This window comes from Pseudolactococcus laudensis, from assembly GCF_013449735.1.
GTDB lineage: Bacteria > Bacillota > Bacilli > Lactobacillales > Streptococcaceae > Pseudolactococcus > Pseudolactococcus laudensis.
Map to the genome: position 1 here is coordinate 1 of NZ_JACBNY010000005.1, position 57,671 is coordinate 57,671.

General features: G+C 38.9%; 60 protein-coding genes, 1 tRNA gene, 1 other RNA gene and 2 pseudogenes (1 of these 64 running past the window's edge). 13 read left to right on the plus strand and 51 right to left on the minus strand.

The window, feature by feature from the left end; all coding sequences use genetic code 11:
* Nucleotides 1-271: 271 nt before the first annotated feature.
* The 19 genes from HZR21_RS04260 to HZR21_RS04350 form a co-directional block, all read right to left on the minus strand.
* Complete coding sequence (locus tag HZR21_RS04260) at nt 272-544, minus strand: hypothetical protein (RefSeq protein WP_180746593.1); 273 nt, start codon at nt 542-544, stop codon at nt 272-274.
* A 150-nt stretch (nt 545-694) separates the two neighbouring features.
* Nucleotides 695-994 carry a hypothetical protein gene (locus tag HZR21_RS04265; RefSeq protein ID WP_180746594.1) on the minus strand — a complete coding sequence of 100 codons (300 nt, stop codon included), beginning with the start codon at nt 992-994 and terminating at the stop codon, nt 695-697.
* Between the two features lie 215 nt (nt 995-1,209).
* On the minus strand, nt 1,210-1,878 hold the full coding sequence (locus HZR21_RS04270) for an ABC transporter ATP-binding protein (RefSeq protein ID WP_003137744.1): 669 nt from the start codon (nt 1,876-1,878) through the stop codon (nt 1,210-1,212).
* Nucleotides 1,879-1,891: 13 nt separating this feature from the next.
* Nucleotides 1,892-2,959, minus strand: a complete 1,068-nt coding sequence (locus tag HZR21_RS04275; RefSeq protein ID WP_180746595.1) for an ABC transporter permease — start codon at nt 2,957-2,959, stop codon at nt 1,892-1,894.
* Between the two features lie 164 nt (nt 2,960-3,123).
* Nucleotides 3,124-3,378 carry a membrane protein insertion efficiency factor YidD gene (gene yidD / locus HZR21_RS04280; RefSeq protein ID WP_040525617.1) on the minus strand — a complete coding sequence of 85 codons (255 nt, stop codon included), beginning with the start codon at nt 3,376-3,378 and terminating at the stop codon, nt 3,124-3,126.
* 56 nt (nt 3,379-3,434) lie between these two features.
* A complete protein-coding gene (locus tag HZR21_RS04285) occupies nt 3,435-4,784 on the minus strand; it encodes a sensor histidine kinase (RefSeq protein WP_180746596.1) in 1,350 nt (449 codons plus the stop codon).
* A gap of 36 nt (nt 4,785-4,820) precedes the next feature.
* Entirely contained in the window at nt 4,821-5,492 is a 672-nt protein-coding gene (locus HZR21_RS04290; RefSeq protein ID WP_003137751.1) for a response regulator transcription factor, read from the minus strand.
* A gap of 144 nt (nt 5,493-5,636) precedes the next feature.
* Nucleotides 5,637-6,611, minus strand: a complete 975-nt coding sequence (locus HZR21_RS04295; RefSeq protein WP_003137753.1) for a LacI family DNA-binding transcriptional regulator — start codon at nt 6,609-6,611, stop codon at nt 5,637-5,639.
* Nucleotides 6,612-6,929: 318 nt separating this feature from the next.
* The gene (gene pgmB / locus HZR21_RS04300) at nt 6,930-7,592 is read right to left on the minus strand and encodes a beta-phosphoglucomutase (RefSeq protein WP_180746597.1); all 663 of its coding nucleotides are present in this window, start codon (nt 7,590-7,592) and stop codon (nt 6,930-6,932) included.
* 1 nt (nt 7,593) lies between these two features.
* The gene (locus tag HZR21_RS04305) at nt 7,594-9,861 is read right to left on the minus strand and encodes a glycoside hydrolase family 65 protein (protein WP_180746598.1); all 2,268 of its coding nucleotides are present in this window, start codon (nt 9,859-9,861) and stop codon (nt 7,594-7,596) included.
* Between the two features lie 156 nt (nt 9,862-10,017).
* Complete coding sequence (locus HZR21_RS04310; protein WP_180746599.1) at nt 10,018-11,640, minus strand: glycoside hydrolase family 13 protein; 1,623 nt, start codon at nt 11,638-11,640, stop codon at nt 10,018-10,020.
* Nucleotides 11,641-11,812: 172 nt separating this feature from the next.
* Nucleotides 11,813-13,429, minus strand: a complete 1,617-nt coding sequence (locus HZR21_RS04315; protein WP_180746600.1) for a glycoside hydrolase family 13 protein — start codon at nt 13,427-13,429, stop codon at nt 11,813-11,815.
* A 129-nt stretch (nt 13,430-13,558) separates the two neighbouring features.
* Nucleotides 13,559-14,185, minus strand: coding sequence for a YesL family protein (locus HZR21_RS04320; protein ID WP_180746601.1), 627 nt, complete (start codon nt 14,183-14,185; stop codon nt 13,559-13,561).
* A gap of 23 nt (nt 14,186-14,208) precedes the next feature.
* On the minus strand, nt 14,209-15,090 hold the full coding sequence (locus HZR21_RS04325; protein WP_180746602.1) for a carbohydrate ABC transporter permease: 882 nt from the start codon (nt 15,088-15,090) through the stop codon (nt 14,209-14,211).
* Between the two features lie 14 nt (nt 15,091-15,104).
* Nucleotides 15,105-16,058 carry an ABC transporter permease gene (locus HZR21_RS04330; protein WP_219605570.1) on the minus strand — a complete coding sequence of 318 codons (954 nt, stop codon included), beginning with the start codon at nt 16,056-16,058 and terminating at the stop codon, nt 15,105-15,107.
* Between the two features lie 26 nt (nt 16,059-16,084).
* Nucleotides 16,085-17,752 (minus strand): hypothetical protein, encoded by a 1,668-nt coding sequence (locus HZR21_RS04335; protein ID WP_180746603.1) that lies wholly within the window; start codon nt 17,750-17,752, stop codon nt 16,085-16,087.
* A 304-nt stretch (nt 17,753-18,056) separates the two neighbouring features.
* On the minus strand, nt 18,057-19,100 hold the full coding sequence (locus HZR21_RS04340; RefSeq protein ID WP_180746604.1) for a LacI family DNA-binding transcriptional regulator: 1,044 nt from the start codon (nt 19,098-19,100) through the stop codon (nt 18,057-18,059).
* Nucleotides 19,101-19,362: 262 nt separating this feature from the next.
* The gene (locus HZR21_RS04345) at nt 19,363-20,514 is read right to left on the minus strand and encodes an alpha-amylase family glycosyl hydrolase (protein WP_246307802.1); all 1,152 of its coding nucleotides are present in this window, start codon (nt 20,512-20,514) and stop codon (nt 19,363-19,365) included.
* Nucleotides 20,514-22,289 carry a glycoside hydrolase family 13 protein gene (locus tag HZR21_RS04350; RefSeq protein ID WP_180746605.1) on the minus strand — a complete coding sequence of 592 codons (1,776 nt, stop codon included), beginning with the start codon at nt 22,287-22,289 and terminating at the stop codon, nt 20,514-20,516. Before HZR21_RS04350 ends, HZR21_RS04345 begins: the two co-directional genes overlap by 1 nt.
* Before the next feature lie 320 nt (nt 22,290-22,609).
* Here HZR21_RS04350 and HZR21_RS04355 point away from each other — a divergent pair, with 320 nt between their 5' ends.
* From HZR21_RS04355 to HZR21_RS04365, 3 genes are all read left to right on the plus strand, one after another.
* Nucleotides 22,610-23,833, plus strand: a complete 1,224-nt coding sequence (locus tag HZR21_RS04355; protein WP_180746606.1) for an extracellular solute-binding protein — start codon at nt 22,610-22,612, stop codon at nt 23,831-23,833.
* Between the two features lie 165 nt (nt 23,834-23,998).
* The gene (locus HZR21_RS04360) at nt 23,999-25,375 is read left to right on the plus strand and encodes a carbohydrate ABC transporter permease (protein WP_180746607.1); all 1,377 of its coding nucleotides are present in this window, start codon (nt 23,999-24,001) and stop codon (nt 25,373-25,375) included.
* Nucleotides 25,376-25,378: 3 nt separating this feature from the next.
* Nucleotides 25,379-26,239, plus strand: coding sequence for a sugar ABC transporter permease (locus tag HZR21_RS04365; protein WP_180746608.1), 861 nt, complete (start codon nt 25,379-25,381; stop codon nt 26,237-26,239).
* Between the two features lie 114 nt (nt 26,240-26,353).
* Here the strand turns inward: HZR21_RS04365 and HZR21_RS04370 are convergent, their stop codons facing one another.
* Genes HZR21_RS04370 through HZR21_RS04380 form a run of 3 tightly spaced genes read right to left on the minus strand, consistent with a single transcriptional unit; the run spans nt 26,354 to nt 28,842 of the window.
* Nucleotides 26,354-27,649: an LCP family protein gene (locus HZR21_RS04370; RefSeq protein ID WP_180746609.1), complete on the minus strand. Its 1,296-nt coding sequence runs from the start codon at nt 27,647-27,649 to the stop codon at nt 26,354-26,356.
* A 57-nt stretch (nt 27,650-27,706) separates the two neighbouring features.
* Nucleotides 27,707-28,369, minus strand: a complete 663-nt coding sequence (gene cmk, locus HZR21_RS04375) for a (d)CMP kinase (RefSeq protein WP_004261907.1) — start codon at nt 28,367-28,369, stop codon at nt 27,707-27,709.
* Nucleotides 28,366-28,842, minus strand: a complete 477-nt coding sequence (locus tag HZR21_RS04380; RefSeq protein ID WP_180746610.1) for an SAG1386/EF1546 family surface-associated protein — start codon at nt 28,840-28,842, stop codon at nt 28,366-28,368. The genes cmk and HZR21_RS04380 overlap by 4 nt, the downstream gene beginning before the upstream one ends.
* Before the next feature lie 28 nt (nt 28,843-28,870).
* On the opposite strand from HZR21_RS04380, the gene HZR21_RS04385 reads away from it, so the two are divergent.
* Nucleotides 28,871-29,068, plus strand: coding sequence for a ferredoxin (locus HZR21_RS04385; RefSeq protein WP_180746611.1), 198 nt, complete (start codon nt 28,871-28,873; stop codon nt 29,066-29,068).
* 38 nt (nt 29,069-29,106) lie between these two features.
* Here HZR21_RS04385 and HZR21_RS04390 read toward each other — a convergent pair whose 3' ends face one another.
* The 3 genes from HZR21_RS04390 to HZR21_RS04400 form a co-directional block, all read right to left on the minus strand.
* Nucleotides 29,107-29,601 carry an EbsA family protein gene (locus tag HZR21_RS04390; RefSeq protein WP_004261917.1) on the minus strand — a complete coding sequence of 165 codons (495 nt, stop codon included), beginning with the start codon at nt 29,599-29,601 and terminating at the stop codon, nt 29,107-29,109.
* A 385-nt stretch (nt 29,602-29,986) separates the two neighbouring features.
* Nucleotides 29,987-30,562: a TMEM175 family protein gene (locus tag HZR21_RS04395; protein ID WP_180746612.1), complete on the minus strand. Its 576-nt coding sequence runs from the start codon at nt 30,560-30,562 to the stop codon at nt 29,987-29,989.
* Nucleotides 30,563-30,724: 162 nt separating this feature from the next.
* Complete coding sequence (locus tag HZR21_RS04400; RefSeq protein ID WP_180746613.1) at nt 30,725-31,639, minus strand: LysR family transcriptional regulator; 915 nt, start codon at nt 31,637-31,639, stop codon at nt 30,725-30,727.
* A 248-nt stretch (nt 31,640-31,887) separates the two neighbouring features.
* Here HZR21_RS04400 and HZR21_RS04405 point away from each other — a divergent pair, with 248 nt between their 5' ends.
* The 6 genes from HZR21_RS04405 to HZR21_RS04430 all read left to right on the plus strand — a co-directional run bounded on the left by HZR21_RS04405 (nt 31,888) and on the right by HZR21_RS04430 (nt 37,314).
* Entirely contained in the window at nt 31,888-32,877 is a 990-nt protein-coding gene (locus tag HZR21_RS04405; RefSeq protein ID WP_180746614.1) for a PTS sugar transporter subunit IIB, read from the plus strand.
* Nucleotides 32,878-32,894: 17 nt separating this feature from the next.
* Complete coding sequence (locus HZR21_RS04410) at nt 32,895-33,704, plus strand: PTS mannose/fructose/sorbose transporter subunit IIC (protein ID WP_180746615.1); 810 nt, start codon at nt 32,895-32,897, stop codon at nt 33,702-33,704.
* 19 nt (nt 33,705-33,723) lie between these two features.
* Nucleotides 33,724-34,635 (plus strand): PTS system mannose/fructose/sorbose family transporter subunit IID, encoded by a 912-nt coding sequence (locus HZR21_RS04415; protein WP_180746616.1) that lies wholly within the window; start codon nt 33,724-33,726, stop codon nt 34,633-34,635.
* Between the two features lie 70 nt (nt 34,636-34,705).
* Nucleotides 34,706-35,095, plus strand: a complete 390-nt coding sequence (locus HZR21_RS04420) for a DUF956 family protein (protein WP_180746617.1) — start codon at nt 34,706-34,708, stop codon at nt 35,093-35,095.
* Between the two features lie 228 nt (nt 35,096-35,323).
* On the plus strand, nt 35,324-36,592 hold the full coding sequence (serS, locus tag HZR21_RS04425) for a serine--tRNA ligase (RefSeq protein WP_180746618.1): 1,269 nt from the start codon (nt 35,324-35,326) through the stop codon (nt 36,590-36,592).
* Entirely contained in the window at nt 36,592-37,314 is a 723-nt protein-coding gene (locus HZR21_RS04430) for a hypothetical protein (RefSeq protein ID WP_180746619.1), read from the plus strand. Before serS ends, HZR21_RS04430 begins: the two co-directional genes overlap by 1 nt.
* Before the next feature lie 52 nt (nt 37,315-37,366).
* On the opposite strand, the pseudogene HZR21_RS12140 reads toward HZR21_RS04430, so the two are convergent.
* The 9 genes and pseudogenes from HZR21_RS12140 to HZR21_RS04465 form a co-directional block, all read right to left on the minus strand.
* Nucleotides 37,367-37,492: pseudogene (locus HZR21_RS12140) on the minus strand (alpha/beta hydrolase); the annotation flags it as partial.
* Between the two features lie 20 nt (nt 37,493-37,512).
* Nucleotides 37,513-37,644, minus strand: coding sequence for a hypothetical protein (locus HZR21_RS11895; protein ID WP_259276385.1), 132 nt, complete (start codon nt 37,642-37,644; stop codon nt 37,513-37,515).
* 54 nt (nt 37,645-37,698) lie between these two features.
* The gene (locus tag HZR21_RS04435; protein WP_180746620.1) at nt 37,699-38,001 is read right to left on the minus strand and encodes a hypothetical protein; all 303 of its coding nucleotides are present in this window, start codon (nt 37,999-38,001) and stop codon (nt 37,699-37,701) included.
* Nucleotides 38,002-38,097: 96 nt separating this feature from the next.
* Nucleotides 38,098-38,805: a Bax inhibitor-1/YccA family protein gene (locus HZR21_RS04440; protein WP_180746621.1), complete on the minus strand. Its 708-nt coding sequence runs from the start codon at nt 38,803-38,805 to the stop codon at nt 38,098-38,100.
* Between the two features lie 70 nt (nt 38,806-38,875).
* Nucleotides 38,876-39,334 (minus strand): hotdog family protein, encoded by a 459-nt coding sequence (locus HZR21_RS04445; RefSeq protein WP_003139914.1) that lies wholly within the window; start codon nt 39,332-39,334, stop codon nt 38,876-38,878.
* Nucleotides 39,334-39,840, minus strand: coding sequence for an HD domain-containing protein (locus HZR21_RS04450; protein ID WP_180746622.1), 507 nt, complete (start codon nt 39,838-39,840; stop codon nt 39,334-39,336). Before HZR21_RS04450 ends, HZR21_RS04445 begins: the two co-directional genes overlap by 1 nt.
* A gap of 15 nt (nt 39,841-39,855) precedes the next feature.
* On the minus strand, nt 39,856-40,791 hold the full coding sequence (locus tag HZR21_RS04455; protein ID WP_180746623.1) for a DHH family phosphoesterase: 936 nt from the start codon (nt 40,789-40,791) through the stop codon (nt 39,856-39,858).
* Between the two features lie 13 nt (nt 40,792-40,804).
* A complete protein-coding gene (locus HZR21_RS04460; protein ID WP_180746624.1) occupies nt 40,805-42,088 on the minus strand; it encodes a DRTGG domain-containing protein in 1,284 nt (427 codons plus the stop codon).
* On the minus strand, nt 42,081-42,632 hold the full coding sequence (locus tag HZR21_RS04465) for a GNAT family N-acetyltransferase (protein ID WP_180746625.1): 552 nt from the start codon (nt 42,630-42,632) through the stop codon (nt 42,081-42,083). The genes HZR21_RS04460 and HZR21_RS04465 overlap by 8 nt, the downstream gene beginning before the upstream one ends.
* A gap of 237 nt (nt 42,633-42,869) precedes the next feature.
* On the opposite strand from HZR21_RS04465, the gene HZR21_RS04470 reads away from it, so the two are divergent.
* The 3 genes from HZR21_RS04470 to HZR21_RS04480 all read left to right on the plus strand — a co-directional run bounded on the left by HZR21_RS04470 (nt 42,870) and on the right by HZR21_RS04480 (nt 44,137).
* The gene (locus HZR21_RS04470; RefSeq protein ID WP_081588740.1) at nt 42,870-42,965 is read left to right on the plus strand and encodes an LPXTG cell wall anchor domain-containing protein; all 96 of its coding nucleotides are present in this window, start codon (nt 42,870-42,872) and stop codon (nt 42,963-42,965) included.
* 362 nt (nt 42,966-43,327) lie between these two features.
* Entirely contained in the window at nt 43,328-43,588 is a 261-nt protein-coding gene (locus HZR21_RS04475; RefSeq protein ID WP_180746626.1) for a SemiSWEET family transporter, read from the plus strand.
* A 99-nt stretch (nt 43,589-43,687) separates the two neighbouring features.
* Nucleotides 43,688-44,137 carry a DUF1694 domain-containing protein gene (locus tag HZR21_RS04480; RefSeq protein WP_180746627.1) on the plus strand — a complete coding sequence of 150 codons (450 nt, stop codon included), beginning with the start codon at nt 43,688-43,690 and terminating at the stop codon, nt 44,135-44,137.
* A gap of 178 nt (nt 44,138-44,315) precedes the next feature.
* Here HZR21_RS04480 and HZR21_RS04485 read toward each other — a convergent pair whose 3' ends face one another.
* The 17 genes and pseudogenes from HZR21_RS04485 to HZR21_RS04565 all read right to left on the minus strand — a co-directional run.
* On the minus strand, nt 44,316-44,864 hold the full coding sequence (locus tag HZR21_RS04485) for a methylated-DNA--[protein]-cysteine S-methyltransferase (protein WP_180746628.1): 549 nt from the start codon (nt 44,862-44,864) through the stop codon (nt 44,316-44,318).
* A gap of 22 nt (nt 44,865-44,886) precedes the next feature.
* A pseudogene (locus tag HZR21_RS04490) lies at nt 44,887-45,899 on the minus strand (DUF4003 family protein).
* 110 nt (nt 45,900-46,009) lie between these two features.
* Nucleotides 46,010-46,095, minus strand: an RNA gene (ffs, locus tag HZR21_RS04500) — signal recognition particle sRNA small type.
* Nucleotides 46,096-46,112: 17 nt separating this feature from the next.
* Nucleotides 46,113-46,580 carry a tRNA adenosine(34) deaminase TadA gene (gene tadA / locus HZR21_RS04505; RefSeq protein ID WP_180746683.1) on the minus strand — a complete coding sequence of 156 codons (468 nt, stop codon included), beginning with the start codon at nt 46,578-46,580 and terminating at the stop codon, nt 46,113-46,115.
* The gene (locus HZR21_RS04510) at nt 46,580-47,338 is read right to left on the minus strand and encodes an MBL fold metallo-hydrolase (RefSeq protein ID WP_180746631.1); all 759 of its coding nucleotides are present in this window, start codon (nt 47,336-47,338) and stop codon (nt 46,580-46,582) included. The genes tadA and HZR21_RS04510 overlap by 1 nt, the downstream gene beginning before the upstream one ends.
* A gap of 377 nt (nt 47,339-47,715) precedes the next feature.
* Entirely contained in the window at nt 47,716-48,675 is a 960-nt protein-coding gene (locus HZR21_RS04515) for a hypothetical protein (RefSeq protein ID WP_180746632.1), read from the minus strand.
* Nucleotides 48,676-48,848: 173 nt separating this feature from the next.
* Entirely contained in the window at nt 48,849-51,230 is a 2,382-nt protein-coding gene (locus tag HZR21_RS04520; RefSeq protein WP_180746633.1) for a homocysteine S-methyltransferase family protein, read from the minus strand.
* A 152-nt stretch (nt 51,231-51,382) separates the two neighbouring features.
* Nucleotides 51,383-51,856, minus strand: a complete 474-nt coding sequence (locus tag HZR21_RS04525) for an ECF transporter S component (RefSeq protein ID WP_246307803.1) — start codon at nt 51,854-51,856, stop codon at nt 51,383-51,385.
* A gap of 2 nt (nt 51,857-51,858) precedes the next feature.
* Nucleotides 51,859-52,542 (minus strand): methionine synthase, encoded by a 684-nt coding sequence (locus tag HZR21_RS04530; protein ID WP_180746634.1) that lies wholly within the window; start codon nt 52,540-52,542, stop codon nt 51,859-51,861.
* A 151-nt stretch (nt 52,543-52,693) separates the two neighbouring features.
* Nucleotides 52,694-52,767, minus strand: a tRNA-Arg gene (locus tag HZR21_RS04535).
* 48 nt (nt 52,768-52,815) lie between these two features.
* A complete protein-coding gene (locus HZR21_RS04540; protein WP_180746635.1) occupies nt 52,816-54,126 on the minus strand; it encodes an LCP family protein in 1,311 nt (436 codons plus the stop codon).
* A 67-nt stretch (nt 54,127-54,193) separates the two neighbouring features.
* Nucleotides 54,194-54,709: a GNAT family N-acetyltransferase gene (locus HZR21_RS04545; protein ID WP_180746636.1), complete on the minus strand. Its 516-nt coding sequence runs from the start codon at nt 54,707-54,709 to the stop codon at nt 54,194-54,196.
* A gap of 26 nt (nt 54,710-54,735) precedes the next feature.
* A complete protein-coding gene (gene tsaE, locus HZR21_RS04550; protein ID WP_003139577.1) occupies nt 54,736-55,158 on the minus strand; it encodes a tRNA (adenosine(37)-N6)-threonylcarbamoyltransferase complex ATPase subunit type 1 TsaE in 423 nt (140 codons plus the stop codon).
* Between the two features lie 121 nt (nt 55,159-55,279).
* Nucleotides 55,280-55,411: a hypothetical protein gene (locus tag HZR21_RS11900; RefSeq protein ID WP_259276384.1), complete on the minus strand. Its 132-nt coding sequence runs from the start codon at nt 55,409-55,411 to the stop codon at nt 55,280-55,282.
* Complete coding sequence (locus HZR21_RS04555) at nt 55,412-56,257, minus strand: zinc-binding dehydrogenase (protein ID WP_246307804.1); 846 nt, start codon at nt 56,255-56,257, stop codon at nt 55,412-55,414.
* A 110-nt stretch (nt 56,258-56,367) separates the two neighbouring features.
* Nucleotides 56,368-57,441 carry a phosphotransferase gene (locus HZR21_RS04560; RefSeq protein WP_180746637.1) on the minus strand — a complete coding sequence of 358 codons (1,074 nt, stop codon included), beginning with the start codon at nt 57,439-57,441 and terminating at the stop codon, nt 56,368-56,370.
* 84 nt (nt 57,442-57,525) lie between these two features.
* Nucleotides 57,526-57,671, minus strand: the 3' portion of a protein-coding gene (locus HZR21_RS04565) for a DUF3165 family protein (RefSeq protein WP_180746638.1). It continues 85 nt past the right edge of the window; the window shows 146 of its 231 coding nt (coding positions 86-231); the start codon falls outside the window, past its right edge; its stop codon occupies nt 57,526-57,528.

Sequence of the window (57,671 nt, forward strand, 5' to 3'; positions counted from 1 at the left end):
CTGTCTAAAATAAGAATAAACAGTCAAGTGGCGTCTGTAACATAAAGAAAAACACAGTAGACTATGCTTAGTTTTCTGTGTTTTTTTCTAATTTCATTTAGAGGTGAATTAATTGGTAGTTATTAGATGTGCCCTATATGATTTAAAACTTTATTCGAGTACTCAATATCAATCCCATTTGATTTATTAGAAACTTTTGCAATTTTTTTAGATGACTAATTTCTTGCATACTAATTTCTATAGATTTGTTAATATTTTTAATACTATCCATTTAAAATATAACCTCTGAATTGGAAAATTTTTGATGATTTTTATAATTTCCAATAATACGATTATTAAAAGTCATCAATCTTGTTCGTACATTCTGCAAATGTCCTTGATAAGAACGTAAGTGCTGTTCTTTCATAGCCTGTTTATCTGCTAGCTCTTGTCTATATTTACACTTTTTATCATAATCTAGTTGCCACCATACACACCCGATAGCTAAAAGACTACCTAAACATTCTGCTAAATTACCAATTTCCATTACATCTTTAACCTCCATTTATTATTTTTATCAATTATATCAAAAAAACAAAATATAATAAAGATATAATTTAAAATAAAAAAAATTGAATTGATTATAAAATAAATACAAGTGCGTATTAAAATAATAAACCAACCGTTCTCAAATTTCTTCATCCTAAAACCAATCTCAGAAATAATAATAAAGACTCCCATCAAGACTAACTGAAATCAATTGAAAAATTAAGGGCACCTCTAAAAACTGCTTTTGATAACTTTTGAGATAAATTTTTCTAGCGCTAGGCATTGCGACAAAGCTTACTGCTGTAAGGTGCGGAGCAATAACGACGCGATAGGTAAATTTAGCCAAAAGTGGTAAATTTGAGTTTTTAGAGGTGCCCTTAAACAGAGTAAGCTCTAACTTAAAACTCAGCCACTCATCAATAATCCGATGATAATAATCAGGAATACCCAACACCAATTTATCCAAAATACTAAACCTAAATAATAACTGCGATGACCATTCCGAATTTATTCAAACTGCTTTACACAATCCATCTTGTGTTGCAATTAATGAATCATTTAATCGTGTGATTATTTCCTCTAGTTCTTTTGTCTTTATTCTCCTCCCATTACTATCATCATTTATAAAGTAAAAACCGCTATGTCCTGATACATAGCGGTTTTTACTTTATTTTTAAATATTTAATGTTTCTCAGTCAAAACACCATCTTGCATCAAATATACCTTATCACAATGATCAACCAAGCGTAAATCATGTGTGACCATAATCGTCGCTTTGTTCTTTTTCTTGGTTTCTTCCGCAAGGATTTTCACGACTTCAAAAGCTTTATCAGTATCAAGACTTGCTGTTGGCTCATCAGCTAAGATAATCGTAGGGTCATGATAAAGCGCACGAACAATCGCAACACGTTGTCTTTCACCACCAGATAAATCTTCTGGGTATTTATTAACTAACGAGGATACACCGAGTTGTTCAAACAACTCATCTCCTTTTGATTTAGCCTTACTTTTAGTGACTTTATCAACTAGTTTGAGTTGATTTTTGACCGTTAAAAATGGTACTAAATTTGAGCTCTGAAGGATAAAACCAATCTCATCGAACCGTAATTTAGCACGTTCTTTTTCCTTTTTACCACTGAAAGTTTTACCATTAATGAGTACTTCACCATTGGACGGTGCCTGTAAGCCACCTGCAATGGTTAAGAAAGTACTTTTACCTGATCCTGACGGTCCAATAATGGCAACAAATTCGCCTTTTTTAACCGAAAAATCAGTACTCTTTAACGCCTCAATGATTTCATCACCGTCTTTAAAAGACTTCGTGACATTTTTAAATTCTATTGCATTCATCAGTTACTCCTGTCTACCCAATCGCTTTTAAAGGATCAATTTTAACAATCGAGCGCACCGAGAACAGAGCACCCAAAATTGCAACTAATACAATCAACACGGCAATAACAGCAAGGAATACCGGCTGACTTTGGAAAGGTACAGCATCAGGCAATACGAGCGCAGATAAAACTGTTGCGACTAAACCTGTAACCACACCTGTGAAAGCGAGAATAAAAGTCTGTGCTACTACAGAATTTGCAATATAACGACTTGAAATCCCTTGTGCCTTCATAACACCGAAAATCGCCATTTTTTGCATTGTTAAAACGTAAATGAAGATACCGATAACAATCGCAGCAATCACCACAAGAAAGCCAATCATAAAGCCGAAAGTCAGAACTTGCGCACTATAACCAGGCAACTTATTAATAAAGTCATCTATTGATAGTTTTTTCAAGCCTGCAGTTTCACTAGGCGTCCCTTTTGTGACAATGGCATTAACACTTACAGATTGTTGGCCAGACGCGCTGGCACCATTACGCATTAGCTGAAAAGTCTCTAATGATGTATAAAGTACAGGCGACACACTGAATTTAGCCTGATCAGTGAAACCCACGATAGTTAAAACCTGATCGTTGGTTGCCAGTTTAACTTTATCTCCTAACTTATAATCGTATTGTGTCTCTAGACTCTTGTCAGCGACAACATCACCAGTTTCTTGAAACATTTTACCTTTGACGATATTAGGTCTTAGGAATTGTTCAGGATTAATGACAAAGAAACTGACATTTTGTTTCTTTTGGTCATCCTTACTATCGATGATTATCCCAGGTGTCTGAGCTAGAACAGCTTTTTCTTTCGCCTTCACCTGATCAAGCATTTTAGGATCCAATCTTGACATGTACAAGCTGTCATTGGCATTATCTGACAAGAGAATATCTGTCGCATGCCATTTATCAACAGCCATGCGATTTTCTTGTGCCAAACCATAAGATAGACCTGTCAGGAAAAAGACAAGATAGGCAATTAAAAAGGTTACGCCAATCACCAGTGCGTACCTCAATTTTGAATGTTTAATTTCATTAAGTGCTAAAAACATAGCATAAATCCCCCTTTGCTTTTTTAGTATAACACAAAATTTTGATTGACTCAGGTTTCAGAAATTAAAAAAACAATTTTATTATAACAAACCTCCTATCATCCCAAATAAAAAGACTTGTAAGCAATTGACAAGTCTTTCAAATTTATTATTTAGCTTGAGCACTACTGTTTATAAGGATTAACAGGATTACGTTTTAATGAAAAATGGTCTGGAACATAATCAACACCACCTTTTACAAACGGATTGCATCGCAAAATTCGTGCTGTGCCCATTAGTACACCAAGAAAGCCATGTTTTTGAATGGCGACAATCATATAATTCGAGCAGGTCGGATGATAACGACAAGCCCCTGGAAGTAAAGGCGAAATAGCAACTTGATAAAACCTAACAGGTGCGATAAGCACGCGAGTAATCATTTTTCTAAGCATGGTGCTTTTATTTTCTTTCGTTTAATTATGAATTAATGGTTAACTCAGGCACGTAATTTAATGATAAATTTAGTGCCTTGAGGCTGATTATCTTGAACATCAATCCTTCCGCCACAAGCATCAATAATTTGCTTAGCAAGAGATAAACCTAAGCCAAATCCACCTTTTTGTCGAGTTCGAGCCTTATCTACTCGGTAAAATCGGTCAAAGATTTTCTTTTTATCTTCATTAGAAATACCATATCCAGTATCCGAGGTTGTGATAACCAGATTTTGACCGGTTTTTTCGACTTTAATATCAATCTGACTTCCCACATCTGTGTATTTAACAGCATTATCAAACAAAATCGTAAGGACCTGTTTAATCAGACTTTCATCTAGTTTAACACGATCTTTAAGGTGGACTGAGCTCGTAAACTCTCTTTCAGAATTTTCGGCGAGGAGTTTATAATTTTCAAATATTTTTTCGAAGTAGGTCTGATCAACTGTCGTCAGCTCTACTTTAAGACCACCGTCTCGTTTAGCTAGATTAAGCAGGTTACTGGTTAGCATTCGCATATTTCGGACTTCTGCCAGACTCTGCGAAATGTTTTCACTTTGATCAATAATCGTAGCAGTTGGTTTCTGGAACAAAAGTTCCAAGCGGTTTTGTAAGATAGCCAACGGTGTTCTCAATTCATGACTGGCATTTTCAACAAAATTCTTTTCTTTCTCATAAGCCGCCAAGACTGGTTTCTGTGACCACCTAGAGAGATAAATAGAGGCTACCAGTGAAATAAGCCAAAAGCTGACCATGGTCGTTAAGATAATAAATTGACTTCGGGATAGGCTGTCTGATAACTGATCGACATTAACAAAAATTTGGATATAGGCAATATTAGTCGTGATGTTTTTATCAAAGGTTACTTTGAAGGTTTTAGTGCGGTAAAGAAGGGCATCTCCCGATGTTTTGATAGTGACTGTGCTAATCTTACCAACATTTGATTTGTCAAATTTTATATCTTCAGCAACTGTAGACGTTTCTAAATTAGTATCAGCATTTAAAATCTGACCTTTTTTATCATAAAGAATGACGGTTTGGTTCGGAGAAAAAACAGAGATTTGTGTACCCGATACAGAACTTGTCTCGTTACTTTGACTATTGACAGGACCGTCAGAAAAAATGGTCGTGTTATTAGTGCCATGCAAGGCTAAATTTGTCAGCATGAGGGGATTTTTAGCTAATCTTTCAATGGTCTCATCTGTTGATTTATAAATGCCTGAAGTCAATGTTTGCAAGATAATGACGGATAGGGCCACGAAAATGACCGTAAAGACGACAAAGAAATGCAAAAAATGTTTCACATCAAAGCGAAACAAGTGATGACTGGCGAATTTTTTGACGATTTTTTTCATGCGTTTTTATCTTTATCTTTTTTCATATACTCTAGCCTATCTTAAAATATAACCGACATTGCGCAAGGTGGAAAGATTTTCCGCAAATTCGGTGCCTTTGAGTTTCTTGCGTAATTTTGACATATAGACTTCTACAACGGTGACGGTTGTATCGCTATCAAACCCCCAAATACGGTCGAAAATCTGCTCTTTAGGTAAAATGACATTACGATTTTGCAGAAAATATAGGAGCAAATCAAATTCTTTTCCAAGAATTTCGACGGGTTTTCCTGATATTGTCACTTGATTGTTAGCCGTATTGACGACGAGAGCATCGCCATATTTAATGGTCGAAGTATCTTCAAGTTTGCCTGAGCGTTTGAGTAGAGCCTGAATCCGTGCTTTCAGTTCATCTAAATAGAAAGGCTTGGTTAGGTAATCATCTGCACCAATTTCAAAGCCATGCATTTTATCATCTAGGCTTTCTTTAGCGGTCATGATTAGAACGGGAGTTTTTACACCTTTGGCACGAAGTTCAGCTAGGACTTCAAAGCCATTCTTTTCTGGCAACATGAGGTCAAGTAAAATGATGTCATAAATGTTCATTTCTGCTTCATATAAGCCTTCATCACCATCAAAAACCTGAACGACATCAGCAAAATTTTCTAAAAAATCATAAACGGAATTGGATAAAGATAGGTCATCTTCTACTAATAGGATTTTGATCATCGTCTTGTTTACCTCTCTTAAATCATCAGGCTACTATGCAAAGGTATTCTTAAAACCATTGCATAGTAGCCTTTTATCAACTTGCTTTCTTTTTATTTTACACTATTTTAGTCTAAAAAACTTAAGATAAACATAAAAAAGCCGTCAGTTGACAGCTTTCGTTGACTCGCGCACCTTAAGCTCAAAAGGTACGGTTACTTTTTCTCGAAAATCAGCGGGATCTGCAAGTAAATGCAATAACTTTTGCACCGAACGATGACCGAGTTGCGTGATATTAATATCAAAGGTCGTCAAATAAGGATGAATCAAGCTAGCAAAGACAGAGTTATTAAAGGAAATCACTGAAATATCATCAGGTACATTGATGCCACGCTCTGTCAACCCTTGAATAACTTTGATTGCTAGGATATCATCTAGCACCACGAGTGCCGTTACATCACCTACCGCAAGACTTTCTGTCGTATTAAGCAACTGACCACTAAGCCCAAGCAATTTAATCTTTTCGTCAAAACCGCGATAACGCTCATGAAAAACTTCACCTTTGTCTGTATTCGTCACAAATGCTAATTTTTTGTGACCCAAACTTGCAAGATATTGGGCAGCCTCAGCCCCCATAAGTTTATTATCGTTATCAACGGCCGTGATCTCATTTGCTCGCTCAATAGGCGTCCCGACAATGACAAAGGGAATCTCATCTGCCAACAAATAATCTCGCACATCGTCAGCTTGTCCTGCATAAAGTACGATAAAACCATCGACCCGTTTTTCCTGATACATGACTCTGACTTGACTCAAGAGCTCCTCATTTGTATGACCGGAGGCGATAGAAACCGTGATTTTGTTTTGACGGGCCTCTTCGTTAATCGCTGTCAAAATTTTCATGAAAAAAGGTTGCTCAGACTTATTTTCAATTGGGGGGAAAATGACACCAATAGCACCAGCCTTGCCACTTGCAAGCATCTGTGCTGCTGAGTTTCTTGAATACCCAAGGTCAGCCATAGCTTTCCTAACTTTTTCTTTCGTCTTTTCAGAAATCGCCGAATGATTATGAATCGCTCGACTAACTGTTGACGGATTAACACCTGCACGTCTGGCCACATCTTTGATTGTAACTGCCATTGTTCTCCTTTCTGCGCTTTCAAGACTTTATGAAAGCTTGAAACTTGACCTTCGCTTGCGCTACGTCCAAGCGGGGTCATTCGCGAACTTTGTCCGCTCAAAGTCTTTCTGCGCTTTCAACACATTACGAAAGCTTGAAACTTGACCTTCGCTTGCGCTAGGTCCAAGCGGGGTCATTCGCGAACTTTGTTCGCTCAAAGTCTTTCTGCGCTTTCATTTTTTAAAAGCATGTTATTTTATTTATTTTTAAAATCCATCTCATTCTTTCATAATAAGCAGAAAAACGGAAAACGGCTTGAAAGCGTTTCCGTCTACTAACTATTTATTGTCCCATACTTCTGTTAAAAAATCAAGCGTCAACTGGCTTGTATCAGAGACGAGCGCAATATCTGTGCCTAATACTTCTGCTTTACCGACACCAATCGGTAACACGTTTGCGGCTTTAATCGCAGCAATACCAGAATAAGCATCTTCAATCCCGATAGCTTGGCTCACATCGACACCAACACCTTCAGCAGCAGCAATGAAAATATCTGGTGCTGGTTTGCTTGCGGCTACTTTTGCAGGATCAGCAATGGCATCAAAATAATCTGTCAATTGCATCTGGTCTAGCAAGAAAGGGCAATTTTTTGATGCGGATGCCAAAGCGATTTTAATACCTTGTCCCCGTAAATCTTGAAGTAATTGTAAAATACCAGGGTAGACATCTTTGGGTGACACCGCTTGAATCATCTCGACGTAATTGTCATTTTTAAGTTTGGCCATGGCAGCAAATTCTTCTGCTGTATAGTCATTTTCCTTGCCACCATGTTCTAAAATACGACGCAAGGATTCTTCACGTGAGACACCTTTCAGGTTTTCGTTGAACTCACGGTCAATCTTAATCCCAATTTCCTTGGCCAATTTTTCCCAGGCTAGAAAATGATATTCTGCAGTGTCTGTAATGACACCGTCAAGATCAAATAATACTGCTTGAAACATCTTAACCACCTACTTTCACAGTATAACTAGACGTCAATTCAACTGTTTGACCATAGACTTCTAGGTTCAAAGCTTCTCCTGATAGCAAGCTAACCGTGACATTTTCAGCCACTTCAATTTTCAAAAGACGACCACGATAATTGATGTGGAAGGTATAGCCCGTCCAATCGCTTGGTAAGAATGGTGCAAAGCTGAGTTTGCCGTCCCATGTTTTCATTTGGGCAAAGCCTTGAACGATGGCTAACCATGAACCTGTCATTGACGTGATGTGCAGACCATCTTCTGTATCGTTGTTATAATTATCCAAGTCAAGACGTGCTGTCCGCCCATACATTTCAACTGCTTTGGCTTCTTTGCCAAGTTCAGCCGCAAGAATGGCGTGAATGGATGGTGAAAGAGAGCTTTCATGCACAGTCATTGGTTCATAGAAATCAAAGTTGCGACGTTTTTCTTCTAATGAGAATTGGTTACCGAAGAAGTAAATGCCCTGTAACACATCGGCTTGTTTGATAAATGGTGAGCGCAGAATTTTATCCCAAGACCAGTTTTGGTTGAGTGGTAAATCTGTTACATCCAAGGCTGAAACTGGGCGGAGATCTTTATCCATAAAGCCATCATGTTGTACAAAGACGCCTTCTTTTTCATCATATGGATAGTACATTTTATCAACGATTTCTGACCATTTTGCTAATTCTTCCGCTGTAACGTTGAGATCAGCACGGCTGTGTTTAGCCAAACTTTCTGCTGTATAGCTTAAAACCCAAGCAGCCAGTGTATTCGTATACCAGTTGTTGTTGATGTTGTTTTCATACTCGTTAGGTCCTGTGACACCATGGATCATGTACTTGTCATTGCGTGCTGAGTAATGGACACGGTCTGCCCAGAAACGTGCGACTTCTACTAGGACATCGAGACCTTCATGCGCCAAGTATGTTTCGTCACCTGTATAGTTGGTATAGTTGTAAATAGCATAAGGAATAGCGCCATTACGGTGAATTTCTTCAAAGGTAATTTCCCACTCGTTATGGCACTCAACACCTGTGAAGGTCACCATTGGATACAAGGCACCTTTAAGACCTTGTTGGCGGGCATTGTGTTGGGCTTGTGGCAATTGTTGGCGACGATATTTCAAGAGATTTTTTGTTACTTTTTCGTCTGCTAAAGAGAGATAAAGTGGGACAGCGTAAGCTTCTGTATCCCAGTAGGTTGCGCCACCATATTTTTCACCAGTAAAGCCTTTAGGACCAATGTTGAGGCGTTCATCTTCACCGTAGTAAGTTGAGAAGAGTTGGAAAAGGTTGAAACGGATACCTTGTTGAGCTTCATCAGAGCCTTCAATCACGACATCAGCAATGTCCCAACGTTTGCCCCAAGCAGTCACTTGTGCTTGATACAGGCTGTTATAATCTTGCATTTGAACAGATTTTTCAACGATGGCTTGGTTACCAGCTTTAACTTCTGTTAAATCAGCATAGTCACGGCTTGTCGTCACAATGACACGTTTTTCAAAAATTAAGATATCACCAGCTGTGACTGTTTGTTCAAAGCGATTGATAATGGCTTTTTCAGCTGTCGTTTGCCCAACTGCCTCAAAGTTTCCTGCAAAGGTTTGACTGGCAACAACGGTAAATTGGTCCACGCCAAATGGATTTTCAATTGTTTGCGTTGCGATGTAAGACCCATTATTCGTCTGACCTTTATCTAAGATGTTCCAAAACTGTTCATCATAGTTTGCGTCTTCATTTTTGACATCCGCATCAATGATTGCGTCAATTTGAATCTTGTGGTCTTTGCCATCGACTGATTCAAACATGAAGGCAAAGACAGCAAGTTCTAAAATATCAACTGAGAAAAAGCGTTCAGCAGAAACTTTGACACCACGCACAACGTAAGTATAGCTGAGCGTGCCTTTTGCCATGTCAAGCGAGATGTTGAAGTCGCTAATTGACTCAGTTGCCAAGTCTACTTCTGCGCCATCAATGACGAGTTTGATTTTGGCAATATTAAGGGCATTGATTGCCTTGCCAAAATATTCTGGGTAGCCATTTTTCCACCAACCAACACGTGTTTTGTCAGGATACCAAACACCTGCCAAATAAAAACCTTGGTGCATATCACCCGAGTAAGTTTCAGCAAAATTACCACGCATCCCCATATAGCCATTACCAATGGCTGTCAGAGATTCTTGCAGGCGTCTATCTTCGATTTCTAATGTGTCTGATTTGATTTGCCAAGGGTCAATCGCCATAATACGTTTGTTTTGATTCATTGTTGATGTCCTCATTCATTCATTTTAGGTACTGTCATTTATCGATGCTTAATTTGATTTTGTTGCTTGATTTGCTCCAGCATTTTCATGCTGTTTAGATGCATATTTTATGCAACCGGTTTCACACTTATAGTTTAACACGCAAGCGGTTGCACGTCAAGCTGTTTTTTTATTTTTCTTGTAAATCCGATATGCCCAGCCCTCTAAAGATAGGTCTAACAGGTCTGGTGCCAGTGCTTGTGTGACCATGTCTTGATAGTCATGTCGCGGTCTCTCGAAAGTAACGGTCGTTGGCGTTGCAGACAAGTTTGTCACGATTAAGAACTCACCTCGCTCATAGGCTAGAACTGTCGGATGTTCAGGAAATAGAAATGTTATATTACCTTCGGAAATATCTTGGTACTCATGACGAAGTTGAATCAAAAATTTATAGAGATTCAGAATTGAGTCTGGATTTGCTTGTGCTGCTGCAACATTTTTCTCTAAGTAATTAGGATTAATGACCAACCAAGGTTTACCATTTGTGAAACCAGCATTTTCGGTTGCATCCCATTGCATTGGTGTTCGAGAATGGTCTCGTGAGTTGACTGTTGCTGCTTTGAGTGCCGCTGTTTTAGACAGTCCTTCTGCTAGTTTTTCATTGTATAAGTAGATCGTATCAGTCGCATCGACTTGTGAGATATTTGTATAGTTAAAGTTTGTCATGCCGATTTCTTGGCCTTGATAGATAAAAGGTGTACCACGCAGTAACATATAGGCGACAGCTAGTGCTTTAGCCGAGGTCTCCGTGCCATCTCCTAGAACATCAATCACGCGCGGCTGGTCATGATTTTCCAAATAAGGTGCATTCCACCCACGCGCCAATAAATCTTCTTGCCATCGCATAATCGTGTCTTTAAAGATTTTCAGGTCAGCTTTACCCTCATCGTCTTTATCGCTATGTTCCAGTTCAAAGATCATGTCGATGTAGCCTTGGTCATCCGTCCAATTTGGCGCTTCCTTGGTAGAGACGCCACTGGCTTCTCCGACTGTCAGTGCATCAAATTCATCAAAAATCTTCTTAAATTCTGCCATGTAAACTTCAATACCAGCCACATTCATGAAAGGTTCCCAAGGATCATTGTCTTTAAAGGATTTAATTTCAAAATCCCAAGGCGCTTTTTCAATATGACTGATTGCATCCAGTCTAAAGCCATCAATGCCTTGCTCTAGCCACCAACGAACCATGGCATAAATCTCCTCGCGCACCTTAGGATTATGCCAGTTCAAATCAGGTTGTTCTTTAGCAAACACATGGAAATAAGCCTCACCAGTTGCATCATCAATGGTCCAAGTACTACCACCAAAAAATGAAATCCAATTATTGGGCAAGTGATCAGGTGTAGCTGGCTGCCAATGGTAATAATCACGATAAGGATTGTCCTTGGACTTACGACTCTCGATAAACCAAGGATGTTGATTCGACGTATGATTAACGACTAAATCCATGATGACCTTCATCCCCATTGAATGCGCTTGCATAATCAAGTTTTGTAAATCAGCCATCGTCCCGAAACGGTCTTCGTCCAAGGCATAGTAATCTGAAATATCATAGCCCCCATCAAACTGAGGACTTTTATAAATCGGATTAATCCAGATAAAATCAACACCCAAATCTTTTAGATAAGGCAACTTCTCGATAATCCCATTAATATCCCCAATACCATCATCATTTGTATCCCGAAATGATTTGGGATAAATTTGATAGCCCACTGCTTGTTTAAACCAATTACTTTTCATATATCACCCATCCTAACTCATCGTTTGCAACCATTATACAATGCAAACGTTTGCATTGTCAAGTAACTTTACTATCCTAGATAACTTTTATTTATTTCATCTTCATAACCCTATCTACGCCTGACAAAAAAGACCGATAAGCATCGGTCATTCTTGCAACTAGCAATCAAATTTAATCTGATACGACTTCAATGGCAAAGGCGTCCCATGGTTGCAGCAATACTTTCGTCAAATCATTTGGAATTTGACGGTTGGCGATGATGCCTTTACCACCCGTTAACTGACTTTCAAAAAGGGCAGTTGCGTCAGAGAAATTTACAACAACTAGGTATTGTCTACCTTCAAAATGACGAAGATAGGCAAAAATATCATCAGACGTTTCAAGCAACTCATAATCACCATAAACAACCCAATCATTTTGTTTGCGCAAGGCAATCAATTTTTGGTAGGTATAGAAAATAGAGTCCTTATCAGCTAAGGCTGCCTCAGCGTTAATTGTTTGATAGTTAGTATTGACCGCCAACCAAGGTTGCCCTGTTGTGAAACCTGCATTATCAGTCGCATCCCATTGCATCGGTGTCCGAGCATTATCACGACCAACGGCACGGATACTCGCCATGATATCTTCTGGTTTGTAACCTTGTGCCAAACGTTCCGCATACATATTAACAGACTCAATATCCTCGACTTGGTCAATCGTTTCAAATGGATAATTGGTCATGCCGATTTCTTCGCCCTGATAGATGAAAGGCGTGCCACGCATAAGATGAAGTAAAATCGCAAATGCTTTAGCACACTGAACGCGATGTTCAGCATCATTGCCCCAGATTGAAATTGCACGTGGCAAGTCATGGTTATTCCAAAACAATGAGTTCCAACCCTGACCGACTGCTAAATCCGTCTGCCATTTAGAGATAATCGTTTTTAACTTAGATTTATCAAGGTCAATCACATCCCATTTGGGTTGATCAGGTTCATGCGATAAACTGATATGCTCAAATTGAAAGACCATTGACAACTCTTCACGCTCAGGTGCTGAATAGAGTTTAGCAATTTCAGGTGTTGCGCCCCATGTTTCGCCAACTGTCAATAAATCCTTATCACCAAAGGTAGCTTGATTCATTTCATGAAGGTAATCATGTAGCTTAGGCCCATTACCAGTGATTTCATCATCAGGAATTTTCCCAATCAAATCAATCACGTCCATACGGAAACCACCAACACCCTTATCAATCCAGAAATTCATCATGTCATAGACTGCTTGACGAACTTTTTCATTTTCCCAATTCAGGTCTGGCTGTTTTTTAGAGAAAAGATGCAAATAGTATTGGCCACTTGCTTCATCACGTTCCCAGGCAGAACCTGAGAAAGCTGACGTCAAATTATTGGGTTGATCGCGCCAAACGTAGTAATCACGGAATTCGTTGTCCTTAGATTTTTTTGCCTCGACAAACCAGGCATGTTCATCCGAAGTATGATTCACCACTAAATCCATAATGATTTTAATGCCATGTTTATCTGCCTCCGCTAAGAGTTCGTCCATGGCTGCCATGTCTCCAAAAATACTGGCAATATCTTCATAGTCTGAAATGTCATAGCCATTATCATCCATAGGACTTGCATAAACCGGACTGAGCCAAATAGCTGTAATACCAAGCTTTTCCAAGTAATCAAGACGGCTCGTAATCCCTTTAATGTCCCCAATCCCATCGCCATCAGAATCTTGAAAACTCCGCGGATAAACTTGATAGGCAACAGCCGTCTGCCACCATTTTTTCTCGAATGTCATGATTTTCTACCCTCCTCAGGCTTTTGTAATATGTTTTTTTAGGATACGAGTAACAGTTTAACATATGTGATTGAAGATGTAAACGTTACCATGTTAGAAAAAAGCGTCAAAACTTCTTTAATCTTTAGTTTATTTTGATTGATACTGTTGATAAATCGACAACAGTAAGAAACTTTTTAGATAGGTAATCAGTGCAAAGCCGATAAAGGTTGATAGGTAAATGGCAAAGACCATCATCACTGGCGTCAACATGGCTAACACAATAGGCAAAAGCGTGACGATTAAAATCAATAAAGAAATTTTCCCATGTCTTAATACAAGTAAACAAGCATTCTTAGCCGTTGTGATACCATTGTCATCAAAGCGGGCAATGTATGGAAAGATAAAATCCATCCCGACAAGACTGATAAGACTTGCAAGACCCAGAGCAAGATAGACTAAGGGGCGTATCGGTATTGCGACTATGCCAGCAAATAGGTAGTTCAGTAGGACAAGAAGATTAATCATCGTAAAAATCAGATGATAGTAAGTCGCCAGTTTAAAATTCGTCTTAAAGGCGCGCAAGTAATCAATGGCGACATGGCCTGTCTTGCCTTCAATCATCTTCATCGTTACCGCAGTAAGAGCGGTATTTGCCGCACCAATGGTCACCAGTGGCAAGCAAGTGATGAGATAGAGAAGATTCAAGACCATGAGCTGAAAAACCTTGGTCCCCGCTTTGTAAATAAGGACGTCATATGAAAATAAATTTGTCATCTTTGCACCTAGCTTTCCTCAGCTTATTCCTTGACTGAACCCACAACCATCCCCGTTACAAAATATTTTTGCAACATCGGATAAATCAACAATAATGGAATGATAGCTACCATAATTTTTGCCGCATTCAAATTCTTATCCGAGAGCTGGGCAAGATTGGCAATGGATTCTGCAGAGGCATTATTTTTAATCGCATCCGCAATGTTGACATTTAAGGCTTGGATATAAGTCATCAAAGGGTAATTTTCAGCCTTTGTAATATAGATTAAACCACCCATGAAATCATTCCAGGTACCAACAATAGAAAACAGTGACACTGTCGCAAGTGACGGCAGAGAAATTGGGATAAATACCTGGAATAGGACTTGTAAAGGGGTCGCCCCATCAATGATTGCTGCCTCTTCAAGTGCTTTTGGAATGCCTCGAAAGAAATTCATGACCAAAATTACAGAGAAAATTGGGACAGCTCCTGGCAAAATCAAGGCCCAAATTGTATTCAGTAACCCTAACTGTTTCACGACCAAATATGTCGGAATCATACCGCCATTGAATAACATGGCGAAAATCAAGATATTCATGTAAATCGAACGCCCTTTAAAAGCTCGTTTACTTTTAGCCAATGGATAAGCCATCAGCACGATGAGTATCAAATTCAGAGCCAATGTCACTACAACTCTTAAAACAGAGATGCCAAAGGACCGCCAAAATTGACCATCACCCATAATTTTCTGATAAGCTCCAAAAGTCAAATCAATTGGGATAAGTCCAACTTTGTTACCTGCAACAGCTGCAGAACCTGATAGAGAAATGGCGACAATATTCCAGAGTGGCAAGAGACAGATTAATCCCAGGCCAATCACTAGCGCATAAATAATAATAATCCGCGCATTTAACTTTTCTTTCATGAACCCCTCCAGCTCTAAAACATTTTACGGTCTGTGTAACGACCAGCGATTTCATTGGCCCCTATCATCAATACAGCACCAATCACTGCCTTAAAGAGCCCTACTGCTGTACCAAATGAATATTGACGACCAATCAAGCCGACACGATAAACGTAGGTATCTAGGATATCACCAGACTCATAAACCATCGGTGAATACAAATTATAGACTTGGTCAAATCCAGCGTTTAAAATATTGGGTAGATTCATGATAGCCAGGAGTAAAATAATCGTCATCATGCCCGGTAAGGTCACATGCCAGACTTTTCTAAACCAACTTGCGCCATCAATTGATGCCGCTTCATATAGACCTGGGTCAATTGAGGTAATCGCCGCCAAATAAACGACGGAACTATAGCCAAACTCCTTCCAAACATCTGTTCCCACTAGCAAGGGTTGAAAAAGTTTGTTAGACCCTAGAAAGTTCAAGTTTTTCAACCCAATCGCTTCCAGCATTTGCGTAATTGACCCATCGAGATTGAACATATTCATGACAACAGCAGATAAGACAACCCAGGATAGAAAGTGAGGTAGATAAACAATAGTTTGCACTGATTTTTTTAGAAAAATCACTCTAATTTCATTTAACAAGATGGCAAATATGATTGATAAGACAGTTCCTATAATTATTTTACCAAGTGCTATTACGATTGTGTTGCGAAATAGCAAACCAACATCTGGTAGTGAAAACAAGCGTTGAAAGTGTGCCAATCCAATCCAATGAGACCCTAGTAAACCTTTGGCAGGAATATAATTTTGGAAGGCCATGGCAACCCCTGCCATCGGCACATAGGTAAAAATGATCAAGAATAAGAGTCCTGGAATCATCATCAAATGAAACATGACCTGATTTTTTCGTTCACGATTCGGCATGGGCTGTTTTTTTGATTCTTGGTTAGATGCTAACGATACGTCTTGATTTGTAGCCATTACTTCTCCAATTCTAGGCATCCACCTTATTTTTTAGCGTCTACTTCTTTTTGGACTTCCTTGGTAACAGCTGTGCCACCTTGTTTGTACCATTGTTTCACAAAATTGTCGAAGTCAGAGATTGGTTTTGCACCCGTCACCATTTTCATAAAGGTTTCTTCGCGTAATTTATCCAAATCTGCACCTTTTTCCTCAAGTGTTTTCGTCGTACCAAAATAGGGTGACTCAGTTTCCGAAAAGATACCTTCATCTCTAACTTTGACCATTACATCATTAACTCCGATAATTCGCGAAGTGTATGTTGCCCAATCTGTCGAACTAGCAGTTGCTGGGTCTTTAAGGTAGTTTTCAAGCGTTGCAATGAGTGTGCGTGTATCTGGATATTTAACAGTATCTGCTGATTTTTTTCCATTTAAAACGGCTTGCGTATCAGACACTATTTCTAAAAGCTCTGTTGACGGATTAATCTCGATATTAAAAGGACGTGACGTGCCATCTACTGCTGTTGCACGGTAATCAGCAATCTCTGGATAATCTGTCGCTGCTGTTGCATCATTACGCGTTTCGTCATAAATGAAGTTGATAATTTGCATGGCAAGTTCGGGTTTTTTAAAACCTTTACGGACAACAACGAAATTACCTGTTGAGTTATTTTGGATTGTCGCAACCTTACCTGATGCATTTTCAAGAGCATAGGCTTTAAAGCTAGCTTCTTTATTTTTTTCTTTGGTCTGAAATAATTGCCAATCTGTAATATGCCATGGTCCAGGAATAATACCTGTTTCACCATTAACAACCATGGCTGATATATCATCCCATGTTCTTGTGCCAAATTGCTTGTCTAATATGCCTTCTTTATACCAACCATTGAGCAAGGTTAAAAGTTCTTTGGTTTGACTGCTCACTGTCCCATTAACGACTTTCCCATCATCACCAGTCAGCCAGAAACCAGGATGAGCACCCAAGGCATCTCCAATGCCCATTGATGTGTAAGCTGAGCCACCATAGTTGGCTGATATCAATGTCGGTGCCAAGGCTAAACCTGTATTTTTAGCTGTCCCACCAGGATTTTGCTCCGAAAATGCTTTAGCTGTATCATGTAGCTCATTGATTGTAATTGCACCATTGCCGTCTGCATCAAGTTTGAGGCCTAATTTTTGTGCCCAGTCGTCCCGAATCCAGAAAAGCGAAGGCCCTAAATCTCCAGCTGTTGCAGGTAAGCCCATGAGCTTATCATCAAAGGTACCATCTTCAAGCGGTCGATTATTGTAAGACTCGTAAGCTTCTTTAATCCCTTTACTGGCATTCTTTTGATAAATACCCGTCATATTTTCAATCAAATCGTTTTCGTACAGCTCTTTCATCTCATCACGAGAAACGACCATCATATCTGGAATATCACCCGAGGCAATAGCAAGTGATACTTGTCGCGTATAATCATCACCATTGGCTTCAAATTTATCTTTGATTTTGACATTAAATTTTTTATCAACTGCTCGTGTGTAAGCGTTTGATTCGTAAGTATCACCTTTAGGTAACTTAGGATCTGCAGTCGTTTGTCGTCCTAAAGTGATAATAAGTTTGCCATCCTTAGTTGTCGATGCAGCATCGTCTTTGTTGCCACAAGCTGTAAACGCTAAAACAGCTGTACCCAACATAAGAGCTGAAACCAATTTTTTCTTACAATTTGCCATCTTGAATTTCTCCTTTTTAAGTATCTTCCGATTTGTTCTTTACTAGGTGTTACGCAACACCTAGTAGTAAAAAAATAATAACGATGCATTAATTGATGATAATTTGACTTCATATCCTCTATTTCATGCACTATCCAGACAAATAATTAATATCTTAGATACAATAGGTGTTTCGTAACACCTTTAGCTAATCATATCATACTTTAAAATAAGTTGCAAGCGTTTTCAGGTGAAAATATTGTTTTAAATGATTATCAAAAAAATCCCCAATGAACATTATCATCAAGAATAAATACAGTGTAGACTATTTTGATAGCAACTGTTTGACTGTCTCTCCTTCAATCAAGCTACCTGATATCAGGATGTTACGCGCTAGAATAGGTTCTAAGTTAATTTTCTGAAATAGCATCGTTAGCGCCTTTTCAGCTTTCAAATTCACATCTTGAGAAATGGTGGTTAGTTTTGGTGAGGCAAATCGACTCAAAATATTGCCGTCAAAGCCGACGACTGAAATATCATCTGGAATTGTCAAACCCGCGCCTTGAATTCGGGATAAGGCAACCGCAGCTAACAAATCTGACGCAAAAAATAGGACTGTCTTGCCATCAAATCGTCGCTGGATAAAAGCATCTAACCAAGCTTCTATTTCTGAAAAATATTTAGGCATGCCTTGACAAACCGTTGTGACAGGCAAGCCATGATCACGCATCTCCTGCAACACGCCATCTCGACGTTGGGCATCAACCCCTTGCCATCGTTCAGACTTCCCACGTGATAAAAAGGCAATTTCCCGATGACCTGCTTGAATCAGATATGCCGTCATCTTGGCAGCTGCCACTTTATCATCAAGCCCGACATTACATATTTCAGCAGCCACATCAACCGTTTCATCTTGGAAAACATCTAAAAAAATAGCCGGTGTCTTGAGGTGCTGATACCATTGCGCTAGCTCCCGCGGTTGGACCCCTGACAAAATCACACCCTCCATCTGCCAAGACTGCATGACCCGCAAACTCTCGTCAAAGGATTGGGATTTGTGATACATTAAATAATACCCTTGCTTACGTACATGGTATTCAATGGCTTGTGTTAATTCCCCAACATAGGGGTTGCTAAATTCTCGATCCGTTAAACCAATATTATCTTGAATAATGAGACCGATAATACGAGACCCGTTGTTAGCCAAGATACGACCAGCCATCTGCTCACTATAATTAAACTTCTCGAGTGCGGCTTGAATCTGTTGAAATTTTTCCTGAGAGACTTTCCCCGTCCGACCATGAATCACGTTGGAAACTGTCGTTGGACTAGCTCCTGTGTATTTAGCGATTTCTTTGATTGATACCATGCTTGATTCCCCAATGATTGTCTTTGTTTTTTGTACACTTATTTTAACAATTCTACCATGATTTACTGGCAATAATCAACTTTTAGTCTAAAGGCAAAAACATAGCCGCCATTTCTGACGACTATGTCCATTAGTTGAGGCACAATTAAACTCCTTTCAAAATCATAGCCTGATGAAAAGCAACTTTGCCATTGTTACTTTGAACGATATCACCGGTCAAAAGATCCTCATACTTGCCATTGAGATGTGCTATGCCAATGCCTTAAACTGGGAAAAGACCCACGATTTCTTCAGCGCCTAGAACATATTTGCCAATCAAAGCTTGACCATCCGCTTCAATCGTATAATAGCCAGTCTTAAAAATTTCTGCTGAGGTAATCTCTGCTAACCTTGCCAGATAGTCACTCTGATCAAGGCCAGTTTGCCAGTCCACCTTGTCTGCATCAAAGAGGCTTGGGATGTGTTTGGCATGCACTTCTTGACCGGCATAAAGTTGTGTTGTGCCTTGTTGGAAGTACATGAAAGCAGTCCAAGTAGCGAGTTTTTCTGGGTCAGGAATCAGGGCTGCGGCACGGAAATTATCATGGTTTTCCAGGTAACGCATCTTGATATAGTTATCAGGATAAATGACGGTTTGACGTGCCAGAGCCTCAGCATAATCTGCCAAGCTACGTTTGCCTGTCAAGACACCGTTAAAAACCTCAAAGACATCATAGTCATAAGCCATGTCAAAGGCTTGGAAGATCTCAGATTCTGAAAGTGCCGTTTGACCTTGACTTCTGTTATAGCTGACGAAACTTTCTTCGATCGATTCGGATAACCAGATAGCATCAGGTCGTACTTTGGCGACACCTTGACGGGCTTCTAACCAAAAATTTAGCGGCACGAGAGATGCGACATCACATCGGAAACCATCCACAAATTCTGCCCACATTTGAAGGGTTTCAATTTGATACTCCCAGAGGTCATGGCTCAGGCTATAATCCAAGTCTTTGACGTCCGTCCAATCCCCAGTCTTGTTTCCAAAATCTCCGTTAGGCTTACGGTAGAACCACTCGGGATGATGCTGGATGAGCCAAGAATCAGGCGAGGTATGGTTATAGACGACATCAATGATGACTTTCATGCCTCTAGCGTGAATCGCCTCAGTCAAATGTACGAAATCAGCTTTTGTGCCATACTCTGGATTGACTTCACGATAGTCTTGAATCGCATAAGGTGAGCCAAGAGAACCCTTACGATTGACTTCCCCAATCGGGTGAATGGGCATGAGCCAGATGATGTCAGTACCAAGAGCCTTGATGCGGTCAAGCTCAGGCTCAATCGCCGCAAAAGTGCCAGCCTCGCTGAAATTACGTGGGAAAATCGAGTAAATAACTTGTCCTCGAAGTGTTTTAGGTGTATCTACTGCCATTAAACGGCCTCGCTTTCTAAAATAACAACAAATCCTTTAGGTTCTAAGATGCCATCACTCAAATGATTGGCAAAAATCACTTGACCTTCGTCAATTGTCACCTCATAAATTGCCTCACTCGCATTGAAAGTGGCTATCAACCGAGTACCTGATAGACTACGCGTAAAGCTCACAAGATCTCCCTCAACATGCCAAGACAAATCACCATCAACAAGAACCGCCAACTGATCCTTGCGAAGTTGGATCAAAGCCTTCATGAAAGCATACATATCGTGATCCTGCTTTTCAGGACGCCATTCCATAGGCTTGCGGTTATCAGGGTCATTTTCGCCAGTCATGGCATACTCACTACCATAGTAAATATCCGGTGTCCCTTGTTGCAGGAACATAAAAGCATACATTTGTTTGACAATGTCTTTATCACCATTAGCAAGACTGAGGACACGCGGGGCATCGTGAGAATCCAATAAATTATACATCATTTGATTGGTTTGGTCACGATTGAGCATGAGCTGGGCATTGAGATTGCTGACGAGCTTGTCTGCTGAAATTTTTCTATTGGCGAAATAATCAATAATTGACGCCGTAAAGGCATAGTTCATCACACCATTGAACTCATCGCCATTGAGCCACGGCTGTGCACTAGTCCAAATTTCACCCAGAATATAAAAGTCTGGATCTAATGCAGTAACGGCTTGATAAAATCTTTTCCAGAAATGGTGATCAACTTCATTAGCCACATCAATTCGCCAAGCATCAATACCAAATTCACGAATCCAATAGGTACTAATATCTAATAGGTAGTCTTGGACTTCAGGATTAGCTGTGTTGAGTTTCGGCATGTGGCGCGTGAAGGCAAAGGTTTCATAATTTGAGTCATCATCATACTCGCTTTTTGGTGTCGTCGTAATTGGCCAAGAATGAATGTGAAACCACTCTGCATACTTAGACTGCTCGCCATTTTCCAGCACATCCAACCATTCTGGGCTTTCATCCCCTATGTGGTTAAAGACTGCATCTAACATGACTTTTATGCCACGCGCATGAGCCTTATCGACCAGTTCTTTAAAATCAGCTTTGGTGCCAAAATGTGGGTCGATTTCTAAATAGTTTCTTGTGTCATACTTATGATTAGTTGGTGCCTCAAAAATCGGATTGAAATAAATGCCATTGATACCTAAATCAACCAAATGATCTAAATGATCAATCACACCACGTAGGTCACCACCATAAAAAGCCTCACGTGTTGGATGATCATCTGAATTCCAGGGAAGTGTACCTTCATTATCATTTGACGGATCACCATTAGCAAAACGCTCTGGAAAGATTTGATACCAAATGGTTTCCTTGACCCATTCAGGTGCTTTAAAGCGATCAATTTCTTGGAAATAAGGCATTTTGAAATAAGCATTCGATCCCATGAGTCCGTCGTTTGCATCCGACTCCTCATCAATCAGTGGTTCAAAGCCTTGATCACCATAGAAAAGTTCTTCTCCATCAAGTCCTGTGATATTAAATCCGTAATTAAGGCGATTATGTGGCGCATAGAGCTTTGCTTCCCAGTATTGATGTGTTTCTGTCGCAAGTCCTCGCGTCATTTCAACATCTGCTTCTTTTTGCCAAACACCATTTAACATATCATAAGGATCGCCTGATACAACGACGATTTTGGCTATATCATCTAAAGCTGTGCGAACACGAACGCGCATTTCACTTGCTGTATAGAGATAGGCATATTCTGATTCGGGGCGATGGTAAATTGCTGATAAGTTCATATTAATTATCTCCTCTATCTACATATCTTTAAAAATAAGATTTGTAACTGCTTTCAAAAATAGTTTAACATAATAAAGTTAATTTGCAAACGTTTGCACATATATTGCTCAATAATTTATTTAATTTGTGTTTAATAGTTGTCATTGTTTGGTATTAAAAAATGTGACATCCTTAATAGATAGGCACTAATACACTATAATTTACCTCAAAAAAATCACTTTACAAAAAAATAAAAATAATGCTTGACATTTTAGACAAACGGTTGCATAATAGAGATGTAAAATAAAAACGCTTTCACAAAAGCGATGGAGGATTAACTATGAAAACTTGGAAAAAAGCTTTGCTCTCAACAGCAATTCTTGGAACTGCAGCTGTAGCACTCGCTGCTTGTGGCTCATCTAAATCATCTGATGGCGGTTCGTCATCTAAAACAGATGGCAAAACAATCCGTCTCTATGTTGATACTGAACAAAAGAAAGCTTACGATCAAGTCGTTGCTGACTTTGAAAAAGAAAACAAAGACATTAAAGTTGAAGTTAAAGCGAACAACTCTGGTGCCTCAAACGCCAAAACCGACATCGCTAAAGACCCAGCAAAATATGGAGATGTTTTCCAAGTTCCTCATGATCAATTGGGCGATATGGCAGAAAAAGGTTATATCAATGAAATCGCACCTAAATACGCAGATGCTTCAAAATCAGAAAACAGCGAACTTGCTTTCAACGCTGTTAACTACAAAGGTAAAACTTACGCACTTCCTTACGAAGAACAATCACAATTCATCTACTATGATAAGACAAAACTCACTGCTGATGATGTGAAATCTTGGGAAACTTTAACCTCTAAAGGCGTGCTTGGAACAAACTTTGCCGTACCATACAATGTTTACCCTATCTTCTTCTCTGCTGGTACAACACTTTATGGAGAAAATGGTGAAACACTTGGCGACATGTCTGTTGACTCAGATAAAGGTGTCAATGCCATGAAATGGTTTGCAGAACAAAAATCTAACAAAGGTGTTATGAATACAGACAATACACTTAACCAATTGAAATCTGGTAAAGTATCTGCTATCATCGACGGCCCTTGGTCATCTACTTCAGTTAAAGAAGTGCTTGGCGACAACATGGCAGTAGCACCATACCCAACAATCAATATCGGGGGGGAAGAAAAACAAATGCAAGCCTTCCTTGGTATTAAATCAATCGCTGTTAACTCTAAAGCATCTGACCAAGCTGGCGCACAAAAACTCGCAGCCTACCTCACTTCTGAAGCTGCACAACTTGTTCTCTTTAAAGATCAAGGTCTCGTACCAACAAATACTAAAGCACAAGAAAATGCAGATGTTCAAGCTTCAGACTTGACTAAAACAGTTATCACAATGGCACAAACAGGTCACTCTACTTTGATGCCTAAATTAGCTCAAATGTCTATCTTCTGGGACAAAGCAACACCACTTATCAACGGTGCTTACACTGGTCAAATCAAAGAAGCTGACTACAAAGCACAATTGGCAACATTTGCTAAAGACATCAATAAATAATAAATTCGATCAGTGATAAAACAAACATAAAGAGTTAGGTGAAACTAACTTTTTATACTTTAAGTTAGCCTAGTCGTCATGGTTAGTGCTAACCAATATCAGCCCGTCATGCGGGCTCGGTCTTATTCAATTCATTTCACTAACTGAAAATTAGGAAGAAACATTATGGCTAAAAAAAGAAAAATTAATGCAGAATCCATCATTTTGGAAGCTGAACGCAATCTGACTATCCGAGATGTCTGGAATGCCGGCAGTGCAGAAAAGCTAACCTTCTTCATCATGGGTCTAAATCAGCTCAAACATAAACAGTTTGCCAAAGGCGCGATGTTCTTGTTATTAGAAATTGCCTTTCTAGGTTGGCTTGTCTTTAGTGGTATCAGTGCCTTGTCACTTTTGACAACACTTGGGCCTAATAAGGAGATGACAACAGGACTTGATAAAGATGGGATTCCTGTCACGATTCAACCTGATAATTCAGTCATCATCTTACTTTGGGGCGTCCTTGCGATACTCATTATTGCTGCTTTTATCGTCCTTTTCATCCAAAACTACAAGTCAAACAAACACTTGGTTTATCTGAAACAGACTGGACAGCACGTGCCAACTAACAAAGAAGAGTTGGCATCACTTCTGGATAGCAACTTGCACAAAACCTTGATGGCTGTGCCACTCTTGGGCGTCTTTCTCTTCACGATTTTACCAACGCTTTACATGATCACCATGGCTTTCACCAACTACAATAAAGAGCATGCCATTGCCTTTTCTTGGACTGGGTTTACGTCATTTGGTCAAATTCTCTCTGGTAACTTGGCTGGGACTTTCTTCCCTGTCTTGATTTGGACACTCATCTGGGCTGTCCTTGCAACTTTGACAACCTTCCTCGGTGGTGTGCTACTTGCTATGCTAATCGAGTCAAAAGGGATTAAAGGCAAAGAGATGTGGCGGACAATTTTCGTTATCGTCTTTGCAGTGCCACAATTTGTCACTTTACTTTTGATGGCACAATTCCTTAACACTCAAGGTGCATTAAATAACCTGCTCATGGATTGGCACATCATCTCTGAGCCGATTAAATTCATCACAACAGACTCAAATGCTTGGGTCTCACGTGCTACCGTTATTGTTGTTAACATGTGGATCGGGATTCCTGTATCCATGTTGACCTCAACTGCGATTATCCAAAATTTACCACAAGACCAAATTGAAGCCGCACGTATTGATGGGGCTAATAGCTTTAGAATCTTCAAATCAATCACTTTCCCACAAATTTTGTTTGTCATGACGCCAGCTTTAATCCAACAGTTTATTGGTAATATCAACAACTTCAACGTCATTTACCTCTTAACTGGTGGCTGGCCAATGAATGCCAACTATAATTCAGCTGGTGAGACGGACTTGCTGGTAACTTGGCTCTACAAACTGGTCTTTGGTCAGACGCAACAATACAATGTCGCTGCTGCACTCGGTATCTTAATCTTTATCGTCAATGCCAGCATTTCACTTATCGCTTATCGCCGTACTAATGCATTTAAGGAGGGGTAAATCATGAAATCTTATGCACATCAACGTCTCTTATCATTAGTCGGACGTTACACGCTACTCATCCTTCTTGCAATTGTGTGGCTCTTCCCAATTGTTTGGATTGTCCTCGTGTCCTTTACTAAAAACTCAACTGGTTTTGTTGACACGATTATTCCTGATAATTTTACAATTGACAACTATGTTTCACTTCTTAAAAATGAAAATGGTGTCTTTCCATTTGTTAACTGGTTGGTTAACACTTTGATTGTATCTGTTCTATCAACAGTCATTTCAACCCTCATCATCATCATGATGAGTTACGTGCTCTCACGTTTGAAATTTGCCTTCCGTAAACCTTTCTTACAAATCGCTTTGGTACTCGGTATGTTCCCTGGTTTCATGTCAATGATTGCCTTGTACTACATCTTGAAATCATTCAATATGTTGAGTATCGGTGGTTTGGTTATGGTTTATGCAGGTGGTGCAGGACTTGGTTTCTACATCGCTAAAGGATTCTTTGATACAATTCCAGCATCAATCGATGAAGCGGCTAAAATAGACGGGGCTAACAAGTGGCAAGTCTTTACCAATATTACCTTGCCGCTTTCAAAACCGATTATCGTCTATACAGCGCTGATGGCTTTCATTGCACCGTGGACAGACTTTATCTTCTCAGGTATTATCCTAGGTAACAATGATTCGAAATCATTCACCATTGCTTACGGCCTTTATACAATGGTCTTTAACTCCAAAGGCTCTGCAACTACCTACTTTACTCAGTTTATCGCAGGTTGTGTGATCATCGCGATTCCGATTACCTTGCTCTTCATCTTCATGCAAAAATTCTATGTCAATGGGATTACTGCTGGGGCCGATAAAGGTTAGTCTTCAAAAAAGCTTGTCATATCAATGGCAGGCTTTTTGCTTGCTTACATATTTTCACTGCTATCAAAAAGCCTAGCTAAACGCTAGACTTTTCATTTTAATTAATAGTGCTTATTAGCCCAACAAGTTTTTCAACTTAGCTTGGTATTTATCAAAATCAATCAATAATCCAGAACCACCATACTGGTCAAGGGCATCAACCCAATCACCATTTTCTGGTACTGTATAGCTTTCAATCCCCTTAGCTGCATCTAAAGCCAAACCTGGCGCATGTGTCAACATAAAGAAGTCACTGACATTAGTAGAGGTCACGCCTTTAATTGTGCCTAAGGCTGAGCTACCAGTAAAGAGAGTTAATGGGCTCTTAACACCTGACATAATCGCTTGCATCACTTGCTGCTGACGTTTTGTCCGACCGAAGTCACCTTCATCATCTTTACGAAAACGCGCATAGTTCAGTAATGTCCGACCATCCATCCGCTGTGGTCCTACCTTAATCTTTTGAATCGGGTCTTGATGTTCTGGTGTCCAATTCAAATCGTCAGGCACATCAACTGATTTGACAGCTTGTCCATCTATTGTAGAAAATTTAGCATCGATTTTAACGCCCATAGGATAGAGTGAATCAATGACTGTCGCAAAACTATTGAAATTAACCAAAGCATAATATTGAATATCAATATCAAAGTTTTTCTTCAAGACTTCACGCATATATTCAGCACCTTGATGATCATCTTGTTCGCCAATGTTATAAGCCACATTGATTTTAGTATCAGCCCCGTATTGGCTGACACCTGGCTGATAAACTAAAGTATCACGCATGAAGCTCACAAGCTTGACTTTATTATCCTTGGCATTGACTTGCATGACCATGATAGAGTCACTTCGTGCATCCCCTGTTGTTTGGAAATCGCGTTGGTCAGTACCCAATATCAAAATATTGGTTGCACCAGATGGTGTTTTTTGACCAGAAAACTTCTCCGTTTTCAACCCTTCCGGTGCTTTACTTTTACCTCTATGATAGCCATAGATAAAGAAACCAATCATTAAAACGATGACAAGCAAAAGAAAGCGCCGTAATTTTTTCCAAAAACTTACTTTTTTACGTTTTTTCTTGTTTTTGGGCTTTTTAGTTGGGCGTGGGTGATGATGTTTATTATAGCCATCTGAGCTGCTATTCGACTCAAAATTTGGTGCTTGGTGATAGGATTGAGAAGAGTGATAGGTTTGATCAGATTGCATTGGCTGACTTGTTTGAGATGTTTGATGCGTTTGTTGAGGGGCTTGATGTTGTTGCTGATGCGTTAAATGTTGCCCTGTTAGTCGATTATATTCTGCTAATTCGACATCATTAAGATATCTGAGATTAGCACGTAGATATTCGATTCTTAATTTTATTCGTTGGTCCATTTCTTTATTTTATCAAATTCCTGAGCAAATGTAAAAAAAAACTGAAATAAATCAGAATTATTTAACAAAACTTTTAATTTTAGAAACTACTGCTGCAATGCCCATTCCAGTCGTATCAATTAGAATCGCATCATCTGCTTGTTTGAGTGGGCTGACCTCACGCGTGGAATCTTTACGGTCACGCTCAGCTATCTCAAACTTCAATTGCTCATAATCCGTTTCAATCCCTTTTGCCAAGTTCTCCTTATAGCGGCGTTCTGCACGTTCTTCGACGGAGGCGACCAAAAAGATTTTTAGTTCAGCATCTGGTAACACAACTGTTCCGATGTCACGACCATCCATAACGATACCACCATGGCTTGCAATCTCACGCTGTGCATCAACGAGATACTCACGAATCTCAGGAATGGCTGAAATCTTGGACACGGCATTGGTCACATCATTCTGGCGAATAGCATGCGTCACATCTACTTCACCGACATAAACCAACTGGCCTTCTGAAGATGTCCCAAAAGAAATTGGATTTTCTTTTAAAATGGTAATAATTTTTTCAAAATCGTCATCTAAATCGTTAGACAGGGCAACGTAAGTAGCTGCACGGTACATAGCACCAGTGTCTAAATAGATAATATCAAAATCTTTAGCAATAATCTTAGCAACTGTTGATTTTCCACTAGAAGCTGGACCGTCAATTGCAATTCTAATTTCTTTTAAATTCATTTTAATTTTATGACATCTCCTGGATTTGCATACCAATTCTCAACGGTCATACCGTTAGCCTTGGCAATGGTTTGGGCATCTACACCTGTTCTAGCAGCGATTGAATAAAGACCTTCGCCTGCCTCAACAGTAGTCGTCTCTCCGGCCACTGTCGAACTTGATTCAGATGTTTGAGCATCTGAAGATTTCTCTTCTGATGCTGTACTCGATTGGCTAGCTGGTGTTGAATTTGACACACTAGACTTACTGGTATAAAAACTTGACGAAATCTTGGTATTATCAACTAATCGATTGTTCCAGACAATAATAACAACAATCCCGCCAATAATCATAAATAAAAGCACAACTAAAAAAGTTAAAAAATTGGTAGAGGCCTCATTTTTTTTAGCTGATCGTTTAGGTGGCAATTCACCACGCGATTCTTGCATGGCACCATAAACTTCATTATTCCATGGTTCGTTTTTCTTAGTCATGATGTCCTTTCTCTGTTATACTAGTAGTATGATTATTCAAATACTTCCTGAGCAATGCATTGCTTGTGGCCTCTGCCACACTTATAATCCTATTTTTGACTACGATGCTGATGGTTTAGTTCGATTTGATGCGGGTGTTACTGAACTTGACCTTGCACCTGATGCAAGTCTTGTCCAAGCCGCTAAAGAATGTCCAACAAGAGCCATCGTTGTTAAAGAATACTGATGTCACAGCACAGCTAGTCTGTGCTTTTTTTAGATGTTCTAAATTTTGCTAAGTTTACTTTTCTTGTCATTAGAGTAGCTGTCAAAATAATGGTCGATATGTCCGATTAATTCAACTTCTCCTTGGAAATAGGGATTGGTTGTCAAGGTGTCCACAAAATATTTTTTGGGCCATTTTCTCATATAAAAAATCTTACCCTTGACATTGCGATTGGTATAAATAATAATGGCGCGTTTGCTGATTTTTATCATCGAGATACTAGAAATCACTGTCTTACCTGCATAACCTGGTACTAAACCACGTGACAATAGTAAATCCTTATCTTCCGAAATTTCAAAATAGCGTTGAAAACCGATCCAAACCAAAACGATAAAAATAATAAATAAAATAAATGAAGATCTTGAAATTTTGGTATTTTCATATAATAGAGCTAAGCTGATAAAGATAGGTGCAATTGATAGGCACCAATAAGTTACCGTGATGGACAATTCTGGTTGCCAGTGATAACGTAATTTACCGAATATTTTAATCATAAACCTAACTCCCTTTCTACGATTTCACTTCGTAAAATCTTGAAACTTGACCTACACTGACATTTCGTTCAGTGTGATCTTTCGCGAACATATCATTCAAGTATCAAATCAATAGACAAAACAAGGAAAACATTCGAAACATATAGGTATGCGTAAAAATGTTTGAAGATGAGTTGGCTGAGATTAACCATTAGCTATTTTGATTTTTTGCTTGAAGGCGTATAACGTCCGCCAAAGTCTTTCTTTAGCAAAGTCCTTACATTAAGTTTATCATATTTTCTGAAATAAAACATAAAAAATATCGTAAGAATATGCTGTTTTTTGAAAAAATCATCCTCAAGAAGTAGGATGATTTTCTTTTTATAAACAACTACATTTTAAAATATTACTTATTTTTAATTTTTTCAATTCGTTTGTCTGGTACAATCCAAAGTAAGAAAGATAGAACATTAATAATAAGTCCAAAGATTGGTATAAAGAAGGCAATCACTAAAGCCAATACATTTAAAAGTAACGTTCGGTAAGACTTACGATAGTCTCCTAGTATTTTCGTCACACAAGCATTATGGGCATTGACTTTAACTAAGTTTTTAATCATGAACAACCAAGTCAAATTAGCCAATAAAAATAAAGTGGCATAAAGTATTTCAGGGTCATGTGCCCAAATGTTATCCCCTAACCAGTTTGTCGTAAATGGCAAGAGTGTAATTAAAAAGATAAAGGCATTGTTCCACCAAAGTGTTTGTCCACTTACTTTGTCAACCATTTGAAATATATGGTGATGATTACTCCAATAAATTACCAAGAAGATAAAACTTATGACATAAGCCGGAAAAATATCTTTCAGTACAACCAAATCCGCAAAGCTAGAGCCATGAACATGCGGAAATTCTAATACTAAAATCGTCATGACAATGGCTATGACGGCGTCTGTAAAAGCTTCTGTTCTACTTTTTTTCATATTCTATTTCTACTCCCTTAATCAATCTTTTTAGTGCTTAATTTCCCCAGACGCATTCTTCGCTACTAAAAGATTCACCCGAATCTTTTACAAACGCTCGAACTGTAAAGGCTTCTGTTCTACTTTTTTCATATTCTATTTCTACTCCCTTAATCAATCTTTTTAGTGCTTAATTCTCCCAGACGCATTAGCTTTAAGTTCTTTCAAAAAGCGTTGACCGAGTTCTGATAACAGACCTTTTTTGTGGCAAATATACCCAATCTCAATCTTCTCATCCACCTGCAGCGGCACGCTGAAAATATCGTCGCCATTCAAATCGCTGTTTAGAATCCCCGTGGAAATGGTGTAGCCGTCAAGACCGATAAGTAAATTGAATAAGGTCGCACGGTCGGATACAACGATAGATTTGTCATGTCTAGCTGTCGACAAAATCTCTTCAGAAAAGTAAAAGGAATTGCGCTCACCCTGCTCATAGCTCAGATACGGAAACTCAGCCATTTCGTCTAGTGTGACTGATGTTTTATTAGCGAGGGGATGGTGCTTAGAAATGAACACGTGCGGTACTGCCTGAAATAGCGGTGTAAACTCAAGATTGTTATCCAAAAACAGCTTGGTTAAGACGTCACGATTAAAATCATTGAGATATAAAACTCCAATTTCTGAGCGAAAATCACGCACATCATCAATCACTTCATGTGTCCGAGTCTCACGCAAAATCAACTCATAATTACGCATATCGTTTTCACGCAAAATACTCGCAAAACTTTCCACAACGAAGGCATAATGTTGCGCAGAAACGGCAAATAATTCCTTTTTCTCTCGATTATATTTATAACGCTCCTCTAAAAGCTCTGTCTGCTCTACAATTTGTCTGGCATAAGATAAGAATTCTACACCGTCAGAAGTTAATGTAATACCTCGTGTTGAACGGGTAAAAATTTTAATATTCATCTCTTCTTCTAGCTCTCTTACTGCGTTTGAAAGTGACGGTTGGGTCACAAATAAATGCTTTGAGGCCTCGTTCATTGAACCAGTTTCAACGATTTTGATAATGTATTTTAATTGCTGGATTCTCATGGTATTTTCCTACTCAGATTCTAATTTTATTTATAGTTATAGTTTATAACATTTTTACCAATATACCTAGAGAAAACAGTTTAATTTTTATCAGATTATTTTTTTGTCTTCTTAAATAGTCTGTAATAATACAATCTCATGACAGAGAAAACGTTTCCACCTTTTGACTTGACAAACCGTTTATTATAGGGGCATAATAGAGTGTAATAATTTTTTATTTACAATTTCTTATAAGGAGGAACTCAAATTTGAGTATCGGAATCGTAATTGCGAGCCACGGCGAATTCGCCGAAGGTATCCATCAATCAGGTTCAATGATTTTCGGTGAGCAAGAAAAAGTCCAAACGGTCACTTTCATGCCTAGCGAAGGTCCTGATGACTTGCGTGCTAAAATTGACGCGGCCATCGCGACATTTGACGCTGATGATGAGATTTTGGTGCTTGCGGATTTATGGAGTGGTTCACCATTTAACCAAGCAAGTGCTGTTCTGGGTGAAAATCCGGATCGCAACATCGCTATTATCACAGGTTTGAATTTACCAATGTTAATTCAAGCCTACACAGAACGTATGATGGATGCTGACGCTGGCTTAGAAAAAGTCGTTGCCAACATCCTCAAGGAAGCGAAAGACGGGATTAGAGTTTTACCTGAAACGCTCCAACCTGAAGAAACAGCATCTGCTGCACCAGCTGAAACAGTCACTGCAGCTGCTATTCCTGAAGGTACTGTCATCGGTGATGGTAAGATTAAAATTAATCTTGTCCGCATCGACACACGTTTACTGCACGGTCAAGTTGCAACTGCTTGGACACCAGATTCTAAAGCAGACCGTATCATTGTTGTTTCTGACGCTGTTGCCAAAGATGATTTGCGTAAACAATTGATCGGTCAAGCTGCTCCAAATGGCGTGAAAGCCAATGTTATCCCAATCGCTAAAATGATTGAGATTGCCAAAGACCCACGTTTTGGTAACACACATGCTTTCTTACTATTTGAAAATCCACAAGATGTTCTTGCAGTAGTTGAAGGTGGCGTACCAATTGATTCAATCAATGTTGGCTCAATGGCACATTCAACTGGTAAAACAATGGTTAACAAAGTGTTATCAATGGATAAAAAAGACGTTGAAACCTTTGAAAAACTTCGTGATTTGGGAGTTAAATTTGATGTGCGTAAAGTACCAAATGACTCTAGAGCTGACTTGTTCGATTTGATCAAAAAAGCTAACGTTCAGTAAAACGAAAGGAACTAAACATGTCTATTATCTCTATTATTTTAGTTCTCATCATTGCTTTCTTCGCTGGTCTTGAAGGCATCCTCGATGAGTTCCAATTTCACCAACCAATTATTTCTTGTACATTGATCGGTCTTGTAACTGGTCACTTGACAGCTGGTATTATCCTTGGTGGTACAATTCAAATGATGGCACTTGGTTGGGCTAATATCGGCGCTGCAGTTGCACCCGATGCAGCCCTTGCCGGTGTTGCCGCTGCCATTATCATGGTTCAATCTGGTAACTTTGATACAAAAGGTATCACAGTCGCTTTCTCAACAGCTATCCCACTTTCAGTTGCTGGTCTTTTCTTGACAATGATCGTTCGAACAATTTCTGTCGGTTTGGTTCATGGTGCTGATGCTGAAGCTAAAAAAGGTAACTTTGCGGGTCTTGAACGTTTCCATTTCGTCGCACTTTTATTACAAGGTATCCGTATCGTTATCCCTGCTTTGGCCCTTATCTTGGTACCAACTCAAGCCGTACAAAATGCGCTTGAAGCAATGCCAGCTTGGTTGACTGATGGTATGGCTATCGGTGGTGGTATGGTTGTTGCCGTAGGTTATGCCTTGGTAATCAACATGATGGCATCACGTGAAGTTTGGCCTTTCTTTGCCATTGGTTTTGCGCTTGCTGCAGTTAGTGATTTAACACTTATCGCCCTTGGTACAATTGGTGTTGCCCTAGCTCTCATCTATATCAACCTTTCTAAAATGGGTGGTAATGGTAACAGCGCTGGTGGCGGTTCTGGTAGTACAGATCCTATCGGCGACATCTTGAATAACTATTAGAAAGGACGACAAGATTATTATGAGTGAAAAAATTAAACTTTCAAAAAATGACCGTTTAGCCGTTGCTTGGCGTTCTACTTTCCTTCAAGGTTCTTGGAACTACGAACGGATGCAAAACTTGGGTTGGGCTTTCTCTTTAATCCCAGCGATTAAAAAGCTCTACACAACTAAAGAAGACCGTGCTGCTGCTTTGACACGTCACATGGAATTCTTCAATACACACCCATACGTTGCTAGCCCAATTATCGGTGTAACACTTGCCCTCGAAGAAGAACGTGCCAATGGTGCACCCATTGATGACGTTGCTATCCAAGGGGTTAAAGTTGGTATGATGGGTCCTCTTGCCGGTATCGGTGACCCTGTCTTCTGGTTTACAGTTCGTCCTATCTTGGGTGCGATTGGTGCCTCACTTGCTTTGAGCGGTAACATTCTTGGACCTATTTTGTTCTTCGTCCTTTGGAACGTAATTCGTTGGGCATTTATCTGGTATACACAAGAATTCGGTTATAAAGCGGGTTCTTCAATTACTTCTGACTTGTCTGGTGGTTTGTTGCAAGACATCACTAAAGGTGCATCAATCTTAGGTATGTTCATCCTTGCCGTTCTCGTAGAACGTTGGGTATCTATCAAATTTGCACTTGATGTTTCTAAAGTCAATCTTTCTGAGGGTGCATACATTGAATGGGACAAACTCCCTGCAGGTGGTAAGGGTATCCAAGAAGCCTTCCAAAAAGTTGGTGAAGGACTTTCTCAAACACCTGAAAAAGTAACAACTTTACAACAAAACTTGGATGGCTTGATTCCTGGTCTTGCTGGTTTGCTCTTAACATTCCTATGTATGTGGTTACTTAAGAAAAAAGTTTCTCCAATTGCAATCATCATCGGTTTATTCATCTTCGGTGTTGTTATGCACGTTATTGGTGTTATGTAAGCACTTCTGCTTTTGAAAAGCTTGCCAACTCTGGCAGGCTTTTTTATTAAAAAATTGGTATACTATAGATATGATACAATCACTGAATACAAAAACTTCCTCTCCTTTTCAAGCTATTGCTTATGTTGGCTTAGGTAGCGTTTATGGTAAGCTACTTATTGGCGATAAAGCATTTGAATTCTTTAACGATGCCAATATTACTGATGCGATTCAAATCCCTTGGGATACAATTCACCATGTTGAAGGTGTCGTAACACGCCAGCATAAAATCAGACGCCAATTCGTCATTGTTTTGAAAAAACAAGGCAATAGCAAGCGACAAAACAATTTGCGTTTTTCTTCAAAAGACGCAGGTAAAGTCCTGAAACTGATTCGTGAACATATTGGTAATGACAAGGTGGTTAAAGCCCCAACCTTAGTTAGCAAAATCAAAAAATTATTTACAAAAAGAAAAAGTTGATTATTATAGCCTATCTTGCTATAATGAATTTAGCGGATAAGTAAGATTAAACATTGGTTTAGAAAGGTTGCGGTTGTTGCAAGCAACTCCTTGGTTAATCTGAAATTCTACCGCCCTTAAACAGATTAAAATAAAAACGAGATGCTTTCAAAGCAAGACAGGTGGAACCGTGTTGAAAAACGCCCTGTTCATTTTGAAGGCATCTTTTTCATTACTCGGAGGACAGTTATGTTAGACATTAAACAAATTCGCAATCAATTTGATGAGGTAGAAGCTAAGCTTAAAACACGCGGTGTAGCATCTGAAAAACTCTATGAATTACGTGATTTCGATGCTAAAAGACGTGAGTTAATCATCGAAACTGAACAACTCAAAAAACAACGTAACGAGGCGTCTGAAGCCATTGGCCTTGCCAAACGTAACAAAGAAGATGCCAGTGCTGCAATCGCACAGATGCAGGAAGTGTCAAGTCACATCAAAGCACTTGACTCTGAGTTAGCTTTCTTTGATGAAAAAGTGACCGGTATTCTTGAAACTTTACCAAATATCCCAGCAGATGATGTCCCTGTCGGCGCTGATGAGGATGATAATGTTGAAGTTAAACGTGTCGGAGAGGTACCAAGCTTTGAATTTGAACCACAAGCTCACTGGGATTTAGGGGAAAAATTAGGTATTTTAGACTGGGAACGTGGTGCTAAGGTCACTGGGTCACGTTTCTTATTCTACAAAGGTTTAGGGGCACGCTTAGAACGGGCACTCTACAACTTCATGTTGGATGAACACGCTAAAGAAGGCTATACTGAAATGATTACACCTTACATGGTCAATCACGACTCAATGTATGGCACTGGTCAATATCCGAAATTTAAAGAAGATACTTTTGAATTAGCAGATAGTGATTTCGTTTTGATTCCAACTGCTGAAGTACCATTGACCAACTACTATCGCAATGAAATCATCGATGGTAGCGAGCTGCCTATCTATTTCACTGCCATGAGTCCTTCATTTCGTTCTGAAGCCGGATCAGCAGGTCGTGACACACGTGGTCTCATCCGTTTGCATCAATTCCATAAGGTAGAGATGGTTAAGTTTTCTAAGCCAGAAACGTCATATCAAGAACTTGACAAAATGGTCGCTAATGCTGGTAATATTCTTGAAAAATTAGGTTTAGCCTATCGTGTTGTCGCTTTATCTACTGGTGACATGGGATTCTCTGCAGCTAAAACTTATGACTTGGAAGTTTGGATTCCATCACAACATACTTATCGCGAAATTTCTTCTTGTTCAAACACAGAAGATTTCCAAGCACGTCGTGCTCAAATTCGTTACCGTGATGAGGAAGGGAAAACACAGCTCCTTCACACTTTAAATGGTTCTGGTTTAGCAGTTGGTCGTACTGTCGCTGCTTTGCTTGAAAACTACCAAAATGCTGACGGGTCTATCACAATTCCTGAAGTTCTCCGTCCTTATCTTGGTGGTATTGACGTGATTAAATAATGACAATAAGCTTTGAAAATAACCGTTTATTACTTGATTTTCCAGATGAACTAGGTCAGCTTGAAATCTTAGATTTAACAACTTTCGTTGCTGATAAATCTAAAACTACTTTCTACTTTAAAGGACCAAATCTAGTGTCTCAAAAAGCACAAGCTGACCGTGCGCTTGTCTTTAGTTTGCCTTTGGATATTGAGCCTATTTATTTCAAAAAATATCTCACAGCTCAAAAAGTCCCAAATCATCAAACAAAAATTTTAAAAACTTATCTGGATCAACTTTCACCTTATCTAGATAAACTTGGTTATCAATTCAGAATGACTCAAGACACATCGGCTACTTCTGCCACAAAAAGCGTAGCTAAAGTGCAACACCGCTTTTCAAAAGAAATTGCAGATATCCCTTTTTATGTTGATTATGAAGGTGCTAAAGCTGAGGTTTATTGGATAAAACGAACTGATTTATGCATCAGAAAAGGCGCTGTCCTTAAACAAGACATGCCCCTTAATCAAGATGGTTCTATCGGTTTTTCACAGAAATTTGCACTGAGCTTGCGCCAAGAACACGCTGATGTGATTGGACCTGATATGGTGACAACAGCTGATATCCATTTAAAATCAGTCAATGAAGTTGGACACTTACTTTATTTTGCCGGCACTAATTCTTGGTTGATACTCAAAGATAAGACAGGTCAAACCCTTTCAAGTCACACAATTATTTCGTAATTAAAAAAACTGCTGAATCAGCAGTTTCAGATTGAAGACAAAAGCAAAATTCCTAAGCGAATTGTGCTTTTTGATAGTTCATAACCTTAAATATCATCTGAAAATGGGAAATAAACGCCCTCCCTCTATCTCGATTAGTCATGATTTTCGCCATTTTCTTCATGTTCAAACTGCTGAATCAGCAGTTTTTTTGTACAGTTACAGTTTTTTAGTCATCCAGTAATCATTGAGAAAATATTCTCCAAAGGGCGTATCAACCACCTGAACAATTTCAAAATCATAATGCTGGTAAATGGTTAAAGCACGCGTATTATCTCGATTTACATGCAAGTGTAGTTGACTTTTTCCATGACTTTTAGCGATTTTTTCAAATCTTTCAAAGACTTATCGAGAGAGCCCTTGTCCTCGACTGCTTGCTAAAAAGTAAAGCTTACTAATAAAGAGTTTACTTTCTTCAATAGCATAGGCTAAATAGCCGACTGGCTCGTTGTCTCGTAAGATTAATTCATACTGAACACCACCACTGATTTCAGACTTAATTTGGTCAATTGACTGATAAGTGTCTAACATATAATCAACTTGTGTTGCGCCAAGCACCGGTGTAAAAACTTCTGGCCAAATAACTTGAATCAAGTCTGATAATGTTGCCATTGTTTCTGTCGTCTCTACTTTTTTATAATTTAACATCTTTCTAGATTTCACTCCCATTTCTCAAATAAACTGATGCGGTTAAAAGCATCTCTAAAAATAAAAAAATCATCTTTTAAGGATGATTTTTTGAACTTAATCTTTGCTGCCACCAATTCCGAAAATTCTCAAGATTGAGATGAACAGGTTGATGAAGTCAAGATAGAGGCTCAAGGCCATGCTCACTGCCCAACCGTCGGTCACATTACCGTTTGATTGGTTGTATAGCGTTTCGATTCTTTGGTTATCCCAGGCAATTAAGCCTGAGAAGACGATGACTGAAAGGATTGAAATCATAAAGTCCATGCCTGACGAACCCACGAATAGATTCACAACACTCGCAATGATAATACCAATCAGAGCTGCGAACATGGCTTTACCCATACCAGATAAATCACGTTTAGTCGTTTTACCAAAAATTGAAAGCGCGAAGAACATGCCTGCTGTTATGGCAAAGGCTATCGCAATGCTACTTAAATCAAAGTAGGCTAAGGTGAAAGTCAAGGTAAAGCCGTTCAAGGCTGAAAATCCAATGAAGGCTGGTAGTGCCATCGGTGAATTCTTAGCTGCCATTGGCGTTACAGCCACTACCAAGATCATCTCCAAAATCCATAAAACGAATAATAGCCATGTATGACCTGTCAAAATCGCTGAGATGTTATCAGCGAATACTGTCAAAGTAATAAAGGCCACCACAGCACTGACGGCAATCCCCATGCCAACTAGTGCGTAAATACGCGCAAAGAAATCAGCAAGTGAAAATTTACCTGTATGTTGATTTGTTTCGAAAATTTGATTATCCATAATGTCCTCCTTTGATATCTATTTTTCTATCTACTTCGAACTTAATTTTAGTGCTAATGATGAGGCTTGACTACTCTGAATCCGAGAGTTCTTCTAATGGCGGTTGCACTAAAACAATTGCATCCGCTACACGCTCTTCATCTCTCATAATCTCAATATTAATCGTTACCAAATCCTTGTTAGTATCAATCTTGATGATTTCAAAATTGAAACTTAGCAAATCATTACGAAAAATCTTTTCAATGAGATTGAGATTGACATTCACAACATGACTACCAGGACCTGGTAAATGTTTGTTAATGGTTGAGGTAATGATGCCAAAAATCAAAGCAGTCGGTACCACTGGTTTGGTCAAACCAAGTTCCTTAACATAATCATACTGCGAATAGAGTGGATTGTCATCGTTCGTAAGACCGAGATATAGTAATATTTCTCTATTTTTAATCGTCTCAGACAGACTAAAGGTCTCGCCTTCCACTAATTCATCAATCGTTTTACCTATTTTGATGTCTTGATTTTGCAATTTCATTAACTTAATTTTTCTTTCTTGAACAGTTTATGATGTTTCCATTTCATCTTCATCAACTGTGTCCATTCCTTAATGGCCACATAATCATCAACAAAAGTCACGATAAAACTTTCTTTATAACGTGGTGGTGCAATGGTTGCACCCCACATATGTTTGATAATGATGTCTTTTTCTAATTTTGAAATCGTCGTCAATTTTTGAGCGTTTTGGTAAGCGATTCTTGGATGCACATAGGCATGACTGCCTTCAGCAAACTTCGTTTCACGCCAGTCATAATAAAAGAGGTCATGTAAAAGTCCTGCACGAGCCGTTGCTTTTTTGTTCCAACCAAATTTTTTGGAAATTTTGTAAGACGTATAGCTGACATTCAAAGAATGGAGCAAGCGCGTTGAAATGTAATGATGTGTAAACTCATTTAATTTTTGAACTTCAGGTGTCTCTAAAAGCCCACCGACATAGGACATATACTCAGCATCGTACAGCCATGGAAAATCTTTTTTATTCATAGACTCATTATACCACTATTTCTGAAAAGCAACTAAATTATTTCTTAATTCTTGATAGATCGTATCATTTTCTTGTGGTGAATAGCTATTAGCCCCACTGGCAAGCGGATGCCCACCACCTGCATGCTCTTTGGCAATGGCATTAATCGGTGCAACTTTTGAGCGCATTCTAACTCGAAAATGACCATCAGGTTGCTCAACAAAAATCGCCCAGGTTTGGATTTCTTTAATTTTTCCTGGTGCAGAGACAATGGCTGATGTTTCAGAATCTGAGATTCCATGATTTTTCATCAGCTCTTGTGTGATAAAAATTCGCGCCACACCTTCGGGTGAAATTTCAAGATTTTCATAGACGTAGCCTTGGAGTCTAGCGATTTTCATATCAAAAGAATCCATTTCACGCATGAGAGCTGCTCTATTAAAGGTATGCTCTGCTAATTTTGCAGCGGTGTAAAGCGTTTTTGGTGTCGTTGCGGGATAAAGAAAACGTCCCGTATCGCCAACAATCCCGGCATACAAGACTCTTGCTGCATCATCAGAAATCTGCAAGTCATTATCAAAAGCAAAATTCGCAATGATTTCTGACGCTGAACTTGCTGTCGTATCAACGGCTAGTAAATCGCCATAAGCATCATCATTGGGATGATGATCGATCTTGATTAGAAAATCACCCGTCTGATACCGTGCATCATCAATACGAGGTGTATTCGCCGTATCCGTCACAATGACGAGTTTTCCTTTAAAGGTTTCATCAGTCAGCTGATCCATCTTGCCAATAAAGGCAAGCGTCGGCTCATCAAACCCAACTGCAGAGATTGTCTTATCTGGAAAATTTGTCCGTAAGATATCACGTAAACCCAATTGGCTCCCCAAGGCATCCGGATCTGGATTCTTATGTCGGTGAATCACAATCTCGTCGTAAGCTTTGATTTTATTTAAAATATCGTTCATGTCTGTCCTTTTTCTAGTTAATTTGTAGGGTGACTAAAATCTTGCTGATAATCTGGTAATCCAGATAGACCTCAAAATCAATGGTCGCGCCAAGTCTTGACTCACTAATAATTTTAGGATAGACTTCCAGTTCATCATCAATGGCAACGGCACCCATAAAATAAATGCTCATCGATTCGATGATAATATTCTTATTTTTCGTTTTGGTCATGACGCGATCGGTGATATTGCTGATAATCTCAGCCATCATCCCATTGGCAATGTTACCAACATTATTCATCATGAATGGTTCTACTGTAAAGGTGTAATAAGATTGCACTTCTTTTACAGCGCGCGCTACATCGTCGGTCATGGTGTGAGAAAATTGACTTTGCTCAGAAGACTCCTGCATACTACGTAGCATATCAGACTTACTAATAATCCCTGCATAAGTACTATCACTGTTGACTACTGGCATCATGTCATAACCATCAAAAATCATCTTCTGACTCGTTGACGCAACTGTCATGTCAAACTTAGCCAGTTTAGGATTGCGAGTCATGACTTTATCAATAGTTGTACTGTTCTTCTTACCTGTGACATCTCGCATACTCACCACACCAACAACCAACTTGTGTTGATTGATGACGGCAAACCTAGAGCCATTCGTTTTTTTGACTAAATCTAGGTAATCTTTAACGGTCGAAATTTCATAAAGAGTTGGTGCCTGACTCTGATAAACATCTGCTACTATTGCGATTTCTTTTTTGATTAATTCATTAGACAGTGCGCGGTTAATCCGACTAGCAACAGTAAAGGTGTCAAAATCAGTTCGAAGGACTGGTATGGCGCGAGCGTTCGCATAATCTAGCACCTGTGGCTCAATATCAACGCCCCCTGTAATTAAAACAGCATTGCCTTCATGAAGGGCAAGAAGTTGGATATCCGTTCGATCACCAACAATAACTAAACCACCATGAGTCAGGTATTTCAGGATGTTCTCCTTGGTCATGGCAGCAATAGCGAATTTGCTAAAAGCCTGAGTCAAGCCTGATTCCCCTGCCATTACCTCAGCACTTGCGATTTTGGCAATCTCGCCAAAAGTCAGAGTTTCAATCACGCGCTGTTCCTGGGTCGCAATCCGTGTTGTGCCTGAGCGGTCATTAATTGAAACAAGACCACGCGCCTGAGCTTCCTTAATCGCACGATAGGCTGTACCGTCAGAAACATTAAGTCGCGTCGCAAGACCACGAACACTGACCTTTTTGCCAATTTCCAAATCATCGATATAGTCCAGTAATTCTTGATGTTTACTCATATTTTACCTGATGAACCTTTCTAAAGCGTTTGAAATTTCTCACGATTTTGGTGTAGGGCTCAAGGCCTTTGTAGCTTTCTTGTAAAATAAAGCCTGACTTTTCTGCGACCTTACATGAGGCGATGTTTTCTGAATCAACGACAATATCCAAATGACGCAAGCTAAACTCAGTCAAACCGATTTCAGCTAGGGTTCGAACTGCTTCTGTCATTAGCCCTTGACCCCAATATCTTTTATTAAGTGTATAACCAATTTCTACAGTTCTAGCTTTTTCATCTATTTTTACAAAGTTAATCGTTCCAATCATAACAGACTCAGACTTCAATTCTATCGCCCATTTACCCAAGGGCTCTTTCATAAATAAAGTCGCAATTATCAAGCGAGTCTCTGCTAAATTATGATGCGCAGGAAAAACGTAAACCACATTTTCTGGTTTACTGGCGTAGTCAAACATATCTTTCGCATCCCTCATCGATATCGGACGCAAAATCATACGTGGTGTTTCGATGATGTTGAAAGTTGCCAATTTCTCGTAGATATTCATAACTGTATTATAACATTTTACCGCAATTAACCGCAATAAAAAGTATAAGTCAGAGTTTTTAGGTGATTTTTCAAAAGAAAACTGTCACAAACTTTAATTGTTTTTGATTAAGTGCTTATTAAATCATACTTGTAGCGTGTTGTGTAACAACTGAAAAACGAATTATTACATTTTTAGATATTTTCATCTCGCAAGTGCTATAATATATTCTATATCACTATTTCTTGGAGAAAGATTATGCTACCTAATACTGGAGAAAAAGTATTGAGATTATTACCAGCTTTTGGCTTTATCATCATCTTAATGGTACTTTCCTACCTTGCTTATAGATGATATAAGTCGCATAAAAAAGAAGAATTTTAACGGGTAAGACATGAACGATACGACAAACGAAATTCAGACACTAATCAATACTCTGCTTGATAATCCAATAGCCTTAATATCGTGTCTTATGTTAGCTATAGGCATTATATTAACTTTTTTAAGTAAGCAATTTATCCTTGTCAGATTACTATTGGGGGATGTTAGTTTTATCAAGCAACGTTTAATTGGCATTCTTTTAGGAATTGTTGGCGCACTATTATTATATTGGTCTACGGGGAACTTATAGTGTCATCATCAGAAAAGCGAATCACTAGAATTTGATTTATTTGTGCAAGACTGAAACACATTAAAAGCTGTTTAAAAGGGGAAATATGAAAAAAACACTACACCTTCTCATAGGTTCAATAGGCGCTGTAATTGGATTATTTGTATTTTTGGCTTATATACCTCAAATCATGGCTAATTTAAGTGGAGACAAAAGTCAGCCTTGGCAACCTTTGATAGCTGCTATCTCTTGTTTGATTTGGGTTCTCTATGGTTTCACCAATGAACCTAAGAAAGATTATATCCTGATTATTCCTAACGTTTTAGGCGTTATTTTAGGAACAGCAACGTTTTTAACATCACTATGATACGATTCACAAAAGACAATCTTTTAAAAGACTGTCCTTTGTGTGTGATAGAAATATATTTATATTATGAAAACGGTTTATTTATGGTAAAATGACAGTATGACGAATTTAGAAAATAGGCTTGATCGCGCCTCAAGCGGTGAATATCGACTAAATCCCGATGAACAAAAATTGTATCTAAATACTTTTCGTGAACGTATTTTTCTTGCTATCACTTTTGATGATGCTAAAATACCTTTGGTCAAGACATCTTTTAATCAAATTTTAAGCCATTTTGACATGGCAGATCAACCGATTTTTGTCAAAATATGTGGTGACTTGCCGGATGACTTAACTGGCTATTACTTAAAATTAGCCGTTGACCATCATTTTGAGGGACAGATTTTAACTGAACCTGCTTCTGATCGGTATGGCATAGTCATTCATACCGATCATGCCATTAATCTTGATAAAATTGAGTTATTAGATGTTTTTCCGGATCTTTTATCAAGCGATGCGCCTGCTCAACCTACAAAGAAAAAAAGTTTTTTCTCAAAGCTTTTTGGTTAAACAACTCAAAAAGAGAAAATTATCGTAAATAAAGCTAGTCAGGATGAAACCTTGACTAGCTTTTTTTCGATATGACGATTAATTCTCGAATTAACTATTTTGTTTTAACTTCTTTCAGTAAATAAAATTGTTTACAGAATAAAGATTAAAACTGAGCACAAACACCAAGATTAATATTTTAAGTGTTTCTAGCAACTCTAGTTTCCTTTGGAACAAACAATCTCGTCATCTCAACACCCTCTAATTCAAGAAGTTTCACTTTGTTTGCAATCCCACCTGCATATCCTATTAAACTGTCATTAGTTCCCACCACTCGATGACAAGGAATAATAATTGAAATCGGATTGTGCCCGACAGCGCCAACAACTGCTTGACTTGACATACTTGTTTTACCTTGCTTTACTGCAATCTTATCTGCAATTTCACCGTAGGTTATGACTTGACCATAAGGAATCTCTCTCAAAATACACCAGACATCTTGTCTAAACTTACTACCAATAGGTGCCAGTGGTAAATCAGAAATCTTAGGCGCTTCACCTGCAAAATACTGATCCAACCAATTTTTAGCAAGCTTAAATACAGGTAGACAATCATTTTCTACCCATTCTTCGAATAGCGTTTCGCCATGATATTTTTGACCTTCTAACCACAGACCAATGATATTTTGACCATCACTTGCTAGCGTTATCGTGGCAATTGGTGATCTATACTTTGTCTTGTCATACATAAAACTACATACTTTCTTATCTTTATGATGAAACAGATGATGAAACTGCTGCAGTCGTTGTAGCGAGCATTGCAATCATAGCAGTTTGTTGGGCAATCATAATTGATGTGATACTTGTCGAAAGTGCTGCCCTCACCATGTCATCCTTGATTTTATCTGCAAAATCACTCACAACCATTGATGTTGCGAACATCAATAATTCTTGTTGCGTAACAGAAAATGTACCGAATCCCTTTTGATTTCTCAAAAATGTTTGCACACTATCAATCTCACGAATAAGACTATTGGTGTCAACAGGTAGCAAGGCAAGAATACCCAAAATTGGCAAAGTATAAGCTTTATCCATCTTGATTTTTTCTGAACGAAAGGCAACCCGCAAAACTAATACGCGATCAACACCCGCATCATCTGACTTACCAAGTACAAGCAATTGCGCCAAAGTCTGCACACTATTTTTTGTCCAAAATTCATTTTTCAAAAAATCATAAATTTTTTCAATACGCATCGTACTTGCTGTAACGTCCAAATCAGTTATAGCCAACATCGTAACAAAGATATAATCATCTGCGCCTGTATAGAAAAAATGCTTGGCTTTCATACTATCATAAAAGGTTCTCGCTCGCTGTATCACACGTTCATAATCCGATTTTTGAGACTGTGCTGCAACTTGAAATGCTGCAACGATAAGAGAATCAGATGCACGAAATCCTTCTGACTTAAACAAATCATATACAGTCAACGTGTCTCTAAAATTTCCTGAGGATTTTTACTCAAAGACAGCAAAGTCGCAATACACAACCCCATATCTCCTCGAAAAGTAGAGAAAATCCCCGTATTTTGCTTAATCATATCCTGACAAGCCTTAATCGCTTCGCAATCTATCAGCTTGCCCTCTTGTGCACAAGAAAGCGCTACCAATCTTTTAGTCAGTGAATTTTGAAATCCAAATTCTTTTTTGATGACCTGCGCATTTTCTACAAATAATGCCAATTTATCCAAAATATTGTCTCCTATCTTTAACTTCAATCGTATCAATTATATTAATAATTTTATTTTACTATATTTTCAGCTAATTGTATGCTTTTATTTAAAAATACGGAAATTTCATAGACAATGAGTTAGCTAGACTATTCAAATTTAAATGCATCAAAAAAAGGCACATAGGAACCCTACTTAGGGCTGCTTGCTTCCGCACCTGACCCACTTCATAGAATTACTATTGCCTCACCTATTATTATATCATAAAATTTATTTTTTGCGACGATTTTTAAAAAAATTTTGCATCATTTGCGCACATTCTTCTTCCAAAATGCCTGATTCAACATGGAGACGGTGATTAAGCCGCTTATCCTCTAAGATTTGGTAAAGGGATACAGCCCCACCAAATTTAGGGTTGGTAGCACCGAAATAAACCTGTGGTAATCTAGCAAGAGAAATCGCCCCCGAACACATGACACAAGGTTCAATCGTGACAAATAAAGCGCAATCAAGCAGACGCCAATTGCCGACAAAGTCATTCGCCATATCAATGGCACAAATTTCAGCATGGTGAGTTGCTTTTTGATGCAACTCACGCGCATTATAGGACCGTGCAATTATCTCACCATCCTTGACGATCACTGCACCAATTGGTACTTCTTCATGGTCTGCTGCTTTTTGTGCCTCTATCAAAGCTTGAGCCATAAAGTACTCTTTTTCTTCTTGTGTAAAATCTATCAAAATGTATTAAAATCCCATGTCTTATGTGGCGTGGCAAGTTCAGTCGGCACACCTTGTGCCTCATCAGCTGCTTCTTGCCTCAATTGTTCCAAATCGCCAAACTGTGGTAAATGTGTAAGAATCAATTTTTTCACGTTTGCCTCACGTGCGATACGTCCTGCCTCTACGCTTGATAAATGGTTAGGCATGTTTGCCTTGTCTGAGAAAAAGTACACATCCGCTAATAGCATATCAGCATCTTTTGAAAAATCAACTAAACCATTGAACCAACCGGTATCACCTGTGAAAACGAGGGTCTGACCTGTTTTACGTTCTGTAATACGCATTGCGTAACAGATGATTGGGTGCACAGTTTTCGTAAAGGTAATATCGAATGGCCCAATTTTTTGTACGCCATTAACATGATAAGCAACTCCTTCAGAGACGCCATCAAGTGTCAGATTTTGAAATTCGTGCATATCTTCGTCATGACCGTAGATTTTGAGTATTGCGCTATCCCAATCTGGATCTGTTTTAGGCCAAAGCTGGCGATACTGGCGCAAAACGCCAAGATCTGCGATATGATCTTGATGATAGTGGCTAACAATCACCGCATCGATACAGAGTGGTGACACCTCATGCTCTAACTCTGTCACGGCACGACTTCCGGCATCAATCATGAGGTTGAATCCAGAATTACTAGTTAATAAATAAGAGGTTGTGCCAGCATCCTGATAAGGATAGCCACCCCAAACACCCAAAGCTGTTAATTTCATATTATTTCCTTTCTGCGATTTTTACTTCGTAAAAGTCTTGAAACTTGATCTACGCTACGCTCCGCCCAAGCGGGGTCATTCGCGAAATTCTGCCGCTCAAAGGCTTTCTGCGATTTTTACTTCGTAAAAGTCTTGAAACTTGATCTACGCTACGCTCCGCCCAAGCGGGGTCATTCGCGAAATTCTGCCGCTCAAAGGCTTTTATATTTCAACGTGATCTTACTTTTATTTTAACACAAATGATTTAAGTTTACTTTAAGGAAGATGCATTATACTAAAGTCATTCCTAAAAAATTTTTTCATAAGAAACTCCCGAAAACCACCGCCTACTGGATATAGACGGTGGTTTTTTGTTTTTTTTATGTAAACCTGATAACTTATTCTACATTTCCATAGTCACTATAATCAAACTGTATGCTCTCAGAAAGCAATCTTCCAAATTCATCAGTACTTTTTATCAAGTTAGATTGAGTTGGCATTTTAACTGTAACTTTTTCATTAGAATACTTCACCTGATACGATAGCTTTCCATCAAGAGCAATATTATCTGATTCTTTACCGGTAAAATTAATCACGATATCTGATGTTTTCTTTTTGCTATCTGTTATGATCGTTATTGACTTGATTATTCGAGGTACTCTTTTTTCAAGATCGTCATCTCCTGCAGTCTCTTCCAATGATTTTATCATATCCTTTGTCAAAGAACCGACACTAGCAAGATAAACTTTTAATAATTTACCAATTTTAGCACCTGATAAATTCAAAGTAACAGCTGATCCTTTTTGACTAAAATCTGATTTGTCCACTGAATCAAGAGCCTTTGCCATTGCTTTGTTATAATCCTCAACACTTACAGAGGAACCTTTACTTTCTTCAGAAATCGCATTAATATCTAGATATTTTCCTTTTATAAAAGTCATATCTATATCTCTAAAATACTCTCCAGCACCATAATATTGAGCGTATAATTCAACTAGTGGTCTAAGGGTATCCAGTCTAAGATAAGCATTTTCCCACTGCGTCAAAAATTCCATTGGAATAGATTGACCTGCAACCGAAACATCCATATTAGTTTGAGACTTTTTATCATCTGTCACCACTTTACCTGACAACTTAAAATCAGCTAAATATCCATTAATAATAGGCATATAGGCTTTGGCATCACCAGTTGCACTAACTTTTAAATCATCTGTTTTCAAGTCAAATTTTTGTGTGGAAGATTTAGCTAATTCAGCATTATCCTTGATAAATTTTGCCTTATTATCTGTACCACAAGACGTCAGTACAACTGCACTTACGATTAATGCAGCGACCGATCCTAATTTCTTAAACTTCATTTTTACATCCTCCGTATTTTTCCCCCTCGAAACTATTGTATCATAAAGCGCTTACATTTTATAAGATTATATCATTTTTTTAGGCAAAAAAAGTATAGTGAACTATATTGCTAATTTTATTAAGTAAAATAAGAAAAAAACATCTCTGACAGACGTCACTGAAATGTTTTTGCTTATTGTTTAAAAAATTTCTGAGTAATATCAACACTAGCCATGGCATCTTTCGCATAATAGTCAGCACCAACAAACTCACGATATTCTTCATTGAGGACCGCTCCACCTACCATAAAAACTGTGTCAGGTGCAACCGTCTTGATAGCAGTAATCGTTTTTTTCATATTCTGCACTGTTGTCGTCATCAAGGCTGATAGGCCAATCAATTTAATCTTTTGTGTGACGACAGTCTCCACAACTGTTTCAATCGGTACATCTTTTCCTAGGTCAACAACTTCATAGCCATAATTTTCTAGAATCATTTTCACAATATTTTTTCCGATATCATGGATATCCCCTTCAACTGTCGCTAAGAGTAGTCGACCTAGAGATTCTGATTTTTGACCTGATTTTGCAAGTGCAGCTTTCAAAACTTCCTGTGCTTGTTGTGTCGCCTCAGCAGACTGCATCAGCTGTGGTAAAAATAGCGCACCTTTCTCAAACTGAGCGCCTACAATATCCAAGGCTGGTATGAAATAAGTGTTGACGATGTCAAGCGGTGTCATTGTCTCAAGCATTTTTCTAGTTTCAGCAGCTGTTAACTCTTTACGGCCTTTAATAATCATCCCTTTCAAATCCAGGGTATCATCAGTCGACGCTTGATTGCCACTACCATTTGCTACCGTCACAGCAATCGTCGCATTTTGCTCATTCGCGATATAATCTTCTGAGTTCGTATCTTGACCAGTGAAGACCTTGAGGGAGCGAACAACGCGCATCATGTAATCTGACAAAGGATTCATAATCGGTGCATCAAGTCCCGCACCAAAGGCTTGCGCCAGAAAAGTGCCATTTAAAAGCGCACGATTAGGCAAACCAAAGGAGATGTTAGATAAGCCAACGACTGTTTTACAGCCTAAACGTTCTTTTACTAGGCGGATAGTGTCCAATGTGACTGGCACTTGTTCTTGCTGAGCAGAGGCTGTCAAGACTAGCGGATCAATCATCACACGATCTGGTGTAATCCCATATTTACCGGCCTCATGGACGATTTTTTCAGCGATTTGAAACCGTTTTTCAGCCGTTTCAGGAATGCCTTCATCATCCAGACATAGGCCTAGAATGACCCCGCCATATTTCGCGACGATTGGAAAAATCTTAGCCATACTAGACGGTTTTCCATTGACCGAATTAATCAAGGGAATTCCATTATAATGCCGCGCACCTGCCTCTAGAGCAGCAGTTTCAGATGAATCAATCTGTAAAGGTAAATCAAGCAAAGATTGTAACTCAACAATCGTTTTAACCATCATTTTGGCTTCATCAATCTCAGGTAGCCCGACATTGACATCTAAAATATCAGCCCCAGCATCACGCTGCGCGACTGCCTCCTGAATGATATAACTAATATTATTCTCGCGCAACGCCTCTTTCAAACGGGGCTTCCCCGTCGGATTTATCCGCTCACCAATCAAACTTAGTCCCAGACCAATTTCTAGCGTTTTAAGTCCTGAGGTGATAAAAGTACCTGATTTTGGCTCTGGATAGACTTTTTCCGTTTGATCAATAAGCAAGCGCAACTGCCGGATAAATTCTGGTGTTGTACCACAACATCCACCCACCACTGCCACACCTTGTGCTAATAATTTTTGCGTATAAGCGACATAAGTTTCTGGTGTAATTTTGTAAACCGTCTCACCATTTTCCATTTGTGGTAAACCGGCATTGGCCTGAACCATGACTGGTATCTGCGCATAATCTAAAATCTTAGCAACAATCGGCGCAAGTTCCTTTGGTCCGAGTGAGCAGTTGACACCCAGAACATCCACACCCAAATTTTGTAGCGTCAAGGTCGCAGTTTGGGGATCAACCCCGACAAAAGTTCGGCCATCTTCCTGATAAGTCATGGTTACAAACACGGGCAACTTGGTATTTTCTTTCACAGCTAAAACTGCGATTTTTGCTTCCAATAAATCCGCTACCGTCTCAATAATAACCAAATCAGCACCAGCTTGCTCTGCGATAATGGCTTGGCTTGCAAACATCTCATAGGCGGCATCAAACGACAAAGTCCCCATCGGTTGCAAAAGTTGCCCAGTCGGCCCCATATCATAAGCCACATACTTGGGCTCAGCCTTTTTGGCAAGAGCAATCGCTGTATGAATCGTCTCATCCAACTCATCTGGAGCCATTTTCGTCGTATTAGCCTGAAACGTATTGGCCGTAATAACATCTGCCCCTGCCGCTACATAGTCCCGATGAATCGCTTCAACGACCTCCGGATGCGTCAGATTAAAATGCTCAGGAATCCCCCCAATCGGCAATCCTCTATCTTGAAGTTGCGTCCCCATTGCCCCGTCAAAAAGCAAAATTTGCGTTTTTAAATCCGTTAAAATCGTCATGTTAAGTCTTCCTTTATTTGAACTTCAAGCTAACTTCTTATAAAAAATAAATGATAATTGAACCTGCGCAAACGCAAAAGACGCTAGTCGCAAGAGTACCTTAAACCCCTAATTTCTACTGAAGTTTCCGACTACATCGTACCGCTTTCATATCATGTTTTTAAGATGTTTTTGAAAATGGTTGCTAATATTGGGAAAAAGAGCGCCGTTGACACGGCATGTGCCAAGTCAAACGTCAAGCCACTGAGCCAAAAAGGCCAGAATTGACTACCGAATAGCTGAGCTGAAAATATAGAGATAATAAAACCATAAAACATCGTCAGGACAAAAACGACAAGTGTTCTTAAAATCATCGGTTTGAGCCATTTAAAAATAAACGCCCCAAGACTCAAAATCAAAGCATAGCTTATCATCTGACCCAAAATAATCACCGAGAACCCCATCAAAAAGCCCGTTACAAGCATGGTTAAGCTACTAACAACAATGGCATCAGCTAAGCTATAAGCCAAGATCAGGACAAAAAACAAGGCAGTAATCGGTTTGACATTTGGAAAAGCACCAAAAGTGAGGCGCAGGACGCAAGCAAGTGCCGTTAAGATTGCAAGTCGTGTTAGTCTTGTCGTCATCATCATGTCAAACCACTCACATTAAAGTTACCATTTCTGACCATATCCATCGTCAAATCTTGAGGTGGCTTGCGCCTAGGACGAGCCAATTTATCATCTTCAAACAAGCCAAGAATAGCCGTGACAGATTTTCTAGGAATCATCAAATAATTTTCCGTTAAAGTTAAACCTAGTTGTCTATCTGCGCCTAAGGTTTTCAAAAATTGGGGCTGAACTTCTAGAGACAAATCTCCATATCCAGGTGAAAATCTGCGATTCAGTATACTATCCGTAAACTGAGAATCGATGTCAACTTCTGCTAAATCACAAATTTTCTCGATGTAATCAACACAGGCAGCATCTAGCACAAAGGCTTTTGTCATCTCAGATAGCTCGTAGAGTCTGACCTGGCGTTCGACTTCAATCCCTAGCGTGGCGGCCAACAAAACGACTTGTTTGGCGTGTTTCAAATGGCTATAAAGCTGTTTCGATTGTAGAACTAAATCGGTATTCGTAAGATGAATGGCGTGGTTGGCCTCATCTAGCGTAAAATCATAGGCCTGATAAAGGTAACGTGCATTTGATACGTTCTGAACTTCCATGATCATCTCGTCTACGAGGGCTGAGATATCCGGCGTCAGTTCTTGTTTGCGTCTATAACCTAGATAACGTAAGACTTCTGATTTTTCTAAAGGTAGATATTGCATAAACTCTCCATTTTTCTCTTAGATTTATGATAGCATAGTTTTAAGCAGTCGACTTATACTTAAATCGTCAATAAAGCTATAAGCTATATTTATACCTAAAACTAACAAAAAAACTTCTTAGAGACCAAGAAGTTTTAACGTTTATTTATAGTGATCCCAGCAGGATTCGAACCTGCGACCGTTCGCTTAGAAGGCGAATGCTCTATCCAGCTGAGCTATGAGACCAAACACAACTACTAAATTTTACCAAAATTCAGCAGTTTAGTCAAATCGTTAATAAATTGGGTTGCCATAAACATCGTATTGTGGTTCAGAAGTCTGATTACCATAAACATTACTTGATGTGGCAGCCTCTTCTGATGTACTTTCTTTTAATGCTTCTTCTGCAGAGGCTTCGGCACCATCAGTGAGTAATGTTTTCTCAGTTGTTTTACCGTTCACCGTTGTCGTCACTGTTGGCAGTATTGCGTTTGGTGCATAACCACCATAATAATTTTCAAAGGTGACAATATTAGGAGAAAGACTTTTTACGACTGATTGACCGAGTGACAGTCGCAAAGCATTTTGAACACTTAGTAGGTTATCGGCTGGCATAACCTGATAAGAAATGCCGTCAATCATTTCACCAATACCTTGAAGTTTAATTGAGCGCATTTTTTGGAAAGCATCTTTGTAGCCTAACAAACTCTTCAAAGAGTTACCATTCACAGCAAAGTCTGTTTTCATATTACCAGAAATGGCTTTTAAAATTTTCTCATACTTAGTAATCGAATTTAGGCTTAATATTTTACCCATAATTTGCGTAATGACTTCACGTTGGCGCGCTTGACGCCCAATATCACCTTCTGGGTCTTGATGACGCATCCGTGCATACACCAATGCCTGATCTCCATTGATGTGCTGCTTCCCTGGTTCAACTGTTGCTGTATAATCAGGTTCAGTTTCTTCGATAGAGATCGTTGCACCTAGTTTATTATTTACTTCAATCCCGCCGACTGCATCAACTAAATCCTTCAAACCATTCATGTTAATCAATGCATATTTATCAATATCTAAGCCGATTTGTTGTTGAATCGTTGAAACTGCAGTTACAGCCCCGCCACTTGCATAGGCAGCATTCAACTTAGCAGTCTCGACAACATCACCGTCTTTATCGATAATGTTCGTCAACATATCTCGCTCCAAAGAAACCATGGTAGACGTGTTTGTCTGAGGATTAATTGTCATGACAATCATCGTATCCGACTGGCCAGACCATAAATCTGAACGCGTATCATCTCCCGTATCAACCCCCATCAATAATATCGTCAATGGTTTTGTTGCTTTGATAATATCATCTGATTTTTTGCTTGAACTCAGACCTAAATCTGAAAAGGTCGATTTAAAAGCATCTTCTGTTCGATTTAAGACAACAGTACCATAAGCAAAAACTAGGCCTACGAACACTAAAAGTGTTGCTAAAAAACCAAGCAATAACTTCTTCCAAAGTCGCATCTTAGGCTTGCCATTTTTCTTTAGCTTCCTATTTTGGCTTTTTTTAGAGCCATGCTTGGCTTCATAATTAATTCTCTGACTTCTTTTCATTATTCCATTTTACCAGAAAAACTAGAGTCAAACGTCAATTATCATAAAATGTTACAGACTTGTAATCTTAATCAAAAAATCTTACCATTTCTAATACATCAATCAGGTTTCCTAATTCATCTCTTGCTCCGAATTTTCGAATTGACTCAATCTCAAAACTATTCTTTTGATAAAGGTGGATAGCTCTTTCGTTTCGCTTCTGAACTTGAAGTTCCAAGCGCTTAATGACACCAATTTCTTGAATAAACTCTAACATATCTGCCATTAAAATATGGCCAATGCCATAGCCTTGAAAGTTTTGACTAACAGCGATAAATAAATCTCCGATATGTCGAATGCGTTCATGAAAATCTGCTGTTAAGCTAATGACACCAGCAATTTCATCATTTACTATGGCTAATAAGTAAGCATTATTATCTTTTTCAGCAATTTGAGCCAGATACTCAGACATTTGTGTAGCTGTCATTAAGATACCTACTTCATCGAGTGTTAAAAAATGTGATTCCTTACCAACTTGATTTAAAAAATTAATCAATTTTTGGGCATCTTTAGGTTCAGCTTCTCTTACAATAATTTCAGTCATACGCCTCCTTTGGCAAGCAACCAGTCTTAGACTAAATAAGTCTCATAACGACGACCATGTGCGACAAGTGTCACCTCTCGTTCATCGTCTTGATAGTCGAAAATAATCTCCAAATACTCACTCGGCAAATCTTGCGCTAAGAGATTTCCCCACTCAATCACAGTGACACCATTACCAAATAAATAATCATCTAAATCTATCGAATCAGGGTCATCTCCAATGCGATAAACATCCATATGATACAAGGGTAGGCGTCCTTCGTATTCACGAACAATGGTATAGGTCGGGCTTTTAATCATCTGATGAATATCTAAACCGAGTCCAAGACCCTTAGTAAAAGTCGTTTTTCCTGCACCTAATTCACCGGTCAAGACGATAATATCTCCTGCTTGTAACTTTTTGCCTAAAGTTTCAGCAAAATCCAACATTTGTTTTTCATTCAATTTCATAGTTTTATTATAACATACCCCATTGCTTGATTGATATTATTGATACTGATGCGAGTTTATTTAGGGCAAAATCAAGCTTGATTTTAATACTCAATCACAACTTTCCCAATCATCCGACCACTTAAAACATCACGGCTGGCTGTTGCAAGTGTTTCGGTGAAAACCCGTCGTAAGTCTTTTTCAGTGTACTTTTAAGTTTGCCTGTTTCAATCAACTTAGCTAATTTTGCCAATGCTTGTCCTTGTTCCGCCATTCAAATTGCAAAATTTCCTTTGGCAAACATGAACTCCCAAGCAAATTGTGCGCCGATATTTTTCAAAGGCCCCATATCGAGTGGTCCGTCTGTTTCAACAATACTTGCAATTCGGCCAAATGGTGCAATATGATTTGTCACAAGATGCCAATATTTATCAGTAGAGTGTAAAAGCACAATATAGGGCAATTTATCTATGCCAACTTCTTTAAGTTGTATCTCTAAATCTTCATGATGATTCAGAACAATATCTGCGCCTAATCTTTTGACCCACGCGACACTTTCAGAGCGAGACGCTGTCGTAATCACCCGCAAGCCTATAAATTTAGCCAACTGAATCAAAATAGAGCCTACACCTCCAGCGCTATTAATAATCAGAATACTTTGTCCTAGAGCAATTTGTTCACTCACTTCAAGTCCTAGGGCATCCGTCAAAATTTCATAAGCTGTAATACCTGTCAAAGGCAAGGCTGCACTCTGTGCTATCGTTAAGTTAGTAGGAACTTTTGCAATTAAACGACTATCCACTGCTTGAAAAAGTTGGTTCGTCCCCTGACGTCGTTGTTGACCAGCATAATAGACACGCTCACCTATTGCAAAGTCAGAAACTGCCTCACCAACTGAAACAATGTCTCCAACGCCATCAAAACCTAGGACTGTAAATTCATGAGCTTGATAAGCCTCAGCCATTTTAATATCAACTGGATTAATGGCTGTTGCAAGCACTCTGACAATCACATCAAACTGACTGCTCAACTCTGGCATCTCAAACTCTCTTTCTTCAAAAAGTATCCCCTCATCATTAAAGTCTACGGCTTTTGACAAGCCTATCCCTCTATTTTTCATTCTTTTACCTTCTTCCCAAAAATGTTTTTGACACCTACATTATAGCACTTAACTTTAATCATGGTTAGCAACTTAAGCCACTATCTATGCTTACTACGTGACTAACCTGTCTAATTATCTACTAAAGATTGATCGATTGATGCAATTAGAAAATCAATTATAGGTTTCTCATTTGAGAATTTTTGGGTTTGATATTTCAATTTTGATGTCGTCGAAAGATTCTCTTTTAGATAAAAAAGATGAATATCCAAAAAGCGTTGCAGCGTGAATCTCAGACAATATGTTTTTTCTATGTTATTTAACCGTTTAGGATAGGCACTAAAGAAGTCATAGATTCGTTTTTTAAACGTTTCTACTGTAGTCATTTCTAGGGCCATTCCCCAGAAACATGTACCGATGTCTTCTTCTATCAGCGATAATCTCGTATCGCCAAAATTAATGATTGCTATTGTGTCATTAGTCAACAAAATATTTTTAGCGTGCAAATCACAGTGAATCAAAATGTTGGGGTTTTGACTTCGATAGTCGTTGATTAACCTTGTATTTTCCTGAAATATTTGCCAATAAAAGGCATAGTGTGCAATGCTTTGAGTAATTCTATCATCGAAAGCAAAGGGACGATAATGTAAGCTAGACGGTAACCCATCATAAACTGGAAGGTATGGAGTAGAAGTTTTCTCAGATATTTGGTGGGCAATTTCATGACATTTCCCCATCATCTGTGCGAGTTGCTGCATATTTTTCTTGGTATAAGTTAAAAAGCTCCCTGGTATAAAATCATATTGCAAGAAATAGAAGGTTCCCTCATCAGTCGGTATTTCAAGTAGACGGTCTTTATTTTTAAAACATTTATAAGTGAGTGGATTGACTTTTGATTGGCATAGGACGTTTGCGAAGATGATTTCTCTCTCAATATAAGAACGCGCAACATGATATAATAAGCTATTTTTATCTATAAATAAAACGCGTAAAACTATCGTATCGTTAATCAGAAAGTTTTTATTTTCTGTCCCTTCCCCTAGTGCAATACAAGAGATTGCTGTGCCAAATTCCAACAAGATTTGTTTTTTTATTAGCTCATTATGGCTGTCATTCTTTTCAAAAAACATTTTATATTCCTTCTTTTGATTAGGGACGCTTGTGTATTCTTGGTATATTGGTCTTATCATAGCATATTTCAACATATTTTAAAAGTCACCTGATGCCATGACCAAAGGTGATGACATCTAAGAAAGATAGCAAAAAAACCAGCCTCTCGACTGATTTTTTTATAATTGGTTTATTTCGCGAATGCTTTCGACCATTAGGAAGAAACCTGCTAGGAGCACTAGTCCTTGGATGATGCTCGTTTTATTTTGAATAATAAGTGAGATGACAATCGTAACAGCTAAAACTGTTCCGATGATGCCAACAA

Coding starts and splice junctions, on each gene's coding strand:
- HZR21_RS04260 (WP_180746593.1), bottom strand. CDS start 544: ATGGAGGTTAAAGATGTAATGGAAATTGGTAATTTAGCAGAATGTTTA.
- HZR21_RS04270 (WP_003137744.1), bottom strand. CDS start 1,878: ATGAATGCAATAGAATTTAAAAATGTCACGAAGTCTTTTAAAGACGGT.
- HZR21_RS04275 (WP_180746595.1), bottom strand. CDS start 2,959: ATGTTTTTAGCACTTAATGAAATTAAACATTCAAAATTGAGGTACGCA.
- yidD (WP_040525617.1), bottom strand. CDS start 3,378: ATGATTACTCGCGTGCTTATCGCACCTGTTAGGTTTTATCAAGTTGCT.
- HZR21_RS04285 (WP_180746596.1), bottom strand. CDS start 4,784: ATGAAAAAAATCGTCAAAAAATTCGCCAGTCATCACTTGTTTCGCTTT.
- HZR21_RS04290 (WP_003137751.1), bottom strand. CDS start 5,492: ATGATCAAAATCCTATTAGTAGAAGATGACCTATCTTTATCCAATTCC.
- HZR21_RS04295 (WP_003137753.1), bottom strand. CDS start 6,611: ATGGCAGTTACAATCAAAGATGTGGCCAGACGTGCAGGTGTTAATCCG.
- pgmB (WP_180746597.1), bottom strand. CDS start 7,592: ATGTTTCAAGCAGTATTATTTGATCTTGACGGTGTCATTACAGACACT.
- HZR21_RS04305 (WP_180746598.1), bottom strand. CDS start 9,861: ATGAATCAAAACAAACGTATTATGGCGATTGACCCTTGGCAAATCAAA.
- HZR21_RS04310 (WP_180746599.1), bottom strand. CDS start 11,640: ATGAAAAGTAATTGGTTTAAACAAGCAGTGGGCTATCAAATTTATCCC.
- HZR21_RS04315 (WP_180746600.1), bottom strand. CDS start 13,429: ATGACATTCGAGAAAAAATGGTGGCAGACGGCTGTTGCCTATCAAGTT.
- HZR21_RS04320 (WP_180746601.1), bottom strand. CDS start 14,185: ATGACAAATTTATTTTCATATGACGTCCTTATTTACAAAGCGGGGACC.
- HZR21_RS04325 (WP_180746602.1), bottom strand. CDS start 15,090: ATGAAAGAAAAGTTAAATGCGCGGATTATTATTATTTATGCGCTAGTG.
- HZR21_RS04330 (WP_219605570.1), bottom strand. CDS start 16,058: ATGGCTACAAATCAAGACGTATCGTTAGCATCTAACCAAGAATCAAAA.
- HZR21_RS04335 (WP_180746603.1), bottom strand. CDS start 17,752: ATGGCAAATTGTAAGAAAAAATTGGTTTCAGCTCTTATGTTGGGTACA.
- HZR21_RS04340 (WP_180746604.1), bottom strand. CDS start 19,100: ATGGTATCAATCAAAGAAATCGCTAAATACACAGGAGCTAGTCCAACG.
- HZR21_RS04345 (WP_246307802.1), bottom strand. CDS start 20,514: ATGGCAGTAGATACACCTAAAACACTTCGAGGACAAGTTATTTACTCG.
- HZR21_RS04350 (WP_180746605.1), bottom strand. CDS start 22,289: ATGAACTTATCAGCAATTTACCATCGCCCCGAATCAGAATATGCCTAT.
- HZR21_RS04355 (WP_180746606.1), top strand. CDS start 22,610: ATGAAAACTTGGAAAAAAGCTTTGCTCTCAACAGCAATTCTTGGAACT.
- HZR21_RS04360 (WP_180746607.1), top strand. CDS start 23,999: ATGGCTAAAAAAAGAAAAATTAATGCAGAATCCATCATTTTGGAAGCT.
- HZR21_RS04365 (WP_180746608.1), top strand. CDS start 25,379: ATGAAATCTTATGCACATCAACGTCTCTTATCATTAGTCGGACGTTAC.
- HZR21_RS04370 (WP_180746609.1), bottom strand. CDS start 27,649: ATGGACCAACGAATAAAATTAAGAATCGAATATCTACGTGCTAATCTC.
- cmk (WP_004261907.1), bottom strand. CDS start 28,369: ATGAATTTAAAAGAAATTAGAATTGCAATTGACGGTCCAGCTTCTAGT.
- HZR21_RS04380 (WP_180746610.1), bottom strand. CDS start 28,842: ATGACTAAGAAAAACGAACCATGGAATAATGAAGTTTATGGTGCCATG.
- HZR21_RS04385 (WP_180746611.1), top strand. CDS start 28,871: ATGATTATTCAAATACTTCCTGAGCAATGCATTGCTTGTGGCCTCTGC.
- HZR21_RS04390 (WP_004261917.1), bottom strand. CDS start 29,601: ATGATTAAAATATTCGGTAAATTACGTTATCACTGGCAACCAGAATTG.
- HZR21_RS04395 (WP_180746612.1), bottom strand. CDS start 30,562: ATGAAAAAAAGTAGAACAGAAGCTTTTACAGACGCCGTCATAGCCATT.
- HZR21_RS04400 (WP_180746613.1), bottom strand. CDS start 31,639: ATGAGAATCCAGCAATTAAAATACATTATCAAAATCGTTGAAACTGGT.
- HZR21_RS04410 (WP_180746615.1), top strand. CDS start 32,895: ATGTCTATTATCTCTATTATTTTAGTTCTCATCATTGCTTTCTTCGCT.
- HZR21_RS04415 (WP_180746616.1), top strand. CDS start 33,724: ATGAGTGAAAAAATTAAACTTTCAAAAAATGACCGTTTAGCCGTTGCT.
- HZR21_RS04420 (WP_180746617.1), top strand. CDS start 34,706: ATGATACAATCACTGAATACAAAAACTTCCTCTCCTTTTCAAGCTATT.
- serS (WP_180746618.1), top strand. CDS start 35,324: ATGTTAGACATTAAACAAATTCGCAATCAATTTGATGAGGTAGAAGCT.
- HZR21_RS04430 (WP_180746619.1), top strand. CDS start 36,592: ATGACAATAAGCTTTGAAAATAACCGTTTATTACTTGATTTTCCAGAT.
- HZR21_RS04435 (WP_180746620.1), bottom strand. CDS start 38,001: ATGTTAAATTATAAAAAAGTAGAGACGACAGAAACAATGGCAACATTA.
- HZR21_RS04440 (WP_180746621.1), bottom strand. CDS start 38,805: ATGGATAATCAAATTTTCGAAACAAATCAACATACAGGTAAATTTTCA.
- HZR21_RS04445 (WP_003139914.1), bottom strand. CDS start 39,334: ATGAAATTGCAAAATCAAGACATCAAAATAGGTAAAACGATTGATGAA.
- HZR21_RS04450 (WP_180746622.1), bottom strand. CDS start 39,840: ATGAATAAAAAAGATTTTCCATGGCTGTACGATGCTGAGTATATGTCC.
- HZR21_RS04455 (WP_180746623.1), bottom strand. CDS start 40,791: ATGAACGATATTTTAAATAAAATCAAAGCTTACGACGAGATTGTGATT.
- HZR21_RS04460 (WP_180746624.1), bottom strand. CDS start 42,088: ATGAGTAAACATCAAGAATTACTGGACTATATCGATGATTTGGAAATT.
- HZR21_RS04465 (WP_180746625.1), bottom strand. CDS start 42,632: ATGAATATCTACGAGAAATTGGCAACTTTCAACATCATCGAAACACCA.
- HZR21_RS04470 (WP_081588740.1), top strand. CDS start 42,870: ATGCTACCTAATACTGGAGAAAAAGTATTGAGATTATTACCAGCTTTT.
- HZR21_RS04475 (WP_180746626.1), top strand. CDS start 43,328: ATGAAAAAAACACTACACCTTCTCATAGGTTCAATAGGCGCTGTAATT.
- HZR21_RS04480 (WP_180746627.1), top strand. CDS start 43,688: ATGACGAATTTAGAAAATAGGCTTGATCGCGCCTCAAGCGGTGAATAT.
- HZR21_RS04485 (WP_180746628.1), bottom strand. CDS start 44,864: ATGTATGACAAGACAAAGTATAGATCACCAATTGCCACGATAACGCTA.
- HZR21_RS04510 (WP_180746631.1), bottom strand. CDS start 47,338: ATGAAATTAACAGCTTTGGGTGTTTGGGGTGGCTATCCTTATCAGGAT.
- HZR21_RS04515 (WP_180746632.1), bottom strand. CDS start 48,675: ATGAAGTTTAAGAAATTAGGATCGGTCGCTGCATTAATCGTAAGTGCA.
- HZR21_RS04520 (WP_180746633.1), bottom strand. CDS start 51,230: ATGACGATTTTAACGGATTTAAAAACGCAAATTTTGCTTTTTGACGGG.
- HZR21_RS04525 (WP_246307803.1), bottom strand. CDS start 51,856: ATGACGACAAGACTAACACGACTTGCAATCTTAACGGCACTTGCTTGC.
- HZR21_RS04530 (WP_180746634.1), bottom strand. CDS start 52,542: ATGCAATATCTACCTTTAGAAAAATCAGAAGTCTTACGTTATCTAGGT.
- HZR21_RS04540 (WP_180746635.1), bottom strand. CDS start 54,126: ATGAAAAGAAGTCAGAGAATTAATTATGAAGCCAAGCATGGCTCTAAA.
- HZR21_RS04545 (WP_180746636.1), bottom strand. CDS start 54,709: ATGACTGAAATTATTGTAAGAGAAGCTGAACCTAAAGATGCCCAAAAA.
- tsaE (WP_003139577.1), bottom strand. CDS start 55,158: ATGAAATTGAATGAAAAACAAATGTTGGATTTTGCTGAAACTTTAGGC.
- HZR21_RS11900 (WP_259276384.1), bottom strand. CDS start 55,411: ATGGCGGAACAAGGACAAGCATTGGCAAAATTAGCTAAGTTGATTGAA.
- HZR21_RS04555 (WP_246307804.1), bottom strand. CDS start 56,257: ATGAAAAATAGAGGGATAGGCTTGTCAAAAGCCGTAGACTTTAATGAT.
- HZR21_RS04560 (WP_180746637.1), bottom strand. CDS start 57,441: ATGTTGAAATATGCTATGATAAGACCAATATACCAAGAATACACAAGC.